This window comes from Pseudomonas sp. RW10S2 (assembly GCF_014268985.1).
Lineage (GTDB): Bacteria > Pseudomonadota > Gammaproteobacteria > Pseudomonadales > Pseudomonadaceae > Aquipseudomonas > Aquipseudomonas wayambapalatensis.
Map to the genome: position 1 here is coordinate 1 of NZ_JABWRO010000033.1, position 43,529 is coordinate 43,529.

Genomic DNA, 43,529 nt, shown 5'->3' on the forward strand with positions numbered 1-43,529 from the left:
CTGGCGGACGAAGCGATCGCCCGCCACGCCGCTATCGAAGCTTTCCTGCGCCAGTCGGCGGCGGAGCCGAGCGGCGCCCGACAAACCCTGGATCACATGCGCAAGGTGCTGGCATGAACGAGGAGCGCCCATGAAGAGTCACGAACTGAAAAGCCTGCAGACCCTGCGCCAATTGCGTGAACAGCGGGCGTCGGCGCAACTGGCCGCGCAGCGCCAGCTCTGTCGCGAAACCCATGCGGCCCTCGACGACGCCCGCCAGCGGCTGTGTCTGGCGCGGGAAACCTCCGCGCTCGAGGCAGAAAAACTCTACGGTCGCTTCAGCGAGGGGCTGTCGGTCAAGGCCTGGCTTGCCGCGCAAGTGCACCTGTCGGAGCTGGAGGACGAACAGGATACGCTGCTGGGTAATCTGGACGAGGCCCACGACTATCACCAGCAGCAGGAGCAGACCCAGGAGAGCCTGCGTCAGGCCCATGTCGCTCGCCAGCGCCAGGCCGATGCCTGGGATTCCCTGGTCGAAGGTCACGCCTTGGGCGAGCGCCGCGTAGGGGAAGCGCAGGATGAAGGCGAAGACCTGTTTGCCCCCTTGCTGGATCTCACGCCTTGACCCTGCAGACCACCGAGGTGCCCGCCGACGCGCTGGCCTTCGAGCACAGCCTGGAGCGCCTTGACCCGCATTGGCAAGCCCTGCACCAGCGCCTGCATCGGCCGCGCCAGCCCTGGCAGGGGCAGTTGGGCGGGGAGCCGCTGAGTGTCGCCTGGGCGTCGAGTGGTGTGGCGATGGATGAACCCCAGCTTGAGTTGTGGCTGTCGCTGGGCGACTCGCCCGTGCAGCTGCTCGTGCCGGCCCGTGCCCTCGATCTGCTCGGCTTGCCCGAGGGGCTGGTGCTGCCGAGCCTGCCCGCGGCGCTGTTGCTGGAGCAGGCGCTGCTGACGCTGATCGCGCCGCTGGAGCAGTTGTTCGCGCAGCCCATCCGCGTGCTCGACCGCGCGCTCGCGCAGTGCGTCGAGCTGGCGCCGCTGAGCCTTGACCTGGCGGTGCACCTGGGTGACAGCGCGCTGGCGGTGCAATTGCGCTGCGATACAGCGACCTGGGCCGAGATCGCCCTATTGCTGGAACAGCATGCCACCCCCATGCCCCACGACCTCGGTGGCCTGGCGCTGACGCTGGGCGTCGACGGCGGCGAAGCCTGGCTCAGCCTGGCCGAGCTGCGCAGCCTGCTGCCGGGCGATGTAGTCATGCTCGACCCCTGGTCGAACGATCATCTGCGCCTGCACCTGGACGACCAGTGGCAGGCCCGTGTGCAGCGCGACGGACAACGCCTGCAACTACTCGAACCCCCTATCACCGCGCTTGCCTTGAAGGAGCGACACATGAGCGAACAGGGCACCGGGCCGAGCCTGGACAGCAGCCTTGACGAGCTGCAACTGAAACTGGTCTGCCAGGTCGGCAGCGTCGAGTTGAGCCTGGCGCAACTGCGCGAGCTGGGCGTGGGCAGCGTGCTGGAGCTGGCGCCGCGGATGCACGAAGGCGTCGACCTGATGATCAACGGCCGACGCGTCGGCCAGGGCCAATTGGTGAAGATCGGCGACGGCCTGGGCGTGCGCCTGCTGAGCTTTGCCGCATCATGAGTGGCTACCAGCCAAACCTGATCGAGATCATCCTGGTCGTCGCCTCCATCGGCCTGATTCCGCTGGCGGTGGTGACCCTGACCGGGTTCCTGAAGATCTCCGTGGTGCTGTTCCTGATCCGCAACGCCCTGGGTGTGCAGCAGACGCCGCCGAACCTGGTGCTCTATGGCATCGCGCTGATCCTGTCGGTGTACGTCACCACGCCGGTGATCGGCGACATGTACCGGGCCGCGCAAAGCCACGGCCTGCAACTGGAGAACGCCGAGCAGCTCAAGGAGCTGGGCGAGGCGATCAGGCCGCCCTTGCAGGCGCACCTGTCGCGCTTCGCCAACGAGAGCGAGCGCGGTTTCTTCGTGCAGGCTACGCAGAACGTGTGGTCCGAAGAGGCCCGGGCCGAGTTGCGCGACGACGACTTGGTGGTGCTGATCCCGGCGTTCGTCAGCTCCGAGCTGACGCGGGCGTTCGAGATCGGTTTCCTGTTGTACATCCCCTTCCTGGTGGTCGACCTGCTGGTATCCAACGTGTTGATGGCGATGGGTATGTCGATGGTGTCGCCGACGCTGATCTCGATACCGCTGAAGCTGTTCCTCTTCGTTGCGCTGAGCGGCTGGTCGCGCTTGATGCATGGTCTGATTCTGAGCTACGGGAGCTGAGCCGATGGGACAGGACGTGTTCCTTTCGTTGATGAAGCAGGCGCTGATGACGGTGTTGCTGCTGTCGGCGCCAGCGCTGGGGGTGGCGATCATCGTCGGCCTGAGCGTGGGCCTCTTGCAGGCACTGACGCAGATCCAGGACCAGACCCTGCCGCAAGTGGTCAAACTGGTGGCGGTGCTGCTGCTGATCGTCTTCGTCGGCCCGCTGCTGGCCGGGCAGGTGATGGGGCTGGGCAACCAGGTGCTGGACAACTTCGCGCTGTGGACGCGCTGACCGGGCATGGACGCAGGTTTCGTCAATGCCTTTCTGGAGATCGCCTACCCGGTGATCAGTTCGGCCGCGCTCTCCACGGCCCGTGCCATGGGCTTGGTGGTGATCACCCCGGCCTTCAACCGCTTGGGCCTGACCGGGATGATCCGCACCTGCGCCGCCGTGGCGATTTCGGTGCCGATGTTCCTGCCGGTGTTCTCGGCCTTTACCGCCTCGCCTGAGCTTGGCGGATTCTGGCTGGCGGGCTTGCTGATCAAGGAGTTCCTGGTCGGGTTGGTGGTCGGTCTGTTGTTCGGCATCCCGTTCTGGGCGGCGGAAGTGGCGGGGGAGCTGATCGACCTGCAGCGGGGCTCGACCATGGCGCAACTGGTGGATCCGCTGTCGTCGGGAGAGTCGGGGGTGATGGCAACCTTGCTCACCGTGATGCTGATCGCGCTGTATTTCATGTCGGGTGGTTTCATCCTCATGGTCGATGGCTACCTGCACAGCTACCAGTTATGGCCGGTGACCCAGTTCACGCCGTTGTTCGCCGGTTCCGCGCTGACGGCGGTGCTGTCGATCCTCGACCAGGTGATGCGCATCGGGGTGCTGATGGTGTCGCCGTTGCTGATTTCGTTGCTGATCACCGACCTGATGCTCGCCTACCTTTCGCGCATGGCGCCGAGCCTGCACATCTTCGACCTGTCGCTGCCGGTGAAGAACCTGTTCTTCACCCTTCTGATGGTGGTCTACATCGGCTTCCTGGTGCCGCTGATGCTCGATCAGCTTGCGGAGTTTCGCGGCACGGTCGGGGTGCTGCAGAGCCTGGTGGAGGGGGGCAATGGCTGACACCAGCGAAGAGAAGTCGCAGCCGGCAACGGACAAGAAACTCAAGGACGCGCGCAAGAAGGGCCAGGTCGCCAAGAGCCAGGACCTGGTTTCGGGGGTGGTGATCCTGCTCTGCACCCTGTGCATCGCCATCCTCGCGCCACGGGCCAAGGCCCAGGTCACGGCACTGGTGGACCTGACCGCGCAGATCTACATCGAACCCTTCGCCACGGTGTGGCCGCGCCTGCTCGATACCGCCGAGCAACTGCTGATCGGCATCACCCTGCCGGTGATGGCGGTGACGGTGACGGCCGTGGTGCTGACCAACCTGGTGACCATGCGCGGGCTGGTGTTCTCGGTCGAGCCGCTGAAGCCGGATTTCAAGCGCATCAACCCGGCCGAGGGCTTCAAGCGGATCTTCGCCATGCGCAACGTGGTGGAATTCCTCAAGGGCCTGGTGAAGGTGCACTTGCTGGGGCTGGCGTTCTATGTGGTCGGGCGCCATGCGCTGCAGGCGTTGATGGAGTCGTCGCGGTGTGGGCCGGAGTGCCTGCAGTCGACCTTCCTGCTGGTGCTCAAGCCGCTGGTGTTCACGGTGCTGGCGGCGTTTCTGGTGCTGGGGGCGGCGGATGTGCTGATGCAGCGCTGGCTGTTCGGCCGCGACATGCGCATGACTCGCAGCGAGCAGAAGCGCGAGCGCAAGGATACCGATGGCGATCCGTTGATCAAGCGCGAGCTGCGCCGCCAGCGCCAGGAAATGCAGGCCATGGCGACCAAGCTGGGGCTGGGCCGGGCGTCGTTGATGGTGGGGGTGGCGGGTGGTTGGGTGGTGGGTTTGCGCTATGTGCGCGGCGAGACCCCGGTGCCGGTGGTGGTGTGCCAGGCAGACCCTGAAGACAGCGTGCGGATGCTTGGCGAAGCTGCACAACTGGGGATCCCCCATGCCATGGATGCCCGCCTGGCAGCGGAGCTTGCCCGGCGCACCGTGGCGGGGGACCCGGTGCCGGACAGCACCTTCCAGACCGTGGCGGATCTGTTGGTGGCTGCGCGGTTGATCTGAGCACCTTTGACGCCTTCAGCGTGCCGCTATCGAGAGCTTGCGGGAGCTCGGCGACCAGGTTGCGCGACCGACATCAAAGGCTCATGGAAGTCTGATCCCAGGCGAGCTCGACCTCTAGAACGCACCACCTTGGCAAATTACAAAACGGTCTCACCTGTGTGAAAACTGTGTGTTGACCAGGCGCTCCTGACGACGCTGATCCCAGGCCTGACTGGTGCGCCTGGGGGCTTCCTCCGGTGGGCTGGTCAACTGCGACAGGCTGGCGGTGATGCGTCCGGCCCAGAATCGCGCGCCCTGTTCCTGGGCCTCGTGCATGGCCTGATTAAGCAGTTCCTGGGCTTGCGCCTGGCGTTCGGGCGAATCGGGCCTGGCCAGCAGTTGGGCCTTGATGCGCAACAGCTCGGGACGGAACCAGCGTTCCTGGCGAGCGGCGGTCACGGCCAGGGTCTGGTCGAGGATCTCGATGGCCAACTGCTCCAGGCCCAGTTGCGCCAGACCTTGGGCGTACTCGCTGCGCACCAGGTTGTACAGCGGGCTGTCGCCGATCGCATGGAGCTGGTCGAGTGCTTCGCCCAGGCCGCGCACGCCATCTTCGGCATTGCCCTGGCGGATCAGCAGGATGTGCTCGAAGCACCGAGCGAACAGGCGCCATACCGGCATCTCGTGGTGCCCCAGGCTGTCCTTGAGGCGGGCAAGAAACTCGCGGCTGCGCTTTTCGTGGCCGACCAGCAGGGTGATGGGGATCGCGCTCAGGCTCAGGGTGTACCAGAGGCTGGCCGGGTGGTGCTGGGTCAACGCCGCCTCGACGTTGGCCTCGATGGTCAGCAGGGCCTGACCGACCTGGCCTTGCAGCAACTGCACCTGGGCCTTGAGTGAGCGCGCGGCGATCCCCTGGTCGAAGTGGCTGTCGATGACGTGGGCGCGGGGCATCATCGGGAAACTCAGGGCTTCGCTGATCGCCTGGCGGGCGCCATCGAAGTCGGCCATCTGGAACAGCGGCGTTGCACGCATGCGTCGGCCGAGCATGCGCCGCTCGAGGATGCCGGTGCGTTCGCTGAGCTGGATGTACTGGTTGGCCAGGTCCAGCGCCTCGGCGTGCTGGTTGCTGCAGCAGTGGTCGTGCCAGAGGCCCCACAGGCCGCGCAGTTCATGCTCGGTGTCGCCCAGGGTACGGGCGTCTTCGATCACCTGCTGCCAGGCGTCGCGGATCGACTGCCCGGCACCGCGGGTCAGGGCCATGACGCTGGCCGAGAGGGTCAGCAGGAGCATGCGCTGGCGAGGTGTGATGGCCTCGAAACGCAGTCCGCGGTCGACCCAGGCGTGGCATTCATCGACCCGCGACAGGCGCAGCCACAGCGGCACGCTCATCAGCGTGAGTTCGACGCCGAGGCAGGCGTCGCCCTGGTCGCTGAAACACCAGTCCAAGGCGCTGCGTACGCTGTCGCTGCCGGGGCTGTGCAGGGCCAGCCAGCTGTCGCTGTCCAGGCGCTCCAGGTCTTGCACCGCGCGGCGTTGCTCCTGAAGGGTGTATTGCGCGTGGCGCTGGGCGATAGCATCAGTCTCGTCATGCAGAGCCAGCTGCTGCGCTGCGTACACGCGGGCGGTGTGGTGCAGGCGGTAGCGCTTGATCGGTTGCGCGCCGGCGGCCACCAGCAGTGACTTGTCCATCAGGCTTTCCACCAGCCAGGCGGTGTCCTGGAACGGGCCCGGCTGGACCTCGACCACCGCCTTGGCGGCGGCGAGGGTGAAGCTGCCGGTGAACACCGACAACTGCCGGAACATCGCCTGCTCCTGCGTGCACAGCAGGGCGTGGCTCCACTCCAGCGAGGCTTGCAGGGTGCGGTGGCGGGGCAGGGCGGTACGCCGGCCGGCCATCTGCAGGCGGAAGTCGCCATCGAGCAGTTCGACCAGATAGGCCAGGCCAAAGGCGCGGACGTGGCTGGCGGCGATCTCGATGGCCAGCGGATTGCCGTCGAGGGTGCGGCACAGTGCGAGCGCCGCCGGCACGTCGGCATCGCCGAAGGCAAAGTCTGTGTCGTGCGCTGCGGCACGTTCGACGAACAACTGGACGGCGGGGCTGAGCAGGGCCTGGGCGGCGCACAGCACGTGATCGTTTGCGGGGCAGGGCAGCGGCGCGACCTCGTGGACGCATTCGCCTTCGGCGTGCAGGGCTTCGCGGCTGGTGACCAGGATATGGCAGCCCGGCGCCTGTTGCCGCAGGGCTTCGACCAGGGTCGCGGTGGCTTCGAGCACGTGGTCGCAGTTGTCCAGGATCAGCAGGTGGCGGGCTTCGTCGAGCAGGGAGGCGATCAGCGCCACGGCGTCTTGTGCGGTGCTATCGATGCCCAGGGCCGCCGCCACCATGTCGGCGACGCAGGCAGGCTGGTCAGCCTCGGTGAGGTCGACGAAGGTGCGCCCCTCGCTGAAGTCTTCGGCCATGGCGTGGGCGAGCGTCAGTGCCAGGGTGGTCTTGCCGATACCGCCGGTGCCGGTGAGGGTGAGCAGGCGGCGGCTGCGCAGGGTTTCGGCCAGGCTCTGGCGAATGTCGTCGCGGCCGATGACGCTGCTGCCAAGGCTCGGGAGATCGTTGCCGGTCTTCGTTGCGAGCAGGGGTTGTGGCGCCATTTCACGGATGGTCACCGGGGCCACGAAGCGGTAGCCGCGGCCCGGTACGGTGACGATGTAGGTGAAGTCGCCTTCTTCGCCAAGCACTCGGCGCAGGGTGGTCATCTGCGCGCGCAGGTTGCATTCCTCGACGACGACCTTGGGCCAGACCAGCGCCAGCAGCTCGTTCTTTTCCAACAGCTCGCCGGTTCGGCTCGCCAGCGTGACCAGCAGTTGCAGCGCACGGCTGCCCAACTGCACCAGTTCCCCGTCCTTGAACAGCAGATGCTGTTGGGGGTAGAGCACGAAGGACCCAAAGCACAGGGCGTTTTCCGGATCGGGGGTATCCAGGGCGTCCAGGGCGACAATCTTTCCGGGCTTGGTCTTGGTCAGGGGCATGATTAAACCTTTATGAATGAGTTAGTTATTGGCGGTCTTGAAGGGCGCCTTTGTTGTTTCACATGTTCAGGATAAACAGCACGATCCGACGTAAAGGTCTGTCTTGGCGGCACGGGCGAACTTCGATAGCCAAGGGCCATTCGTTTGTCATTGTTCGTTCATGTTTCGCAAGGCACGGCGCGGAAGGACTCCGCGGCGGATCAAGTTCTGGCAAGTATCGTGCCATGGATCCAATGATTATCAGGTAACGGGCGTCCTTGAACTTTCGCGAAACGATGCGCACGGCAGAGGGCGGTCGTTGTTTTATTCGGAATTCCGAATGTTTCATTCGTATGACGTTCGGGTTGCCGAATGAGTGAGGCTGTGGACGTGCTTTACAGGACGACGACGGCGAATGGAGGCTTTGTAAATCGCGGGCTGCACGGATCATGACGGTGTGTACTGACAAAAAGCCGAATAGCGCCTGGCGGTTCCCCGCCATACCTGGCAAAGGGTGTTAAGTGTGTGCGCGATGCGCAGCCACGGCGCGATTCATTGTTGGGCGGGGATAAACTGACCCCCTATGGATACTATTTAGATCATCCTTTTGTGTTGTTTATTAGTTGGCGGTAATCCGCCATCGCGAAGTTTGTGAACACATTCGCAGTTGTCATCTTTGTCATGAAACAAATGGCGGGTTTGCGGTAGGGTTTGCGGTCGTCTTTCGCAAACAGTCATGCGCACGCAGTTTGTTATTGGCTGTTTTTATTGGGAAAGTTTGGAAGTTTCGAGTAATTGCTCGAAAACGTTACGCGGGCCACCATTTTTTTGCACCACAACAGGTCGTGGCGACAAACCGCCACGCATGACAACACCCCGGGGCCGGGGTGCAGAAAGGCGGGAAGATCAGGGATGTGGGGCGGCGTTATCGGCTGCTCAGGCCACGCCGCCGTTGGCGCGCAGGATCTGGCCGTTGACCCAGCCGCTGTCGGGGCCGGCGAGGAAGGCGACGACACCGGCGATATCCTCTGGCTGGCCCAGGCGGCCCAGGGGCGGAGCCTGAGTGGCGGCCTGGATCTGCTCGGGCGTCTTGTCGGCCAGGAACAGATCGGTTTCCACCGGGCCAGGGGCCACGGCATTGACGGTGATGTTGCGACCGCGCAGCTCCTTGGCGAACACCTGGGTGAAGGCCTCGACCGCGGCCTTGGTGCCGTTGTAGATGGCGTAGCCTGGCATTTTCAGGGCCAGCGTGGTGCTGGTCAGGTTGATGATGCGCCCGCCGTCGTTCAGGCGTGTGGCTGCAGCGCGCAGGGTGTTGAACACGCCCTGGGTGTTGATCGCGAAGTTGCGGGCGTACAGCTCGTCGCTGGTCTGCGCCAAGGGCGCGACCTTGAGGATGCCGGCGTTGTTGACCAGCACATCGATGCGACCCAGTTGCCGCTCGAGGGTGTCGAACAGGGTTTGCACCTGGCCTGCGCTGGACACATCGGCCTTGAGGGCGATGGCCTTGCCGCCGGCCTGGCGGATCTCGCTCACCAGCGCATCGGCTTCGTCATCGTTGCTGGCGTAGTTGATCGCCACGGCGAAGCCGTCACGGCTGAGGCGGCGGGCGATGGCGGCACCGATGCCGCGCGAGGCGCCGGTGATCAAGGCTACTTGAGAGGTCATGCTGGGCATCCTTCTGAGTGGGTGTGGGAAGGAGTGTGGACTGTTGGCGAAAAAAGATAATTGCGCGGCAGGTGCGATCAGTGTTCCATTTGCTTTAATTATCGCCTTGGCGTCTTTTCCCTTGCGAAGCAAGCGTAGCCGCCACCTTCCAGGAGAACCCGTCCATGGATCGCTTCCAGGAAATGCAGGTGTTCGTGCGTATCGCCGAGCGCGGCAGTTTTTCCCAGGCCGCCGAAGACCTGCAGATCCCGCGGGCCACCGTCACCAACCTGATCAAGCGCCTGGAGCAGCGCCTCGGCGTGCGCCTGCTCGAGCGCACCACCCGGCATGTGCGCATGACCCACGATGGCGAGGCCTACTACCACCGATGCGTGCGCCTGTTGCTGGACCTCGAGGAGACCGAAAGCGCCTTTCGCAATGCCCCGCCCAAGGGCCTGCTGCGGGTCAACCTGCAGGGCACCCTGGCCAAGCATTTCGTCATGCCGGCGCTGGGTGGGTTTTTGGCGCAGTACCCGGACATCACCCTGCGCATCGGTGAGGACGACCGCCTGGTCGATCTGGTGCGCGAAGGCGTGGACTGCGTGCTGCGGGCGGGCCTGCTGCAGGATTCGTCGTTGATCGGCCGACAGGTCGCCAGCCTTGAACAGGTGACCGTGGCAAGCCCCGAGTACCTCGCGCAACACGGCACGCCCGCGACGCTGGACGACTTGCAGCAGCATTTCGCGGTGGATTACCTGTCCAGCGCCACCGGCAGGGCGGTGCCCCTGGAGTTCAGGGTCGGTCGTGAGGTGGTGGAGCGTTTGTTGCCAGCGAGGGTTTCGGTGACCGGCGTTGACCTGTACACCGGCGCGGCGCTGTCGGGGCTGGGGATCGTTCAGGTCCCGCGCTACCGGATTGTCCAGGAACTGGCGGCCGGCAGCCTGCGCGAAGTGTTGCCGGACTGCCCGCCACCGCCGATGCCGGTGTCGGTGGTGTACCCACAGAGCCGACAACTGTCGGCGCGGGTGCGGGTGTTTTCGCAGTGGTTGGCGGCGCAGTTAGGGCAAGGTCGCTGACCGGGTGACCGACGGTGAGGGAATAAACCGGCGTGGCGGGCGTTTACGAGCTGAAAACCCCAACGACCGGAGTCGTCACCATGCCCCACCTGCGTACCCTTGCCCACGGCACTCTGCTTCTCGGCACCCTTGGCCTGGCCAAGCGCTGAGCAGGCTCAGCCTGCGCTGAACAGTGCACGTGCTTCGTCGAAGCACTGTTCGGCGATGGCCGAGCGTGGTTCGCTGCGACGCAGCAACAGGCCCACCGGGCTGTGAATGCTGGCGTCGGCCACCGGGATGATGCGCAGGTGTTCGCTCAGCTCTTCCAGGCCGCAGTCCAGCGGCATCACCGCGCAGCAGATGCCGGCGTTCAGTGCCTGGATCAGTTGGAAGGTCGAGTCGCTTTCCAGCACGGCCTGGGGTTCCAGGCCGCGGCTGCGAAAGCTCAGGTCCAGCGACTGGCGGTAGTGCATGCCTTTGCTCAGCAGGCCCAGCGGCAGGCCGTCGAGGTCTTCCCAGCGCAGTTGCTCGGCGTCGAACTGGAAGTGTCGGGTATCGTGCAGCAGGCCCATGGTGGTGGTGCCCAGCTCGATCACATCGAAGAAGCTGACATTGACCTGGTCGAGGTAGCAGATGCCCAGGTCGAGCTGGTTGCGGCTCAGGCCGTCGATGATCTGCTCCGAACTCAGCGAGCTCAGCTGGAAGTGCAGTTCGGGGTATTTCTCGCGCAGCGGCAGCAGCAACTCCATCGGGTTGAAGCTGGCCAGCGGCACGGTGCCCAGGCGCAGGCTGCCGACCACCTGGCCGCGGCAACTGGCGGCCTCGGCCTGCAGGCCGTCGTGGGCGGCGAGCAGGGTCTTGGCCCAGGCCAGGATGCGCTCGCCGGCTTCGGTGAAGCCCTCGAAACGCTGGCCGCGCTTGACCAGCACCAGGTCGAGCTCATCCTCCAGGTTGCGCAGGCGCATCGACAGGGTCGGCTGGGTGATGTGGCACAGCGCGGCGGCCTGGCCGAAGTGGCGGGTCTGGTCGAGGGCGATGAGGAACTTGAGCTGCTTGATGTCCATGGTCGGGCCTGACGATAGAGAAGGACTGCACGACACGTCTTATCGACTGGACGCTCGCGCCGGGCCCCTAGCCTGACGCAAAAAACCCTGTGTAGACAAATCTTGTGAGCGGCCGTCCCTAGCTCAACACATGCTTCACCGGCTCCAGCACCGGCGGCAGCGGCTCGCCCAGCGCAGACAGCACATCGCGCTCCAGCGTGCGCACCATGGCGTCGGTGGGCAGGTCGTTCTCGTCGCGGCCGAACGGGTCTTCCAGTTCGTTGCCGATCGCATCCAGGCCAAGGAAGGTGTAGCTGACGATGGTGGTGAACAGCGGCGCGAGCCAGCCCAGGGGCTGGGCCAGGGCGAACGGCAACAGCAGGCAGAAGATATAGATGGTGCGGTGCAGCAGCAGGGTGTAGGGGAACGGCAGCGGCGTACCCTTGATCCGCTCGCAGGTCGCCTGCACCTCCGACAGCCCCAGCAGGCGTTGCTCGAGCAGGGTATAGCGGAATTCGCTGATGTGCTGCTGGGTGGCCAGGTGCGAGCAGTGCGCGCCGATCTGGCGCAGGATGCCGTCGCAGACATTGTGTTCGGTGCCGACTGCGCCCTCGGCTAGCCACGGCTTCGCGCCACGCAGTTCGTCCTCGTTGCGCAGGCGGGCGTTCAGCGCATGGGCGAAGCCGCACAGGCTGCGCAGCAGCTCACGTCGCAGGGCCGGATCTGCGATCACCACGCTTTCGCGGATGAACGAGCGAGTCTCGATGATCATCCGCCCCCAGGCCTTGCGCCCCTCCCACCAGCGGTCGTAGCAGGCGTTGTTGCGAAAGCTCATGAAGATCGACAGCGACAACCCGAGCAGGGTGAAGGGCGTGGCGCTGACCGGGTAGAACAGCGCCGGGTAGCGTCGCTCGACCAGCACGATCAGCGCTGCCAGCAGGGTCACCATCAGGCAGCGCAGGGCGATGCGCTTGACGATCGAGCCGCGCAGGGTGAACAGCATGCGCAGCATGTCGGTGTTGGAATGGACGATCAAGGCGGTTCCAGAGACGGCCGATCAGCCGCCGGTCATGTTCATGAAGCGCAGGATCTGCACCTCGCCACCCACCTCGAAGTGATGGCGGTAGGGCTTGAGGTGCACGGCGTCGCGAATCGCTTGCTCCAGGCGCTCGCTGTCGCCGGGATGGCTGCGCAGGACCTGTTTGAGGTCCATCGAATGCTCGTTGCCCAGGCACAGCAGCAACCGGCCTTCGACGGTCAGGCGCACGCGATTGCAGGTGGCGCAGAAGTTGTGGCTGTGCGGCGAGATGAAACCGACCCGCGTCTGCGGCGCTTCGGCCAGGCGCCAGTAGCGGGCCGGGCCTTGGGAGGATTCGGCCGATTCGATCAGGGTGAAGTGCGGTTCCAGGCGCTCGCGCACATCGTCGCTGGAGTAGAACGACTCGCCACGCTCGTGCTCGCTGATCACGCCCAACGGCATTTCCTCGATGAAGGTGATGTCCAGTTCGCGGTCGATGGCAAAGCGCACCAGGTCGACGATTTCATCGTCATTGCGGCCCTTGAGCACCACGCAGTTGAGCTTGGTACGGCGGAAGCCTGCCTGGCGCGCAGCGTCGATGCCGGCGATCACCTGGGCCAGGTCGCCGGTGCGGGTCAGGGCCTTGAAGCGTTGTGCATCGAGGCTGTCGAGGCTGATGTTCAGGCGTGTGACGCCAGCATCGAACAGCGGTTGGGCCAGTCGGCCAAGCTGCGAACCATTGCTGGTCATGCACAGCTCGCGCAGGCCGGGCAGGGCGGCGATGCGCCCGCACAGGTCGACGATGCCCTGGCGTACCAGCGGCTCGCCACCGGTCAGGCGGATCTTGCGGGTGCCCAGTGCGACGAAGCGCTCGGCGACCTGGTAGAGCTCTTCGAGGCTGAGGATCTGCTGGCGGGGCAGGAACTGCATGTCTTCGGCCATGCAGTAGACGCAGCGGAAGTCGCAGCGGTCGGTCACCGACATTCGCAGGTAGTCGATTTTTCGGTTGAAACCGTCGATCAGGGCCTGGCTGCTGTGTTCCACGTTCGCGCTCGGAAGGGTGGGGTGGGGTAATGTCCACGCTATAACCTGCAGGCACGGGCGTCAAATTGCTTTGCCCGACCGTTTGATAGGCGTGATCTATCAAGCGATCGGTAAGGGCGCATCAGGCCGCTGCCGTGATCTTCTCACCGATACACCGGAAACGCCGTGGTGTACTTGATCTGTTCCATGGCAAAGCTGGACGTGATGTTCGACAGCCCGTCGGTGCTGGTGATCAGCTTCTTGTAGAAGCGGTCGTAGGCGGCAATGTCGCTGACCACCACCCGCAGCATGTAGTCCCAGTCGCCGGACATGCGGTAGAACTCCATCACTTCCTCGAAACCGGTCACGGTCCTGGCGAAATGCTCGAGCCAGGCGCTGTCGTGGCGCTGGGTCTTGAGCTGGACGAACACGCTCAGGCCCAGGTTGATGCGCTCGGGGTCGAGCAGGGCGACGCGGCCGCGGATATAGCCTTCATCCTCCAGGCGCTTGACCCGTTTCCAGCAGGGTGTGGTAGTCAGGTTGACCGCCTCGGCCAGGTCTTTGAGGGAGATCGAGGCGTCGCGCTGGAGCAGGGTGAGGATGTGCTGGTCGAAACTGTCCATGGCGATTGCTGCCGAATTTGCAGAATAAGTTTCTCGAGAGTAGCTCAATCGGGGAATCGCTTGCTACGTCTGGCGCTGTTGCAGCGGCTCGGACCGGGATATGCGATAGTGGCGGTTTTCTACCTGACCCCTTCAGTCAACGGATCCGACCATGGCCGAAAAACCGCGCAATTTCGCCACCCGCACCATCCACGCCGGCGAGCAGTCCAGCGTCGCCGACAACGCTATCTTCCCGGCCATCGTCACCTCCAGCTCGTTCATCAAGCGCGGCCTGGACGATAACCCCGAATACGCTTACAGCCGCGTCAGCAACCCGACCCGGCACGCTTATGAAACCTGCGTCGCAGCCCTGGAAGAGGGTGTCGGTGCGGTCGCTTGTGCGTCGGGCGTGAGCGCCACTGCCACGGTGCTCGAGCTGCTGCCCAAGGATGCCCATGTGGTGGTGATGAATGGCGTCTATGGCGGCACCTTCCGCCTGATGGAGGACTACCGGGCACACACCTGCGGCCTGACCACCACCTATGTCGACCTCAACGACCTGGACGCCGTCGCCGCAGCGATCCGCCCGAATACGAAGATGATCTGGCTGGAGTCGCCGACCAACCCGCTGCTGCACCTGGTGGACATCAAGCCGCTGTGCGACCTGGCCCGCGAGCGCGGCATCCTCACCTGCATCGACAACACCTTCTGCTCGCCGTGGAACCAGCAACCGATCACCCTGGGGGTGGACCTGGTGATGCACTCGGCGAGCAAGTACATCGGCGGCCATTCCGACCTGACTGGCGGGGTGGTGGTGGCGGGCAATCCTGAACTGCTGGCGCGCCTGCGCAAAATCAGCATGGCGGTGGGCGCGATCCAGGGCCCGTTCGACTGCTACCTGGCCCTGCGCGGTCTGAAGACCCTCGATGTGCGCATGGAGCGCCAGAGCGCCAACGCCCTGCGTGTGGCGCAGTACCTGGAGCAGCACCCGCAGGTCGAGCAGGTCTTCTACCCAGGCCTTGCGAGCCATCCGCAGCATGCGCTGTGCCAGCGCCAGATGCGCACTGGCGGGGCGGTGGTGGCACTGCGTGTGAAGGGTGACCGTGCCGCGGTCAATCGCCTGGTCGAAGCGTTGTCGATCTTCGTCCTGGCTGACTCGCTGGGCGGTGTGGAGAGCATGATCAACCATTCCTGGACCATGTCGCACAACTCGCTCAGCCCGGAGCAGAAGGGCGTGATGGGTATCAGCGAGAACCTGGTGCGGTTGTCGATGGGGATCGAGGATTACCGCGACCTGATCGATGACCTTGAGGCGGGGTTGCGGGCGGCCGCGACGGCGTAGCAGCAAATATCGTAGGAGCGGCGGTTCGGCGCCCCGACTTGCCCGCGAAAAGCACATCGCGGTGTCTGGCACCGGCCAAGCCGGTGTTCGCAGGCAAGCCAGCTCCTACCACAAACCAGTGAGTTCGATTGAAAGGGCTCAACCCTTGGGCGGATGAATGATCCGCTCGATCTTGTCCTTGATCAGCAGACGTTCCTTGCGCAGGCGGTTGACCGCCTCGTCGTTGGTGCCGTTGCCTTCGGCGGCCAGCACTTCCTTGTCCTTGGCGTTGTATTCCTTGTGCAGCTTGTGCAGGTCCTGATCCTTGTCGATCAGGGCCTGGAATTTGTCTTCGGTAATGTGCAGGTCGGCTAGCAGATCGTGCGGGACTGGCATCTCTTCACCTCTGTTTCAGGGGTTGGTAAAAGTCCTGATCCTTCAGGATAGCTGCGTTTGCCGAAGGCGGGAGCGGTTCGCCGGGCATGGCTGCAGCGTCGCAACGCGGCTGAATGGCAGCTGAATGAACTTTAATTAATCATGAAAGACGCATGACAACTGATTGTTGGCGTCTTTTTCACAAAAAATTGATGCTACGCTTTCTAAAGTTCGGCCAACTTCCCAAGGTGCCCGCCCGGGTACGCCTGGTCGCTTCTAAACTCTGATTGCGAACGCCATGTTGAAAATCAAATCACTGCGGACCGAGTGGGTCACGCTGCTGGCCAGCCTTTACCTGTTGATCGGCCTCAATCTGTTCCTCTGGGAGCATCTGGAGACCATCCTGCCCTCCGGCATGGTTGGGCTGTGGCTGGGCCTGGCGTTTGCCGTACTGATGTTGTTCGCCTTCAACCTGATATTGACGTTGTTGGCCTTCAAGTATGTGTTGAAACCGGTATTGATTGTGCTTTTCATGAGTGGTGCCGGTGTCGCCTACTTCATGAATCAATATGGCGTACTTATTGATGCCGGGATGTTCCGCAATGTCGCCGAAACCAATATCGAGGAAGTGCGTGACTTGCTGTCGTTGAAGTTCGCACTTTATATGCTGGGGTTGGGCGTCGTGCCGTCGTTGTTGCTCTGGAAGGCGCGCATCGCCTACCGCCCCTGGCACCGCGAGCTGCTGGGCAAGCTCATCGTCAGCGGCGCCTGCGTTGCAGCCCTGGGCTCGATCGGCCTGGTCAATTACCAGGGCCTGTCGTCGCTGTTTCGCAATCACCACGAACTGCACTTGATGCTGACCCCCAGCAATATCGTCGGGGCGTCGTTCAGCTATGCCAGCGAAAAGCTCGGCAGCGCTGCCAAACCCTTCCAGAAATACGGCGAAGATGCCCATCGCGATGCCGCCTGGCAGAAGCATGAGCGCAAGTCGCTGACCGTTCTGGTGGTGGGTGAAAGTGCCCGGGCCGAGAACTTCGGTGTGCTGGGTTATGGCCGCGATACCACGCCACGCCTGTCGAAGGAGGCTGGCCTGCTGGGCTTTACCGATGTGCATTCTTGCGGGACCGAGACGGCTGTGTCGGTGCCTTGCATGTTCTCCGGCATGGCACGCAAGGACTACGACCCGAGCCTGGCCAGCCGCCGCGAGGGCCTGCTCGATATCCTCGGGCGTGCCGGCATCGAGGTGCAGTGGCGTGATAACCAGTCCGGCTGCAAAGGCACCTGCGATCGATTCAACTACGTCAACCTCACCAGCGCCAAGGACCCGGTCCTGTGCGCCGATGGCGAGTGCCATGACCAGATCCTGCTGCAGAACCTCGATGCGCTGCTCGACAGCCTCGACAAGGATACCGTGCTGGTGCTGCACCAGATGGGCAGCCATGGCCCTGACTACTACAAGCGTTACCCCGCGGGCTTCGAGCGCTTCACTCCGGTGTGCCGCAGCAACGCCCTGAACCAGTGCAGCCAGCAGGACATCGTCAACAGCTACGACAACACGCTGGCCTACACCGACGAGGTGCTGGCGTCGCTGGTCGACACCCTGCGCAAGCACCAGGACAAGGTCGACACCGCCATGATCTACCTCTCCGACCATGGCGAGTCGCTGGGCGAATACAACCTGTTCCTGCACGGCACCCCGTACATGCTTGCGCCTGACCAGCAGAAGCATATTCCGCTGCTGGCCTGGTTCTCCGACAGCTACCGCCAGGACTTCGCCATCGATACCGACTGCCTGTCGAAGATGCGTGACACGCCGCTGAGCCAGGACAACCTGTTCCACTCGATGCTGGGCCTGCTGCAGGTGCGCACCGAGGTGTACCAGCAGTCGCTGGACATGTTTGCCGGGTGCCGGCCCTGGTTGACGGCCAGGAACTGACAGCGCGCTATCGTTACCGCTGATCGCCACCATGGATGGCCCGGGTTTCACGAGCAGTGCCCGCGCCGTATATACTGCGCGCCAATGTTTGTGGGAGAGCCTTGTGGCCATCGAAATACACTGGATCCGTGACGACCAGACCCTGGCCGAACTCTGCCGGACGTGGCGCACGCTGCCGTTCGTGGCCGTCGACACCGAATTCATGCGGGTCGATACCTTCTATCCCAAGGCTGGCCTGGTGCAGGTCGGCGATGGTCAAAGCGCCTACCTGATCGACCCTCTGCTGATCCGCGATTGGCAGCCGCTGGGCGAATTGCTCGAAGACAGTAGCGTGGTCAAGGTGCTGCACGCCTGCAGCGAAGACCTCGAAGTCCTGCTGCGCCTGACCGGCAAGCTGCCGCAGCCGCTGTTCGATACGCAGTTGGCCGGTGGTTACCTGAACATCGGTTTTTCGATGGGCTATTCGCGCCTGGTCCAGGAAGTGCTGGGTATCGAACTGCCCAAGGGCGAGACGCGCTCCGACTGGTTGCAGCGCCCGTTGTCCGACACTCAGGTCAGCTACGCCGCCGAGGATGCCGTGCACCTGGCGGAGCTGTTCACCGCCCTGCGCCCGCGCCTGTCGGATGACAAGTACGCCTGGGTGCTGGAGGACGGCGCCGAGCTGGTCGCGCAAATGCGCCGTGAAGTCGAGCCCGAAACCCTTTACCGTGACGTCAAGCTGGCCTGGAAACTCGGCCCGCAGCAGTTGGCGGTGCTGCGCGAGCTGTGCGCCTGGCGCGAGCGTGAAGCCCGCAGCCGCGATGTGCCGCGCAGCCGGATCCTCAAGGAACACTCGCTGTGGCCCATGGCCAAGGGGCAGCCCGACACCCTGTCGGCGCTGGCCAAGATCGACGAAATGCACCCGCGCACCATCCGCCAGGACGGCGCAACGCTGCTCGAGTTGATCAAGAACGCCGCCAGCCAGCCCGCCGAGCAATGGCCCGCGGTGCTGCCCGAGCCGCTGCCAATCGAAGCCGCCGGCATTCTCAAGCGCCTGCGCGCCATCGGCCAGGCCGAAGGCGAGCGCCTGCAGATCGCCCCTGAGCTGATGCTGCGCAAGAAGGCCCTGGAAGCCCTGCTCAAGAGCGGCTACCCCAATGGCCCCTATCAATTGCCCGATTCGCTGCGCGGCTGGCGCCGTGAGCGGATGGGCCAGGCCCTGCTGGACGACCTGGCAGGCGCCGGAGAGACTCGATGAAACGTATCTGCTCGATCTACAAGAGCCCGCGCAAGCGCGAAATGTACCTGTATGTGCTCAAGGCCGAGGGCCTGGAGCGCGTGCCTGAGGGCTTGCTGCCGTTCTTCGGTACGCCGGTGCATGCCTTCGACCTGGTGCTGACCCCCGAGCGCAAGCTGGCTCGCGAGGACATCGCCAAGGTGCTGGAGAACCTCGACAACCAGGGTTACCACCTGCAGATGCCGCCGCCGGACGACGACTACATCGAGCACTTGCCCGAAGAGCTGCTGCGCCGCAACGATCCGGCCTGAGCCGGGCGCGAACCCTATCAACAGGCGGCCCTCGACGGGCCGCTTTCGTCGTTCTGCAAGGTTGTCATCGAGATGCGCGTTCTGATCGCTGAACAGGATCATGCCCTTTACGCTCGCCTGCTGGGCGAGCTGGCACCGGACCTGGAGGTCCTGACCAGTGGCGATTCCGCCGAATTGTCGCGCCACGCCCCCGAATGCCCGATCTGGCTGGGTGAGCCTCACCTGGTCGCCAGCCTGCTGCGCCAGGGCCACAAGCCGGCCTGGATGCAGTCCACCTGGGCGGGTATCACGCCACTGCTGGCCGACGGCCTGCCGCGTGACTATCGCCTGACCCGCGCGGTGGGCATCTTCGGCCAGGTCATGGCCGAGTACATGCTGACCTACATGCTGGCCCACGAGCGCGATGTACTGGCGCGGCTGGTCAGCCAGGTCGAGCGGCGCTGGGATGGCCGGCCGGGCAACAGCCTGGAAGGGCGCAAGGTGCTGATCGTCGGCACCGGCGACATCGGCCAGCGGGTCGCCGAGTTCCTGCTGCCGTTTGGCGTGACGCTGTATGGCGTAGCCAGCAGCCCGCGCGAGCAGGCGCCGTTCGTCGAAGTGGCGGGGCTGGATGCGTTGCCGCGGCTGGTCGGCCAGGTCGATTACGTACTCAACCTGCTGCCGGATACCCCGGCCACCCATGACCTGTACGATGCCGCGCTGTTTCAGTGCTTCAAGCCGACCGCGCTGTTCATCAACGCCGGGCGTGGTGTGGCGGTGGTCGATGCCGACCTGGTCGAGGCACTCAAGAGCGGGCACCTGGCTGGTGCCGTGATCGATGTCTGCCGCCAGGAGCCGTTGCCCCAGCGCCATCCGTTCTGGACCGCCTGGGGGTTGCTGCTGACCGGGCACAGTTCGGCGCCGACCTCGCCGGTGGCGATGGTGCGCTTGTTCGTCGAGAACGTGCGGGCGTATGCGGCGGGGCAGGGGCTGCGCGGGGAAGTGGATTTCTCGCGGGGGTATTGAGGTGCTTCTGCTGGCCCTATCGCGGGTTTTTCCCGCGATAGGGCCAACCGGGTCTTAGAGGCTGAAATCCCCCTCAGCCGCCAACTCGCTCAGCGGCCGGCGCGGACTCGGCACTTCACGTGCCTGCAACGCCTCGATCAGGCTGGCCTTGTCGCCCAGCTTGCCGATCGCCACCATCGCATGCAGCACATAACCTTCGGGGACCTTCAGCTCCTTGCGCGCCAGTTCCTGGTCGAACCCGGCCATGCCGTGAGTGTGCCAGCCGCTGATGCTCGCCTGCAGCGCCAGGTGGCCCCAGGCCGAACCGGTATCGAAGGTGTGCCACAGGGCAGGTGTCTCTTCGCTGGCGCCCGGGGCAGTGAAGGTGGTCTTGGAAAGGATCAGCACCAGCGCCGAGGCCTGCTGTGCCCAGCTGCGGTTGAACGGCACCAGGAATTCCAGGAAGCGCTCCCAGTTCGGCGTGTCGCGGCGGGCATAGAGGAAGCGCCAGGGTTGCGAGTTGTAGGCCGACGGCGCCCAGCGCGCAGCTTCGAGGAAACTCAGCAGGGTCTCTTCGCTGATGGGTTCAGCGGTGAACGCACGAGGTGACCAGCGGTTGATGAACTGCTCGTTGATGGCATAGTCGGCGATGCGGGGATTGACGCTCATGCGGGCTCCTGCGAAAGGACGAGGGAAAGCCTGAACGCTACTGCGTCCGCTCGGCACTGACAAGCGGTATGGCATTGCGTCGGGACAGGCTCTAGACTGGCGCCGCCGCGCGCCGCGGCCTTCAAAGTGATTGCAGGAAAACGTGTGATGATCGCCGACCCCGCGCCCTTCTGGCGGCGCAAGACCCTCGACCAGCTCGACCCGCAGGAGTGGGAGTCGCTTTGCGACGGCTGCGGGCTATGCTGCCTGCAGAAGCTCGAAGACGAGGATGACAACAGCATCTATTACACGCGTATCGCCTGCAAACTGCTGGACATGAACACCTGCCAGTGCAGCGACTACCCCAACCGCTTCGAGCAGGTGCCCGACTGCATCCAGCTCACGCCGGGCAAGGCCGACCAGTTCAAATGGCTGCCGACCACCTGTGGCTATCGACTGGTCAGCGAGGGCAAGGATCTGCCGGCCTGGCACCACTTGGTCTGTGGCGACCGCGAGCAGGTCCATGAGCAGCGCATTTCCCAGTCCGGGCGGATGCTCAGCGAGAACGACGTCGACGAAGACGACTGGGAAGACCACCTGATCTTTCGCGCCGGCTGATCCGCCTGGCCCGCGCCTCTGGGGAACAAGGAGTTTCTGTATGCGTCGCCCGTTGTTGTTGCTACTGGCCCTGTCGGCCAGCTTCCCGGCCTGGGCGAAGAAGGTCGATCTGGATTACCAGGTGCGCTTGCTGCCCCAGACGGGCCAGGCCGAAGTGCGCCTGACCCTGGCCGAGGGCACGCCGGTGCGCAGCCTGGACTTCGACCTGGGCAGGCAGGGTACCTACAGCGATTTCAAGGCGGACGGCCAATGGCAGGTGCAGCAGGACCGTGGCGTCTGGCACCCCGGAGCAGGCAAGAGCAGCCTCAGCTACCGCGTGCAGCTCGATGTGAAGCCCCATGGCAGCGCCCATGAGGCACGCATCACACCGCATTGGGCGTTGTTTCGCGGCGATCAGCTCGTGCCCCCAGCCCGTCTCGATCAGCAGGATGGCACCGAGTTGGTGACACGCCTGGCCTTCGAGCTGCCGTCGGGCTGGCAGAGTGTCGAGACGGCCTGGCCGCGCATCGGCAAGCAGAAATTCCGTATCGACAACGTCTCGCGCCTGTTCGACCGCCCCACTGGCTGGATACTCGCCGGCAACCTTGGCAGCCGCCGCGCACGCCTGGGTGATACCGAGGTGACGGTCGCCGCGCCGCAGGGGCAGGGCATGCGGCGCATGGATACCCTCACCCTGATGACCTTCGTCTGGCCGCAGTTGCAGGCGGTGTTCCCGCGCAATCCGCCCAAGCTGCTGGTGGTCGGTGCCCGCGACGACATGTGGCGCGGTGCGCGTGCCTCGCGCAACTCGCTGTACCTGCACAGCACCGGCCCGCTGATCGGCGAGAGCGGCAGCAGCCCGCTGCTGCGTGAGCTGGTGCAACTGTTCGCGCAGATCGACGACCGTGATCGCAGTGACTGGCTGGGCGAGAGCCTGACCGACTACTACGCCACCGAACTGCTGCGCCGCGCCGGCGGCCTGAGCGATGACCGCTACCAGGCGTTGCAGGCGCGATTGCAGAAGGACGGCGCCAAGGTCAAGACCCTTCGCACCGAGCAGGCCGACGCAATGCAGGTGGCCAGGGGCGTGCTGTTGCTGCAGGCGCTGGATCGCGAGATTCGCCTGCACAGCCACGACAAGCGCTCGCTGGACGACGTCACTCGCGCGCTGATGCGCATGGCCAGTGTCAGCACGGAGGAATTCATCCAGATCAGCGAGAGCGTTCTGGGGCGCGAGTCCGAGGTGCTGGAGAGCAAGTTGTTGCGTTGAGCGGGTGTCGGCTTCTTCGCGGGCAAGCCCGCTCCCACACCACCCTCAAGGCGGTGGAGGTCCTGAAGGAGCGGGCTTGCCCGCGAAGAGGCCACCGCCGATTCAAACCCCAGCCAACGGATCCTTACCCGTCACCGTCACCGTGCGGGTCGCCGCCTCGGCGCTGGCCTTGAGTGCCTTCAACTCCGCCGCTCCCCGTTCGATATCGGCATGCAACCGGTGGTACTCCGCACGATGCTTGTGGAACCAGGCCTTGGTCGCGCAATGGCCCTTGATGCCCCGGGCCAGCGCCATGCCGCCCACCGCTACCTGCAACAAGCCGATCAGCCCGCCGTGGCGCATCCCTTTGCTGATCATCAGGGCACCGCCCGCCAGTGAGCTGACGCGCTCCCAGCCCTGGACGTTGTGGTCATGCCTGTCTGACGCCGAATGGATATCGAGCATGGGTAGGTCTCCTTGTGGGTTGGTACATCAGCTGACCTTGGAGGCTGCCCCGGCGTTCAGTGCAATTACCCTGATCCCCGTTACTTGAACTTGGGCCCGGAGCGAGTATTCAAGCCCTTGGCCAGCCGGTCATACAGCACCACATTGACCGTCGCGGCCAGGTTCATGCAGCCCTGGGTGGGGATGTAGATGGTTTCTTCGCACCAGGCGCGTACGCTTTCGTCGAGGCTGCCGTCCTCCGGGCCGAAGATGTAGATCGCCCGATCCGGATGGGTGTATTCGGGCAGCGGCCGTGCGCCGTCGACCAGCTCCACTGCCACTGGCGTGCAGCCCAGCGGGATGATGCGCTGCAGGTCGTCGATGCCGATCAGCGGGATGTCGTAGTGCACCCGCTTGGTGTCGGTGACGAAGTCGCGGGCGCGCTCGTAGCGTTTGCCGGTGTAGAACACCGAGTTGACGCCATAGCAGCCTGCCGCTCGCATCACCGAGCCGACGTTTTCAGCAGATTTTGGGTTGAACAGGCCGATGCAGCTGTACCGTTTGTTCGCCACGAGTCGGGGCCCTTCGCAAAAAAAGAGCGCGATTATACGGGCTCGCCGACGCCGTGGGCGGATGAATCGACGGTCAGTCCTTCTTCATCAGGGCAGCCAGGCCGGCGAAGGGGTTGTGCGTGGCGACATTGGTTTTCGGCGTGCTCAGCGAGCCCTCGCCGAAATACTGCTGGTCGGTATAGCGCGAATGCTCGTTGTCGTGGCAGTACAGGCACAGCAACTCCCAGTTGGAGCCATCCTGGGGGTTGTTGTCGTGGTTGTGGTCGCGGTGGTGCACGGTCAGTTCCGACAGGCGCTTGCCGGAGAACTCACGGGCGCAGCGCCCGCAGACGTGCGGGTACATCTTCAGTGCCTTGTCGCGGTAGCCCATTTCCTTGTCGCGCTTGGCGTCGGCGAGGATGCGGTCGAGGCGGGCGGTGGCGGCGGAGTTGGAGGCCGAGCTCATGGTGTTACCTTTTTCGTTATCAGGGCAATGACGGTTATGGCGTTGAGTCTAGCGCGCCTGCGGGCCTGGCGGACAGGCAAAAGCGCGCAATTGGGCGTAGCCTTTAGGCAGGTTCCGGACGGGAGGTTAACGATGTTGCCTGTGATCCTTGCCACGCTGATGTTGCTTGCTGCCCCAGCGGCCGAAGCTGCCGGGCAGCCATCGGGGAGCATCACCCCGGTGCCCGGCGCGCCGGGTACGGCCACGCCCACGCCCTACCCGCAGATCACCCCGAGCACGCCGCCCAAGGCGGGCAGCAGTCAGCCTGGCGCGCCATTGCTGCCGCCGATGCCGCTGCCCGGGCCGCCAAAGGACCAGCCATTGCCGGGATTGTCCCAGGACCCGCCGAAAAAGAACGACTAGACCTGTTGCGAAAGGCGCTGGCCATCTTGCATCCGCAAGCGCTTCGACAACGCCACGGCCAGGGCACGGATGATCCGCGCGGCGATGCGTGGGGCGTCGTTGAGCATCTTGTCCAGCGAGTCCTTGCCCAGCGTCAGCAACTGGCAGTCACTGGCCGCCACGCAACTGGCCGAGCGACGTTCGCCGTCGAGCACGGCCATTTCGCCGAAGGCTCGGCCCTTGCGCAAGATCGCGATCTCGACTTGCTGGCCGTTGCCGTTGGTCTTGCGCACCGACACCGCGCCGCGGTGCAGGATGCACATGAAGGTGCCGGCGTCACCTTCGGCGAAGATGGTCTGGCCCTCGGTCATCGCCGCGATGGCGAAGTAACCGGCGACGGCCTGGAAGTCGCTGGGCTGCAGGCTGTCGAATAAGCCGCAGTCCATGAGCATGTCGCGGATTTCGGCGCTGAGGAGGCTTGGGTCGGGCATGTGTTGTTCTTCGTGTCGTCCGGTATTTGAGAGCTTCCACAGACCCTGCGGGAGAGGCCGCAGGGTGTGCGAGAACTCTATGACAACAAGAAATGCGATTTACACCACGCCCAACTCATTGAAGACGAACGCATATTCCAGGGCCACGTCTTTCAGCCCCTGATAGCGTCCGCTCATGCCGCCGTGGCCGGCGCCCATTTCGGTCTTGAGCAGCAGCAGGTTGTCGTCGGTCTTGCGGGTGCGCAGGCGCGCCACCCACTTGGCCGCCTCCCAGTACTGCACGCGGCTGTCGTTGTAGCCAGCCACCACCAGCATGGCCGGGTAGGCCTGGGCCTTGACGTTCTCGTAGGGGGCATAGGCCTTGATGCGTGCGTACACCTCAGGCTCTTCGGGGTTGCCCCACTCGTCGTACTCGGTGACGGTCAGCGGCAGCTCGGGGTCGAGCATGGTGTTGAGCACATCGACGAAAGGCACCTCGGCGATGGCGCAGCGGAACAGCTCCGGACGCTGGTTGAGCACCGCGCCCATCAGCAGGCCGCCGGCGCTGCCGCCGCTGATGGCCAGTTGCTCGGTGCGGGTGACGCCCTGGGCGATCAGGTGTTCGGCACAGGCGATGAAGTCGTCGAAGCTGTTCTGCTTGTGCTCCTGCTTGCCAGCGCGGTACCAGGCTTCACCCAGCTCGCCGCCGCCACGCACATGGGCGATGGCAAAGGCCACGCCGCGTTCGAGCAGGCTCAGGCGGGCGTGGGAGAACCAGGGGTCGAGGCTCTCGCCATAGGCGCCGTAGCCGTAGAGGTACAGCGGCACTTCGCGGTCCAGGTCCTGGCGGCGGCGCACCAGGCTGATCGGCACCTGGGTGCCGTCCTTGGCGGTCGCCCATAGGCGTTGGCTGACATAGTCGTCGGCATCGAAGCGACCGAGTACCGGGGTCTGCTTGAGCACCTGCTGCTCACCACTGGCCAGCTCCAGCTGGCGAACCTGGGCCGGGCGGTTGAGCGCTTCGTAGCGCAGGCGGATGCGCGTGCTGGAAAACTCCAGGCTGTCCTGCACGTAGAGGCTGTAGGCGGCGTCGGGCAGTTCGACGCGATAGGCCGGCAGGCCCTGGGGGCGGACTTCGATGATCGGCAGGCCGCCTTCACGCAGGCTCAGCGACAGCGCCGAAGCGTTCAGGCTCAAGCCTTCGAGCATGATGTCGTCACGGTGCGGCACCAGTACCTGCCATTGTGCGCGGCTGGGCACCTGGTCGGCCGAGGCGTGGAACAGGGCGAAGTTGATGCCGTCCTGGTTGCTGCGGATGAACCAGCGCCACTGGCCATCGAGCTGGCCGTGGTCGGGGAAGTACTCGTGGCCCTCTACCCGCGGCGCCAGGCAGGTGAAGTCGGCCTGTGGCGTGGCGGCATCGAGTACCCAGGCTTCGCTGGTGGTCTTGCTGTTGAGCAGCAGCACCAGTTGGCGTTCGGAACTTGCGCGGTAGCAGTGCAGGAAGAAGCGCCCATCGGGCTCTTCGAACACGGTGCTGGCGTCGCTTTCGCCCAGGGTGTGGCGGCGCAGGCGCCACGGGCGGTGGGTGTCGTCCAGTTCGGCGAAGAACAGCGTGCGGCTGTCGTTGGCCCAGGTCAGGCTGCCGTCGCAGTCGTCGAAGGGCAGGGTGGTGACGCTGCCGCTTTCCAGGTCCTTGATGTAAAGGGTGTAGACCTCGTCGCCGCTGGTGTCGAGGCTGTAGGCCAGCAGGCGATGGTCGGGGCTGACATTGAACGCGCCCAGGGCGAGGAAGCCGCCGTTGGCCAGGGCGTTGGGGTCGAGCAGCAGTTGCTCGGCGCTTTCGTCGACGCGGTTGCTGTCGTCGGCCGGGCGCGGGCAGCGGTAGTGGCGCGGGTATTCGTCGCCTGCCGTGGTGCGGGTGTAGTAGAGGTAGGGGCCCCATGGGGAGGGGAGCGACAGGTCGGTTTCGAGGATGCGGCCCTTGATTTCTTCGAACAGCTGTTCGCGCAGCTCGGCCTGGTCGGCGAGGCAGGCTTGCTGGTAGGCGTTTTCCTGCTCCAGGTAGGCCAGCACTTCGGGGGTGTCGCGTTCCTGCAGCCAGGCGTAGGGATCGGCGGCTTGGGCGGGGCGGGCGATGGGGGGCTTGGGTCTGGTATGCATGGGATGTCCGTGGTTTGGTGGCGTCTGTGCCGGCCTCTTCGCGAGCATTGCCGGTCTGCGGGAGCGGGCTTGTCCGCGAAGAGGCCGCTCAGGCTTCATAGAGGGAAGAGGCGCCTGTGCCCGTAAAAGTGTTTATCATAGGCATCTCTTTGCCTGCCTTGCACGGACACCATGATCGAACAAGACTACACACTGGCCTGGGGCCTCTACGCTGTCGCCGCCCTGGGCTGCCTGCTGGTGGCCTTCAAGTTCACCGGCTGGATGTGGCGCTGGCTGCGCGAGCCGCTGCGGGTGATCGTTGCCGTGCTGCTGTTCACTCCCACCATTGTCGACCCGGTCAAGGACAGCTTTGCCCCGGCCATTGCCATCACCGCCCTGGACCTGGCGTTCAAGGTGGGCAACAACGCCTGGCGCGCAGCCTCGGACCTGGCGATGTACGGCATGATCGCCTTTGGCCTTTACCTGCTGTTCGTGCTGGTGCGCTGGCCACTGGAAAAACGCGCTGGCGAGCGCCGCGAGAAGGTCGAGGCCGCCGCCAAGCGCCAGGCGGCCGAAGACGATGCGGTGATGGCCGATGCGCCCGTCGCCGATCGTCGCGATCGCTACCGTGAAGAGCCACCTGCTGCCCCGGTGCGTCGCCCGGGCAATGGTGGCGGCCGCGTCGAGCCACGGATCTAGGACGGAGCCCTCGCCAATGTGTGAATTGCTGGGCATGAGTGCCAACGTCCCCACCGATATCGTCTTCAGCTTCACAGGCCTGATGCAGCGCGGCGGGCGTACCGGGCCGCACCGCGATGGCTGGGGCATTGCCTTCTACGAAGGGCGTGGCCTGCGCCTGTTCCAGGACCCGGCCGCGAGCAGCGAGTCGGAGGTGGCCAACCTGGTGCAGCGTTACCCGATCAAGAGCGAAGTGGTTATTGGCCATATCCGCCAGGCCAACGTCGGCAAGGTCTGCCTGTCCAACACCCACCCCTTCGTGCGTGAGCTGTGGGGGCGCAACTGGTGCTTCGCGCACAACGGCCAGCTCGCCGATTTCAGTGGCGAGAAGACGTTCTACCGCCCGGTCGGCGACACTGACAGCGAAGCCGCCTTCTGCGACCTGCTCAACCGCGTTCGTGCGGCATTCCCCGAGCCCGTCGAGGTCGAGGCGCTGCTGCCGGTGCTGGTCGAGGCCTGCGCAGGCTACCGCGCGAAGGGCGTGTTCAACTGCCTGCTCAGCGACGGCGACTGGCTGTTCTGCTTCTGTTCGACCAAGCTGGTACACATCACCCGACGCGCGCCTTTTGGTGCCGCGCGGTTGAAGGATGTCGACCTGATCGTGGATTTTCAATCGGAAACCACGCCCAATGACGTGGTCACGGTGATCGCCACCGAGGCCCTGACCGAAAACGAGACCTGGCAGCGTTACGAGCCGGGTCAATGGGCCCTGTGGCGGCACGGCGAGTGCGTCGCCAAAGGCTAAGGACAGAGCATGTTCAGAAGTTACCTGCGTTTGCTGCTGTTCACCTTCGGCCTGCTGGCCGGTGTCCAGGTGCCCGGCCTGGTCAAGGACTACAGCCAGCGGGTCGAGGCGCACATGCTCGAGTCGCGCGAAGCGCTGGCGGGCTTCCAGGAAACCGCCGAGCGCTTCTTCAAGGGCGATCTGCAGGCGTTGGTGCGCCATTACCGTACCAGCGACGACCCGGTGTTCAACAGTGACGCCAACAGCATCGAAAGCCTGATGATTCGCAACCAGTTGCTGGAAAACGAATGGCAGGCGCTGCAAGGCAGTTGGGCCAGCCGCAGCTGGCATGTGCTGGTGCAGGCCGATCCGCAGCTGCGCGAAGAGACGCTCAAGGGCTATAGCTACCAGATCCTGCTGGTGCCCGAGGCGATCGGCTGGGGGATTGCCAGCGGCTTCCTGCTGGCGTTCCTGGTCGAGAGCCTGTTGCTGGGGATCGGTTGGGTGATCCTGGGCGGGCGGCGTCGGGCGGTGAAGGAAAGCTGGCGCTAGGCTGCCGGTATTTCGTTGCCGGGGCGGGCCTCATCGCGGGACGAGTCGCAGCGATGAGGCCGAAACTGACACATCCCTGGCTCAGACCAGCACGATCCGCTGCACCCCCACATCCTGCGCATAGCGCTCCAGCACCTGCCGGCACAACCCTACCACCTCGTCCACCAGTTCCACCCCGGTCTGCCACGACACCACCAGCTCCAGGCTAGGCGGTGGCTGCAGCCCGGTCAGCAGCACCAGTTCGCCGCGTGCCAGCTCTGCGGCGACCAGCGCCGGGGGCAGGGCGCCGATGCCGAAGCCGTCGCGCAGCAACCGGGTGATGGCCGACACCGAGTTCACGCAGTTCAGCCGCGGCGTCTCGCTCCCCGCGCTCTGCAGCAGGCTGAACACCTCCTGGTGCGGCCGTGAGTTGCGCGAAAAGGTGATGATCCGCTCGCGCGCCAGTTCGGCCAGCGATGCATAGTCGCGATGGTGCGGTGAGCCGGTGGCGACGATCCAGCCCATCGGGTAGCGCGCAAGGTCCAGGCTGCGGATGCTTTCCTGGCGCAGCAGGTCGGTCTGCAGGATCACGTCGAGAAAACCCTTCTGCAACTGGTCGCGCAGGTTCAGCGAGGTGTCGGCGACCAACTCGATTTCCACCTGCGGGTAGCGCTCGGTCAACTCGGCCACCAAGGCGCTCATCCAGGTGTGGATCACCGTGTCCATGACCCCCAGGCGGATCCGACCGACCACGGCCCGTTCGCCGCCCAGCGACTGTTTCATCGCCTTGGCGGTGTCGAGCATGTGCTCGGCGTACTCCAGCACCTTGCTGCCTTCCGGTGTCAGGCTGACGCCGCGCGAGTCGCGCAGCAGCAGCTTCACGCCCAGGTCGGCCTCCAGCGCGGCGATGCGGCTGGACACCGAGGCCTGGGTGGTGAACAGCTTCTCGGCCGTAAGGCGAAAGCTCTTGAGCCGGGCGACCCAGACGAAGGTTTCGAGAAATCGCAGGTTCATCGTGTGCTCGCAGGGCAGGGCGATCAGGTTTTCTTGTTCCAGACCGACGGTTTTTCTCGTTGGACGCAGGTTGCGCGGGCTTTGAACAATAGCGTCCAGGCCGCGACCACGCAGTCGTTCCTCAAACAATACCAACAAGCCGAGGCATCCATGAACCCCACCGGCGTACAGCAGCAGGCACCCGCCCGATCTTCGGGCGGGCCCTTTGCCTGGTACCGTGACATCGACTCCCAGCAACGACGCACCTTCTGGAGCTGCAAGATCGGCTATGGCCTGGACGGCATGGACACGCAGATGCTCAGCTTCGTCATCCCCACCCTGATCATGATCTGGGGCATCAGCACTGCCGAAGCCGGCCTGATCCACACCAGCACCCTGATCGCCTCGGCCATCGGCGGCTGGGTCGCCGGTATCCTCTCCGACCGCATTGGCCGCGTACGTACCCTGCAACTGACCGTGCTGTGGTTCGCCTTCTTCACCTTCCTCTGCGGCTTCGCCCAGAGCTACGAGCAGTTACTGATCGCCCGCACCCTGATGGGCTTTGGCTTCGGTGGCGAGTGGACCGCCGGTGCAGTGCTGATCGGCGAGGTGATCCGTGCCCAGGACCGCGGCAAGGCAGTGGGCATGGTGCAATCGGGCTGGGCCATCGGCTGGGGCCTGACCGCGATCCTCTACGCCTTGTTGTTCTCCTGGCTGCCGGCCGAACAGGCCTGGCGTGCGCTGTTCCTGCTCGGGTTGTTGCCGGCGATCTTCGTGATCTTCGTGCGCCGCATGGTCAAGGACCCGGAGGTCTACCGCGAAGCCAAGAGCGCGGAAAAGCCTGAAGCGCCTTCGCACTTCTACGAAATCTTCGCCTCCGGCATGCTCTGGACCACGATCCGCGCTTCGCTGCTGACCACCGGCGCCCTGGGTGGCTACTACGCCATCACCTCGTGGCTGCCGACCTTCCTCAAGAACGAGCGTGGCCTGAGCGTGCTGGGCACTGGTGGCTACCTGGCCATGGTCATCGTCGGCTCCTACATCGGCTATGTGATCAGCGCCTACCTCAGTGACCTGCTGGGGCGTCGCAAGAATTTCATCCTGTTCGCGGTGGGTTCGTTCGTCATTGTCCTGCTGTACACGCAGATGCCGGTCAGTGACGGCGTTATGTTGTGGCTGGGCTTCCCGCTGGGCTTCTTCGCCTCGGGCATCTTCAGCGGCATGGGGGCTTTCCTCACCGAACTGTTCCCCACGCGCATCCGCGGCTCGGGGCAGGGCTTCTGCTACAACGTCGGCAAGGTGCTGGCGGCGATGTTCCCGCTGCTGATCGGCCTGCTCGGCGAGAAGATCCCGTTGGGCCTGGGCATCGGCGCATTCGCTGCGGTGTCCTATGGCATCGTGATCGTCGCCGCCCTGAGCCTGCCAGAAACCCGCGGCAAAGAACTGAAGGCGCGTTAAGGTAGACCTATGAACAGTACAACAGGAGTTCGACAGGTGAACCGCCTGCTTCTCAATTGCGACATGGGCGAGAGTTTCGGCAACTGGCGCATGGGCCTGGACGCCGAGGTCATGCCCTTCGTGGACTGCGCCAACATCGCCTGTGGCTACCATGCCGGCGACCCCGGCACCATGCGCCGCACCGTGGCCTTGGCGCTGCAGCATGGCGTGACCATCGGTGCGCACCCGGCCTACCCGGACCTGGTCGGCTTCGGCCGCCGCTCGATGGCCTGCAGCGACGACGAGATTCGCGACCTGCTGCACTACCAAATCGGCGCCCTGGACGGCATCTGCAAGGTGCTCGGTGGCCGCGTGGCCTACGTCAAGCCGCACGGCGCGCTGTACAACGACATGATGGCCGACCCGCAGAAGCTGCGCGCGGTGCTGGAGGCTGTGGCCGCTTATGACGCAGACCTGCCGCTGATGCTGATGGCCACCGCCGACGACAGCGCTGCACAGGCCCTGGGCGACGAGATCGGGGTGCCGCTGTGGTTCGAAGCGTTCGCTGACCGCGCCTACACCGCCAGCGGCCACCTGGTGTCGCGTCGCCTGCCCGGTGCCGTGCACCATGACCCGGCCCTGGTGGTCGAACAGGCCGTGCGCCTGGCCCGTGGCGAGGCATTGGTGGCCAATGATGGCAGCGCGCTGCGGCTCAATGCTGCCACCTTGTGTGTGCATGGCGACAACGAAAGCTCGGTGGCTGCGGTGCGGCAGATCCGCCAGGCCCTCGACGCGTTGCAGGCATGAGGATGTCGCGATGAAGCCACGTATCGAAGTGGTGGCGATCGACAGCCTGATGGTGCGGCTGTTCGACACCATCGATGAGGGCAACATGCCGTGGATCCTCGCCGCCAGCCAGCGCCTGCGAGCAGCGTTCGGTGAGCACCTGATCGACCTGGTGCCGTCCTACACCACGCTGATGCTGCAGTCGGACCTGGCGCCAGCTGAAGCGCGCACGCGAATTGGCCAGGCGCTGGAAGGCTTGCAGCCGGATACAGGCCACAGTGGTCGGCGTCACGAGATTCCGGTGTGGTACCACGCCAGCGTCGGCCCGGAGCTGGCGCTGCTGGCCGCACGCAGTGGCCTGAGCGAAGACGAGGTGATCCGCCTGCACTGCGCGCGTGACTACCCGGTGTTCGCCCTGGGCTTCGCACCGGGGTTCGGTTTCATGGGGCTGGTGGACGAGCGCCTGGCCACGCCGCGCCTGAGCACACCGCGCAAGCGTGTCGCAGCCGGTAGCGTGGGCATCGCCGAGCGGCAGACGGCGGCTTACCCTGCGGTGTCGCCGGGGGGCTGGAACCTGATCGGGCGCACGCCGGTGCGTCTGTTCGACCGCGAGCGTGATGGCTACAGCCTGCTGCAGCCAGGGGATCGGGTACGTTTCGTGGCGGTGTCGCACACCGAATTCATGGCATTGGGCGGCGATGACCGTCCGTTGGAGGCGCTGGCATGAGGCAGTTGAGGATCGAAGCCAGCAACGCGCTGTGCCAGCTACAGGACGCCGGGCGCCTGGGTGTGCGGCATCTGGGTGTGACCCAGGGCGGGGCGCTGGACTGGGTGGCGATGAACTGGGCCAACTGGCTGCTGGGCAATGCCTTGGACGCGCCAGTGGTGGAGGTGGCGCTGGGTGGTTTGAGCCTGCTCGCCGAGCAGGACTGTGTGCTGGCCCTGACCGGCGCCGATCTGGACGCCAGGATCGACGACCAGCCGCTGGCGCCCTGGCGCAGCTTCGCCCTGCACAAGGGCCAACGGCTGACGCTGCGGCAGCCGCGTCAGGGGGTACGTGCCTACTTGGCGGCACCGGGCGGTTTTGCCGGCGAAGCCGTGCTGGGCAGTTGTTCGACGGTGGCGCGTGAAGCGCTCGGTGGCATCGAGGGGCGCGGCGAGGCGCTGGCCAAGGGGCAGGCTCTGCGCTTTGCCGAGGGCGCCCCGGCCTTGCGTGAAGTGCCCGAAGCCTTGCGTCCGCTGTATCCGGCCAAGCCGGTACTGGACCTGGTGATGGGCGCGCAGATCGGCGACTTCAGCGGCACCAGCCTGTTCGAGGCCTTCAACAGCGACTGGACGCTGGACAGCCGTGCCGACCGCATGGGCAGCCGCCTGTTGGGGCCGCAACTGGTCTACCAGGGCGCGCCGATGATTTCCGAAGGTATTCCGCTGGGCGCCGTGCAGGTGCCGCCGGATGGGCAGCCGATCGTGCTGCTCAATGATCGCCAGACCATTGGCGGCTATCCGCGGCTGGGGGCGTTGACGCCGCTGGCGCTGGCGCAGTTGGCCCAGTGCATGCCGGGGGCGGTGGTGCGGTTTCGGGCGGTGGTGCAGGAGACGGCCTGGCGGGAGCAGCAGGGGTATCTGCAGCGCTGGGCGTGAGCTTTCGGGCGCTATCGCGGGGCAAGCCCACAGATAACCCACTGTTCGCAGGGACGGTAGGGTATCTGTGGGAGAAACTGTCTTGTTCAAAATCTAAAAGCCAGCCCAATCCCTGTGGGAGCGGGCTTGTGCCGCGATAGGCTCGGTACAGACGCCGCGTACCTATTTGGACAAGTACCTCATCGCTTCCTCCAACCCCTGCAAGGTCAGCGGGAACATCCTGTCCTCGACCAGCTCACGCACCAGCTGGGTGGAGGCGGTGTAGTTCCAGGTCTGTTTCGGGTAAGGATTGATCCAGACGATCTTCCTGAATTTCTCCATGAAGCGCTGCATCCACACATACCCGGCCTCTTCGTTCCAGTGCTCGACGCTGCCGCCCGGCTGGGTGATCTCGTAGGGCGCCATCGCCGCATCGCCGACGAACACCACCTTGTAGTCATCACCGTACTTGTGCAGCAGGTCGAAGGTGGAAAAACGCTCGGAGGTGCGGCGCAGGTTGTTCTTCCACACCGATTCGTAGACGAAGTTGTGGAAGTAGTAGTACTCCAGATGCTTGAACTCGGTCTTGCAGGCCGAGAACAGCTCTTCGCACACTTTCACGTGGGCATCCATCGAGCCGCCGATATCGAACAGCAACAGCAGCTTGACCGTGTTGCGCCGTTCCGGACGCATCTGGATGTTCAACAGCCCGGCATCGCGGGCGGTGTGGTCGATGGTGCCGTCGATGTCGAGCTCCTCGGCGGCGCCCTCGCGTGCGAACTTGCGCAGGCGACGCAGGGCCAGCTTGATGTTGCGCGTGCCCAGCTCGACCTGGTCGTCGAGGTTCTTGTACTCGCGCTGGTCCCAGACCTTGACCGCCTTGCCCTGGCGCTTGCCGGCCTCGCCGACGCGGATGCCCTCGGGGTTGAAACCGCCCGAGCCGAACGGGCTGGTGCCGCCGGTGCCGATCCACTTGTTGCCGCCGGCGTGGCGTTCCTTCTGCTCCTCGAGACGCTTCTTGAATTCCTCGATCAGCTTGTCGAGCCCGCCGAGCGACTGGATCTGCGCGCGCTCTTCATCGCTGAGCGAGCGTTCGAACTCCTTGCGCAACCATTCTTCGGGGATCAGCGCTTCCAGGTGGCGGTCGAGGTTTTCCAGGCCCTTGAAATAAGCCGAGAAGGCGCGGTCGAACTTGTCGAAATGGCGCTCATCCTTCACCAGGATTGCCCGCGCCAAATAGTAGAACTCGTCCATGTCGGCGAATACCACACGCTGCTGCAGGGCGTTGAGCAGGTCGAGCAGTTCGCGCACCGACACCGGCACCTTGGCCGCGCGCATTTCATTGAACAGGTTGAGCAGCATGGCCAGCCCCTCAGCGGTTGCCGCGACGGCTCATGAAGGCCAGGCGCTCCAGCAGTTGTACGTCCTGCTCGTTCTTGACCAGGGCACCGGCCAGCGGCGGGATGGCCTTGGTCGGATCGCGCTCGCGCAGCACCGCCTCACCGATGTTGTCGGCCATCAGCAGCTTGAGCCAGTCGACCAGCTCGGAGGTGGAGGGCTTCTTCTTCAGGCCCGGCACCTTGCGCACGTCGAAGAATACGTCCAGCGCCTCGCTGACCAGCGACTGCTTGATGTTCGGGTAGTGCACATCGACGATGCGCTGCAGGGTTTCGCGGTCGGGGAAGGCGATGTAGTGGAAGAAGCAGCGGCGCAGGAAGGCGTCGGGTAGCTCTTTTTCATTGTTGGAGGTGATGATGATGATCGGGCGCTGTTTCGCCTTGATGGTCTCGTCGATTTCGTAGACGTAGAACTCCATCTTGTCGAGTTCCTGCAGCAGGTCGTTGGGGAACTCGATGTCGGCCTTGTCGATCTCGTCGATCAGCAGGATCACGCGCTCATCGGCCTCGAAGGCTTCCCACAGCTTGCCTTTCTTCAGGTAGTTGCGCACATCGTGGACCTTGTCCACGCCCAGTTGCGAGTCGCGCAGGCGGCTCACCGCATCGTACTCGTAGAGGCCCTGGTGGGCCTTGGTGGTGGATTTGATGTGCCAGGTGATCAGGCGTGCCCCGAAAGATTCGGCCAGTTGCTCGGCCAGCATGGTCTTGCCGGTGCCCGGCTCGCCCTTGACCAGCAGCGGGCGTTCGAGGGTGATGGCCGCGTTGACCGCCAGCTTCAGGTCGTCGGTGGCGACGTAGTTGCGGGTGCCTTCGAATTTCATGGAGCCGATCCTCTGCGGGGTGTCGGTGCTGGCTTTTTCGCGGGCAAGCTGGCTCCTACAGGGGAGAGTACCTTGTGGGAGCGGGCTTGCCCGCGAAAAGGCCGACACCGAGAACTCATGTCTATGATGTGTCCCCGACTATAACGCGGCCCCAGGCGGCTGCAAACGCAGACCGGGTATTCAGTCCCTGAATGGCCCGTCACCCCGGTTTCAGTCAGCCTTGGGTGGCGGCTGCTCGTAGCGGGCGTTGAATGCCTGGACGAAACCATTGCGCAATATCTGCAGGAACGCCTCGAATGCGCTGATGTTCTGTTGATGCACGCTGCCACTGAGCTCGACGCGGGTGGCGAACTGATTCTTCGGCTGGTTCTTCAGCACCGTTTCACTGGCACCGACCACCGCCTCCCAGATCGAGCGGAAGAAGCCTTTGTCCTTGTCTTCGACATCCTGCTGCCAGTCGAAGACATCGACATCGCGCAGCAACGGCTTGATATAGCCGTTGAGCCTACCGTTCTCGGCCTGGGCCTCGATCACCAGGTCGCCGTGCCCGGCATTGAAATCGAACTTGCCATAGGCGCTGGCGAAGTCATTGAGTCGACGCAGTTCCAGGCCCTCGGCGCGCAGGCGGAACTCGAAGTCGTCGAAGTCGCTGAACGGATCGAAGGTGGCGCGGCTTTCGACCTTGGCATCTCCGGCGATCAGGGCGGTGGCCTCGAAGCTGGCGTCACGCCGACCCTTTTCGTCGCGCACGTTGGTCAGGTTGCGGATGCTGGCCTGAAGCTGGATGGCCTTGAGGTCCACAGGCGGCTTGGAGTTGAAGTTGCGAAAGGTCAGGGTGCCGTTTTCGATGCGCACTTCGTTGAGCGTAATCGGCAGCAGTTTCTCCAGTTGCTGGCGCCAGTCGGTGCCCTGGCCGGTCTGCGAGTTCTGTTTGCTGCCGCCATCGACGAAGTTGAGCTCGGGCCGCACGAACGCCACCTCGGCGACCACGGCCTGGTCGTACCACAGCGCATGCCAACTGACCGACAGGTCGATCAGCGGCGCATCGAGCAGCGGCACGGGCACCTTGCCGGTGGTCTTGACGATCTTCAGCCCGTTGATCTGGTAGGCACCGCGCCACCAGGCGAGATCGACGTCGGCGACCTGGCCGCGGTAGTCGCCCATGTCGGCGAGCTTGTCGTTCAGGTAGTCGCGCACCAGGTAGGGCAGGGCCAGATGCAGGGCCACCAGCAGCACGATCAGGCCGGCCAGGCCGATCAGCGGCCAGCGATAACGGGCTTTCATCGCAAGCTCTCCAGGGCAGGTTGTGCGGTTGACCGCCAGGCGCCGGGCTTGGTTCGAACGGGCTTTACGGGCTGCCGGGGCAGGCTTACCCTTGAAGCTTTCCCGCCTGTTTCCAACGATTCAAGGACCCCTGCCATGAGCCGTATCTACGCCGACAACGCCCACTCCATCGGCAACACGCCGCTGGTGCAGATCAACCGCATCGCCCCGCGCGGGGTGACCATTCTGGCCAAGATCGAAGGGCGCAATCCGGGCTATTCGGTGAAGTGCCGGATCGGCGCGAACATGGTCTGGGACGCCGAAGGTAGCGGCAAGCTCAAACCGGGCATGACCATTGTCGAGCCCACCTCGGGCAACACCGGCATCGGCCTTGCCTTCGTTGCTGCGGCGCGCGGCTACAAGCTGATTCTGACCATGCCGGCCTCCATGAGCCTGGAGCGGCGCAAGGTGCTCAAGGCACTGGGCGCCGAGCTTGTGCTGACCGACCCTGCCAAGGGCATGAAAGGTGCGATCGAAAAAGCCAACGAGATCGTCGCCTCCGATCCCGCGCAGTACTTCCAGCCAGGGCAGTTCGAAAACCCCGCCAACCCGGCGATTCACGAGAAGACCACCGGCCCCGAGATCTGGAACGACACCGACGGCGCCGTTGATGTGCTGGTCGCAGGTGTCGGCACCGGCGGCACCATTACCGGCGTGTCGCGCTACATCAAGCACACCCAGGGCAAGCCGCTGCTGTCGGTGGCTGTGGAGCCGGTGGCTTCGCCGCTGATCAGCCAGACCCTGGCCGGCGAGGAACTCAAGCCCAGCCCGCACAAGATCCAGGGCATCGGCGCAGGTTTCGTGCCGAAGAACCTCGACCTGTCGGTCGTCGACCAGGTCGAGCAGGTCACCGATGAAGAGTCCAAGGCCATGGCCATCCGCCTGATGCAGGAGGAGGGGATCCTGTGTGGTATCTCCTGCGGTGCGGCGATGGCGGCGGCCGTGCGCCTGGCGGAAAAACCGGAGATGCAGGGCAAGACCATCGTGGTGATCCTGCCGGACTCGGGCGAGCGCTACCTGTCGAGCATGCTGTTCAGCGACATGTTCAGCGAGCAGGAAAACCAGCAGTGAAGCCCAGGGGCGTCTAGCGCCCCTGCCTCAACGCTGATCCTGGGCAATGCCGACGGTTTCGGTTTGCTGCACAATCCGTGACACTGTGATCCGGTCCGGGCTGTTTTTACCCGGCCCGGATGGGTTTATCATGTCCGGCTATCTGGGGATGGCCTGATTTCCCCGTCAAGGAGTGTTGCATGACCTTTTCCTTCGTCGCCAAGGCGGGTGTCCTGCTGGTGTTCTTCGGCAGTGTGCTGTTCGTGCACCTGCGCGGCAAGGCACGCCTGCCGGTACTGCGCCAGTTCGTCAACCATTCGGCGCTGTTCGCCCCCTACAACAGCCTGATGTACCTGTTCTCCGGCGTACCGTCCAAGCCTTACCTGGACCGCCAGCGGTTCCCGGAACTGGATGTGCTCAAGGATAACTGGCAGGAGATCCGCGAAGAGGCCATGCGCCTGTTCGACGAGGGGTATATCCGCGCAGCCGAAAAAGACAACGACGCCGGCTTCGGCTCGTTCTTCAAGAAGGGCTGGAAGCGGTTCTACCTCAAGTGGTACGACAAGCCGCTGCCGTCCGCCGAGGCCCTGTGCCCGCGTACCGTCGAACTGGTCAGCAGCATTCCCAACGTCAAAGGTGCAATGTTCGCCCTGTTGCCTGGCGGTAGCCACCTGAACCCGCATCGCGACCCGTTTGCCGGCTCCCTGCGCTATCACCTGGGGCTGTCGACCCCCAACTCCGATGACTGCCGCATCTACGTCGATGGCCAGGTCTATGCCTGGCGTGACGGCGAAGACGTGATGTTCGATGAAACCTATGTGCACTGGGTGAAGAACGAAACCGACGTGACGCGGGTAATCCTGTTCTGTGACGTCGAGCGTCCGCTCAACAGCCCGCTGATGACCCGCATCAACCGCAAGGTCAGCGCGTTCCTTGGCCGCGCCACCGCGCCGCAGAACACTGATGACGAGCGGGTGGGCGGGATCAACCAGGCCTATGCCTGGAGCAAGCGCTTCAGCAACCGCATCAGCACCCATGTGAAGCAGTTCAAGCGCTCCAACCCCAAGGCCTACCGCATCCTGCGGCCGGTGCTGGCGGTGGTGGTGGCCTACCTGCTGTATCGCTGGTTGTTCTGATTCGTTGACCTCTTCGCGGGCTTGCCCGCGAAGAGGTCTGTCCGATCAATCCAGGGTGTTGCCCTGTCCCGCATTCACCGATATATTCCGAAACATCCATCTTCCCCGAAGACCTGTTCATGCCAGCCATCCCTTCCACCTCCGCCTACGTTCTCGCGCCTGTCGCGGGCGTTGTCGTGCGTGGCAGCCAGCAGCCGGCCATGATCAGTCACTACCCACCACCTGTCAGTGGCGTCGTCGGCGGCGTATCCCCGCCCCGCTGCGTGGTCGTGCTGGGCTGATCGGCGTTCTCGCCGGCCCACGCGCACTCGCAACCTACTGAACACGGTCGGCCTCTTTGCTCGCTGAAGCGCGCCCACCGTTTGGCTTTTGCCCAATACTCAGGTGGCACTACATGTCTGTCCTTTCCAAAGCATCCGTGGCCTCGGCGGCCACTACCAGCCTGTTCGTCCTGCTGTGGAGCAGCGGGGCGATCGTCTCCAAGCTCGGCCTGGCCCAGGCCAGCCCCTTCGCCTTCCTGCTGCTGCGCTCGGCCCTGGCCCTGGCAGGGCTGTTGCTGATCGGCCCCTGGCTGGGGTTGCGCTGGCCGCGCAGTCGCGGCGGTATCCTGCGTGCCCTGGGCACCGGTTGCGTGCTGCTCGGTGCGTACCAGATCTTTTACCTGCTGGCGCTCAACACCCACGTCACCCCCGGTGTCATGGCCACGGTCATGGGGGTGCAACCAATCCTCACGGTAGTGTCGATGGAGCGTCAGCGCTCATGGAGCCGTCTGTTCGGCCTGGGCCTGGGGCTTGGCGGCCTGGTGATGGTGGTCTACCAAGGCATCAACCTGGGTGGGGTTTCCCTTGCCGGGATGCTGTTTGCCCTGCTGGCACTGACCAGCATGACGTTCGGCTCGATCCTGCAGAAGCGCATCACCGACAATCCGATGGGGACCTTGCCGCTGCAATACCTCGCAGGGTTTGCCCTGTGTGCGGTGTTTGCGCCGTTTCAGCCGCTGCACGTCGAATGGAGCGCCAGCTTCGTCGGCGCCCTGCTGTGGATGGGATTGGTGGTGTCGTTGCTGGCGACGCTGCTGCTCTATCGGTTGATCGCCCGAGGCAACCTGGTCAATGTCACCAGCCTGTTCTACCTGGTGCCAGCAGTGACTGCCGTGATGGATTTCCTTATCTTCGGTAACCGCCTGGCGCCGCTGAGCCTGCTGGGGATGGGGCTGATCGTGGTGGGGTTGCTGTTCGTGTTCCGCAAGCCTGGGGTGAAGATGGCCGAGGCCTGATACCGCCTGCGGCGGTACGGTTTCAGGCACGCGCCGGCCGCAGCACCAACCACAGTGCTGCGGCAATCAGGACCCCGCCATACAGGTGCGCCAACGACAGGGGCTCATCCAGCAACCAGGCTCCCCACAGCACCCCGAACACCGGAATCAGGAAGGTCACGGTACTGGCCTTGACCGGCCCGATTTCGTTGAGCAGGCGGAAGTACAGGATGTAGGCGAAGGCCGTGCACACCAGCCCCAGGCCCAGCAACGACAGCCACACCGACCAGCCACCCCAGCTGGCGGGTGGCTGGGTCAGGGCGCTCCAGGCAAACAGCGGGCTGAGCAGCAAGGTCGCTCCCAGCATGCTGCCCAGGGCCGACAGGCGGCTGTCCAGGCCGCCGATCCAGCGCCGGGCGAGAAAACCGGCGAAGCCATAGCAGGTGGTCGCCGCAAGGCAGGCCAGGGCGCTTTGCACCAGTGCCATGTCCAGCGCCACCGGGCCTGCGCCGCTGAGGATGCCGACGCCGAACAGGCCCAGGAAGATCCCGCACAGTTTGGGCAGGGTCATGCTTTCGCGGAAGAACAACGCGCCGATCAGCACGCCCATCAGCGGTGTGGTGGCGTTGAAGATTGCCGAATAGCCCGCGGGCAATACCTGCGCGGCGACCGAATAGAAGGTCGCCGGAATGCCCGAGTTGATCATGCCCAGCACCAGGCAGGCACCGAGCTTGCCCTGGAAGTCCCAGCGCACCCTGGCTGCGGCGAGGATGCCGATCAGGCCGAGGCAGGCGATGGAGACGCGAAAGAAAGCGGTCGGCACCGTACCCAGTTCAGGGGCGATGATGCGCATGAACAGGAAGCTCGCGCCCCAGACGGCGGCAAGGGTCAGCAGGCGGGCGAGGGCGATGGGGCTCACGGGTATCTCCGGGTTCTGGGCAGGGGCGCGAGTGTACGTCAGCTGTCGGGGGTGTTTCTTGTGCTTTCTTGCTTTGGCAATTGTGTCGGCCCACGAAAAGGCCGACACCCGACTAAGCTCTTTTCATTCCGCACCCAACGAGCCCCTCAGCATGCCCCAGCCCTGGCCCGCTGCAGCCATCGCCCGGATGATCCTCGATGGCTTCGACAATTACCGCGAACACTTTCGCCGCATCACCCTGGGCGCCCGCGAACGCTTCGAACAGGCGCAATGGCAGGCGATCCAGCAGGCCGCTGCTGCGCGGATCAACCTGTACGAAGAGAAGGTCGCCGAGGTCAACGGCTGGTTGCGCGAGGGTTTCGACGCCTCGCTGCTGCTGGACGTGGAACAGTGGCCGCTGGTCAAGAGCGCCTATATCCGCCTGATCGACCCGCGCCTGGACGATGAGCTGGCCGAGACCTGGTACAACTCCCTGTTCTGCAGCCTGTTCAGCCACGACCTGATCAGCGACGGCTGCATGTTCATCCACACCACCCGTCCGGCCATGCGCGGCCGCGAGCGCGCTGCACAGACCCGCACCTATCACCTGCGCGATGGCCTGGGCAGCCTGTTGCGGGCGATCCTTGCCGACCATGCTTTCGAAGTGCCCTACGGCGAGCTGGACGCCGATCTAATGCGCCTTGAGGAGCAACTGCGCGAATGCCTGCCCGACTGGGTATGCAAGGACCCGGCGCTGGCCGTGGAGCTGTTTTCCTCGGTGCTGTACCGCAACAAGGGCGCCTATCTGGTCGGGCGCCTGTACACCCGTGACGAGCAATGGCCGCTGGTGATCCCGCTGCTGCACCGCGAGGGCCATGGCGTCGAGGCCGATGCCCTGATCACCGACGAGGCCGAGGTGTCGATCATCTTCTCGTTCACCCGCTCGTACTTCATGGTCGATGTGCCGGTGCCGGCGGAGTTCGTCAACTTTCTCAAGCGCATCCTGCCGGGCAAGCACGTTGCCGAGTTGTATACCTCTATCGGCTTCTACAAGCATGGCAAGTCGGAGTTCTACCGCGCGTTGATCAATCATCTGGCCAGTACCGATGACCGTTTCGTCATGGCGCCTGGCGTGCGTGGCATGGTGATGAGTGTGTTCACCCTGCCGGGCTTCAATACCGTGTTCAAGATCATCAAGGACCGCTTTTCACCCTCGAAGACCGTCGACCGGGCCACCGTGATCGAAAAATACCGGCTGGTGAAAAGTGTCGATCGCGTGGGGCGTATGGCCGACACCCAGGAGTTCGCCGATTTTCGCTTCCCGGTGGCCAAGTTCGAAGCCGATTGCCTGGCCGAGCTGTTGGAGGTCGCGCCTTCGACGGTGGTGGTGGAGGGTGACAGCGTGCTGATCCGCCACTGCTGGACCGAACGGCGCATGACGCCGTTGAACCTGTACCTGGAGCAGGCGAGCGAGGCCCAGGTGCTCGAAGCGCTGGAGGACTACGGGCTGGCGATCAAGCAACTGGCGGCGGCGAACATCTTTCCCGGCGACATGCTGCTGAAGAACTTCGGGGTTACCCGGCATGGGCGGGTGGTGTTCTACGACTATGACGAGATCAGCTATCTCACCGAGGTGAATTTTCGCCATATCCCGCCGCCGCGCTACCCGGAAGATGAGATGTCTGGCGAGCCCTGGTATTCGATCGGGCCGCACGATGTGTTTCCCGAGGAGTTCCCACCCTTCCTGTTCGCCGATATCGGCCAGCGCCGCTTGTTCAGCCGGCTGCATGGGGAGCTGTATGACGCCGATTACTGGCAGGGATTGCAGGGGGCGATACGGGCGGGGAAGGTGATCGATGTATTCCCCTATCGGCGCAGGGGCAGGTGAGGGTGTCAGTTGAGTCGGTGGTGGCCTTTTCGCGGGCAAGCCCGCTCCTAC

General features: G+C 64.4%; 46 protein-coding genes. 28 read left to right on the forward strand and 18 right to left on the reverse strand.

Annotation, left to right across the window (positions count from 1 at the left end):
- The 7 genes from HU729_RS25965 to HU729_RS09705 form a co-directional block, all read left to right on the forward strand.
- On the forward strand, positions 1–117 hold a 117-nt coding region (locus tag HU729_RS25965), incomplete at its 5' end, for a hypothetical protein (RefSeq protein WP_186709746.1).
- Positions 118–130: 13 nt separating this feature from the next.
- Positions 131–604 carry a YscO family type III secretion system apparatus protein gene (locus HU729_RS09680; RefSeq protein ID WP_186709748.1) on the forward strand — a complete coding sequence of 158 codons (474 nt, stop codon included), beginning with the start codon at positions 131–133 and terminating at the stop codon, positions 602–604.
- Positions 601–1,629: a FliM/FliN family flagellar motor switch protein gene (locus tag HU729_RS09685; protein ID WP_186709755.1), complete on the forward strand. Its 1,029-nt coding sequence runs from the start codon at positions 601–603 to the stop codon at positions 1,627–1,629. The genes HU729_RS09680 and HU729_RS09685 overlap by 4 nt, the downstream gene beginning before the upstream one ends.
- The gene (gene sctR / locus HU729_RS09690; RefSeq protein WP_063543624.1) at positions 1,626–2,282 is read left to right on the forward strand and encodes a type III secretion system export apparatus subunit SctR; all 657 of its coding nucleotides are present in this window, start codon (positions 1,626–1,628) and stop codon (positions 2,280–2,282) included. Before HU729_RS09685 ends, sctR begins: the two co-directional genes overlap by 4 nt.
- 4 nt (positions 2,283–2,286) lie before the next feature.
- Positions 2,287–2,556, forward strand: a complete 270-nt coding sequence (locus HU729_RS09695) for a flagellar biosynthetic protein FliQ (protein ID WP_054892864.1) — start codon at positions 2,287–2,289, stop codon at positions 2,554–2,556.
- 6 nt (positions 2,557–2,562) lie between these two features.
- Positions 2,563–3,381, forward strand: a complete 819-nt coding sequence (sctT, locus tag HU729_RS09700) for a type III secretion system export apparatus subunit SctT (RefSeq protein WP_186709757.1) — start codon at positions 2,563–2,565, stop codon at positions 3,379–3,381.
- The gene (locus tag HU729_RS09705; RefSeq protein WP_186709759.1) at positions 3,374–4,420 is read left to right on the forward strand and encodes an EscU/YscU/HrcU family type III secretion system export apparatus switch protein; all 1,047 of its coding nucleotides are present in this window, start codon (positions 3,374–3,376) and stop codon (positions 4,418–4,420) included. Before sctT ends, HU729_RS09705 begins: the two co-directional genes overlap by 8 nt.
- 150 nt (positions 4,421–4,570) lie before the next feature.
- Here HU729_RS09705 and HU729_RS09710 read toward each other — a convergent pair whose 3' ends face one another.
- Both HU729_RS09710 and HU729_RS09715 read right to left on the reverse strand, forming a co-directional pair.
- Positions 4,571–7,423, reverse strand: a complete 2,853-nt coding sequence (locus tag HU729_RS09710; protein ID WP_186666928.1) for a winged helix-turn-helix domain-containing protein — start codon at positions 7,421–7,423, stop codon at positions 4,571–4,573.
- Between the two features lie 915 nt (positions 7,424–8,338).
- Positions 8,339–9,079: an SDR family oxidoreductase gene (locus tag HU729_RS09715; RefSeq protein WP_186666927.1), complete on the reverse strand. Its 741-nt coding sequence runs from the start codon at positions 9,077–9,079 to the stop codon at positions 8,339–8,341.
- 155 nt (positions 9,080–9,234) lie between these two features.
- Here HU729_RS09715 and HU729_RS09720 point away from each other — a divergent pair, with 155 nt between their 5' ends.
- A complete protein-coding gene (locus HU729_RS09720) occupies positions 9,235–10,125 on the forward strand; it encodes a LysR family transcriptional regulator (RefSeq protein ID WP_186666926.1) in 891 nt (296 codons plus the stop codon).
- A gap of 155 nt (positions 10,126–10,280) precedes the next feature.
- Here the strand turns inward: HU729_RS09720 and HU729_RS09725 are convergent, their stop codons facing one another.
- From HU729_RS09725 to HU729_RS09740, 4 genes are all read right to left on the reverse strand, one after another.
- Entirely contained in the window at positions 10,281–11,168 is an 888-nt protein-coding gene (locus HU729_RS09725; protein ID WP_186666925.1) for a LysR family transcriptional regulator, read from the reverse strand.
- A 118-nt stretch (positions 11,169–11,286) separates the two neighbouring features.
- Positions 11,287–12,183, reverse strand: coding sequence for a bestrophin family protein (locus HU729_RS09730; protein ID WP_186709760.1), 897 nt, complete (start codon positions 12,181–12,183; stop codon positions 11,287–11,289).
- 21 nt (positions 12,184–12,204) lie between these two features.
- Entirely contained in the window at positions 12,205–13,209 is a 1,005-nt protein-coding gene (gene moaA / locus HU729_RS09735; protein WP_186709761.1) for a GTP 3',8-cyclase MoaA, read from the reverse strand.
- Positions 13,210–13,352: 143 nt separating this feature from the next.
- Positions 13,353–13,811 carry an Lrp/AsnC family transcriptional regulator gene (locus tag HU729_RS09740; protein WP_065861420.1) on the reverse strand — a complete coding sequence of 153 codons (459 nt, stop codon included), beginning with the start codon at positions 13,809–13,811 and terminating at the stop codon, positions 13,353–13,355.
- A 151-nt stretch (positions 13,812–13,962) separates the two neighbouring features.
- Between HU729_RS09740 and HU729_RS09745 the strand changes: the two genes are divergently transcribed.
- Positions 13,963–15,132, forward strand: a complete 1,170-nt coding sequence (locus tag HU729_RS09745) for an aminotransferase class I/II-fold pyridoxal phosphate-dependent enzyme (RefSeq protein ID WP_186709773.1) — start codon at positions 13,963–13,965, stop codon at positions 15,130–15,132.
- Positions 15,133–15,270: 138 nt separating this feature from the next.
- Here the strand turns inward: HU729_RS09745 and HU729_RS09750 are convergent, their stop codons facing one another.
- The gene (locus HU729_RS09750) at positions 15,271–15,507 is read right to left on the reverse strand and encodes a YdcH family protein (RefSeq protein WP_054895041.1); all 237 of its coding nucleotides are present in this window, start codon (positions 15,505–15,507) and stop codon (positions 15,271–15,273) included.
- Between the two features lie 277 nt (positions 15,508–15,784).
- Between HU729_RS09750 and HU729_RS09755 the strand changes: the two genes are divergently transcribed.
- From HU729_RS09755 to HU729_RS09770, 4 genes are all read left to right on the forward strand, one after another.
- Positions 15,785–17,422 (forward strand): phosphoethanolamine--lipid A transferase, encoded by a 1,638-nt coding sequence (locus HU729_RS09755; RefSeq protein WP_186709775.1) that lies wholly within the window; start codon positions 15,785–15,787, stop codon positions 17,420–17,422.
- 103 nt (positions 17,423–17,525) lie between these two features.
- Positions 17,526–18,659, forward strand: coding sequence for a ribonuclease D (gene rnd / locus HU729_RS09760; RefSeq protein ID WP_186709777.1), 1,134 nt, complete (start codon positions 17,526–17,528; stop codon positions 18,657–18,659).
- A complete protein-coding gene (locus HU729_RS09765) occupies positions 18,656–18,949 on the forward strand; it encodes a YcgL domain-containing protein (RefSeq protein WP_186666918.1) in 294 nt (97 codons plus the stop codon). Before rnd ends, HU729_RS09765 begins: the two co-directional genes overlap by 4 nt.
- A 72-nt stretch (positions 18,950–19,021) precedes the next feature.
- Positions 19,022–19,954: a D-2-hydroxyacid dehydrogenase gene (locus HU729_RS09770; protein ID WP_186666917.1), complete on the forward strand. Its 933-nt coding sequence runs from the start codon at positions 19,022–19,024 to the stop codon at positions 19,952–19,954.
- Between the two features lie 54 nt (positions 19,955–20,008).
- On the opposite strand, the gene HU729_RS09775 is transcribed toward HU729_RS09770, so the two are convergent.
- A complete protein-coding gene (locus HU729_RS09775) occupies positions 20,009–20,602 on the reverse strand; it encodes a nitroreductase family protein (RefSeq protein WP_186666916.1) in 594 nt (197 codons plus the stop codon).
- A gap of 147 nt (positions 20,603–20,749) precedes the next feature.
- Between HU729_RS09775 and HU729_RS09780 the strand changes: the two genes are divergently transcribed.
- Both HU729_RS09780 and HU729_RS09785 read left to right on the forward strand, forming a co-directional pair.
- On the forward strand, positions 20,750–21,199 hold the full coding sequence (locus HU729_RS09780) for a YcgN family cysteine cluster protein (RefSeq protein ID WP_063543654.1): 450 nt from the start codon (positions 20,750–20,752) through the stop codon (positions 21,197–21,199).
- A gap of 40 nt (positions 21,200–21,239) precedes the next feature.
- Positions 21,240–22,448 carry a hypothetical protein gene (locus tag HU729_RS09785; RefSeq protein WP_186709778.1) on the forward strand — a complete coding sequence of 403 codons (1,209 nt, stop codon included), beginning with the start codon at positions 21,240–21,242 and terminating at the stop codon, positions 22,446–22,448.
- A gap of 102 nt (positions 22,449–22,550) precedes the next feature.
- Here the strand turns inward: HU729_RS09785 and HU729_RS09790 are convergent, their stop codons facing one another.
- The 3 genes from HU729_RS09790 to HU729_RS09800 form a co-directional block, all read right to left on the reverse strand.
- Positions 22,551–22,892, reverse strand: coding sequence for a DUF2892 domain-containing protein (locus HU729_RS09790; protein WP_063543658.1), 342 nt, complete (start codon positions 22,890–22,892; stop codon positions 22,551–22,553).
- Between the two features lie 80 nt (positions 22,893–22,972).
- Positions 22,973–23,443 (reverse strand): RNA methyltransferase, encoded by a 471-nt coding sequence (locus HU729_RS09795; RefSeq protein ID WP_054895033.1) that lies wholly within the window; start codon positions 23,441–23,443, stop codon positions 22,973–22,975.
- Between the two features lie 73 nt (positions 23,444–23,516).
- Positions 23,517–23,888 carry a YajD family HNH nuclease gene (locus HU729_RS09800; protein ID WP_054895032.1) on the reverse strand — a complete coding sequence of 124 codons (372 nt, stop codon included), beginning with the start codon at positions 23,886–23,888 and terminating at the stop codon, positions 23,517–23,519.
- 132 nt (positions 23,889–24,020) lie between these two features.
- On the opposite strand from HU729_RS09800, the gene HU729_RS09805 reads away from it, so the two are divergent.
- Complete coding sequence (locus tag HU729_RS09805; protein WP_186666914.1) at positions 24,021–24,290, forward strand: hypothetical protein; 270 nt, start codon at positions 24,021–24,023, stop codon at positions 24,288–24,290.
- Here the strand turns inward: HU729_RS09805 and HU729_RS09810 are convergent.
- A complete protein-coding gene (locus HU729_RS09810; RefSeq protein ID WP_186666913.1) occupies positions 24,287–24,760 on the reverse strand; it encodes a cyclic nucleotide-binding domain-containing protein in 474 nt (157 codons plus the stop codon). The genes HU729_RS09805 and HU729_RS09810 overlap by 4 nt on opposite strands.
- Before the next feature lie 99 nt (positions 24,761–24,859).
- Positions 24,860–26,902, reverse strand: a complete 2,043-nt coding sequence (locus HU729_RS09815; protein ID WP_186709779.1) for a S9 family peptidase — start codon at positions 26,900–26,902, stop codon at positions 24,860–24,862.
- Between the two features lie 171 nt (positions 26,903–27,073).
- Between HU729_RS09815 and HU729_RS09820 the strand changes: the two genes are divergently transcribed.
- From HU729_RS09820 to HU729_RS09830, 3 genes are read left to right on the forward strand one after another with little or no spacing between them, the layout of a single operon-like run.
- Positions 27,074–27,580, forward strand: coding sequence for an MFS transporter (locus HU729_RS09820; protein WP_186709780.1), 507 nt, complete (start codon positions 27,074–27,076; stop codon positions 27,578–27,580).
- A 16-nt stretch (positions 27,581–27,596) separates the two neighbouring features.
- Positions 27,597–28,364 carry a class II glutamine amidotransferase gene (locus HU729_RS09825; protein WP_054895027.1) on the forward strand — a complete coding sequence of 256 codons (768 nt, stop codon included), beginning with the start codon at positions 27,597–27,599 and terminating at the stop codon, positions 28,362–28,364.
- A 9-nt stretch (positions 28,365–28,373) separates the two neighbouring features.
- Positions 28,374–28,895: a DUF2937 family protein gene (locus tag HU729_RS09830; protein WP_186666910.1), complete on the forward strand. Its 522-nt coding sequence runs from the start codon at positions 28,374–28,376 to the stop codon at positions 28,893–28,895.
- A gap of 81 nt (positions 28,896–28,976) precedes the next feature.
- Here HU729_RS09830 and HU729_RS09835 read toward each other — a convergent pair whose 3' ends face one another.
- Positions 28,977–29,888, reverse strand: coding sequence for a LysR family transcriptional regulator (locus HU729_RS09835; protein WP_186709789.1), 912 nt, complete (start codon positions 29,886–29,888; stop codon positions 28,977–28,979).
- 150 nt (positions 29,889–30,038) lie between these two features.
- On the opposite strand from HU729_RS09835, the gene HU729_RS09840 reads away from it, so the two are divergent.
- Genes HU729_RS09840 through HU729_RS09855 form a run of 4 tightly spaced genes read left to right on the forward strand, consistent with a single transcriptional unit; the run spans position 30,039 to position 33,731 of the window.
- A complete protein-coding gene (locus HU729_RS09840; protein ID WP_186666909.1) occupies positions 30,039–31,325 on the forward strand; it encodes an MFS transporter in 1,287 nt (428 codons plus the stop codon).
- Positions 31,326–31,334: 9 nt separating this feature from the next.
- Positions 31,335–32,111 carry a 5-oxoprolinase subunit PxpA gene (locus tag HU729_RS09845; protein WP_186709781.1) on the forward strand — a complete coding sequence of 259 codons (777 nt, stop codon included), beginning with the start codon at positions 31,335–31,337 and terminating at the stop codon, positions 32,109–32,111.
- Between the two features lie 10 nt (positions 32,112–32,121).
- The gene (gene pxpB, locus HU729_RS09850; protein ID WP_186666907.1) at positions 32,122–32,817 is read left to right on the forward strand and encodes a 5-oxoprolinase subunit PxpB; all 696 of its coding nucleotides are present in this window, start codon (positions 32,122–32,124) and stop codon (positions 32,815–32,817) included.
- Entirely contained in the window at positions 32,814–33,731 is a 918-nt protein-coding gene (locus HU729_RS09855; protein WP_186666906.1) for a biotin-dependent carboxyltransferase family protein, read from the forward strand. The genes pxpB and HU729_RS09855 overlap by 4 nt, the downstream gene beginning before the upstream one ends.
- Before the next feature lie 162 nt (positions 33,732–33,893).
- On the opposite strand, the gene HU729_RS09860 is transcribed toward HU729_RS09855, so the two are convergent.
- From HU729_RS09860 to HU729_RS09870, 3 genes are all read right to left on the reverse strand, one after another.
- Entirely contained in the window at positions 33,894–35,072 is a 1,179-nt protein-coding gene (locus tag HU729_RS09860) for a VWA domain-containing protein (protein ID WP_054895021.1), read from the reverse strand.
- Positions 35,073–35,082: 10 nt separating this feature from the next.
- The gene (locus tag HU729_RS09865; protein WP_054895020.1) at positions 35,083–35,928 is read right to left on the reverse strand and encodes a MoxR family ATPase; all 846 of its coding nucleotides are present in this window, start codon (positions 35,926–35,928) and stop codon (positions 35,083–35,085) included.
- A gap of 210 nt (positions 35,929–36,138) precedes the next feature.
- A complete protein-coding gene (locus HU729_RS09870; RefSeq protein ID WP_186666904.1) occupies positions 36,139–37,212 on the reverse strand; it encodes a DUF748 domain-containing protein in 1,074 nt (357 codons plus the stop codon).
- Positions 37,213–37,347: 135 nt separating this feature from the next.
- Here HU729_RS09870 and cysK point away from each other — a divergent pair, with 135 nt between their 5' ends.
- The 4 genes from cysK to HU729_RS09890 all read left to right on the forward strand — a co-directional run bounded on the left by cysK (position 37,348) and on the right by HU729_RS09890 (position 40,713).
- A complete protein-coding gene (cysK, locus tag HU729_RS09875; RefSeq protein ID WP_186709782.1) occupies positions 37,348–38,322 on the forward strand; it encodes a cysteine synthase A in 975 nt (324 codons plus the stop codon).
- Positions 38,323–38,501: 179 nt separating this feature from the next.
- Positions 38,502–39,437, forward strand: coding sequence for an aspartyl/asparaginyl beta-hydroxylase domain-containing protein (locus tag HU729_RS09880; RefSeq protein ID WP_063543682.1), 936 nt, complete (start codon positions 38,502–38,504; stop codon positions 39,435–39,437).
- A 119-nt stretch (positions 39,438–39,556) separates the two neighbouring features.
- Positions 39,557–39,718 carry a hypothetical protein gene (locus tag HU729_RS09885; RefSeq protein WP_186666902.1) on the forward strand — a complete coding sequence of 54 codons (162 nt, stop codon included), beginning with the start codon at positions 39,557–39,559 and terminating at the stop codon, positions 39,716–39,718.
- 113 nt (positions 39,719–39,831) lie between these two features.
- Positions 39,832–40,713, forward strand: a complete 882-nt coding sequence (locus tag HU729_RS09890) for a DMT family transporter (RefSeq protein WP_186709783.1) — start codon at positions 39,832–39,834, stop codon at positions 40,711–40,713.
- Positions 40,714–40,735: 22 nt separating this feature from the next.
- On the opposite strand, the gene HU729_RS09895 is transcribed toward HU729_RS09890, so the two are convergent.
- Positions 40,736–41,611: an EamA family transporter gene (locus HU729_RS09895; RefSeq protein ID WP_186709785.1), complete on the reverse strand. Its 876-nt coding sequence runs from the start codon at positions 41,609–41,611 to the stop codon at positions 40,736–40,738.
- Positions 41,612–41,762: 151 nt separating this feature from the next.
- On the opposite strand from HU729_RS09895, the gene aceK reads away from it, so the two are divergent.
- Positions 41,763–43,478, forward strand: a complete 1,716-nt coding sequence (gene aceK, locus HU729_RS09900) for a bifunctional isocitrate dehydrogenase kinase/phosphatase (protein ID WP_186709787.1) — start codon at positions 41,763–41,765, stop codon at positions 43,476–43,478.
- Positions 43,479–43,529: the final 51 nt, after the last annotated feature.

What these genes read in the sequence shown, in the direction of transcription:
- HU729_RS09780 (WP_063543654.1), top strand. Translation starts at nt 20,750, where the DNA reads ATGATCGCCGACCCCGCGCCCTTCTGGCGGCGCAAGACCCTCGACCAG.
- HU729_RS09860 (WP_054895021.1), bottom strand. Translation starts at nt 35,072, where the DNA reads ATGCTGCTCAACCTGTTCAATGAAATGCGCGCGGCCAAGGTGCCGGTG.
- HU729_RS09800 (WP_054895032.1), bottom strand. Translation starts at nt 23,888, where the DNA reads ATGAGCTCGGCCTCCAACTCCGCCGCCACCGCCCGCCTCGACCGCATC.
- HU729_RS09695 (WP_054892864.1), top strand. Translation starts at nt 2,287, where the DNA reads ATGGGACAGGACGTGTTCCTTTCGTTGATGAAGCAGGCGCTGATGACG.
- HU729_RS09770 (WP_186666917.1), top strand. Translation starts at nt 19,022, where the DNA reads ATGCGCGTTCTGATCGCTGAACAGGATCATGCCCTTTACGCTCGCCTG.
- HU729_RS09825 (WP_054895027.1), top strand. Translation starts at nt 27,597, where the DNA reads ATGTGTGAATTGCTGGGCATGAGTGCCAACGTCCCCACCGATATCGTC.
- HU729_RS09740 (WP_065861420.1), bottom strand. Translation starts at nt 13,811, where the DNA reads ATGGACAGTTTCGACCAGCACATCCTCACCCTGCTCCAGCGCGACGCC.
- HU729_RS09745 (WP_186709773.1), top strand. Translation starts at nt 13,963, where the DNA reads ATGGCCGAAAAACCGCGCAATTTCGCCACCCGCACCATCCACGCCGGC.
- HU729_RS09755 (WP_186709775.1), top strand. Translation starts at nt 15,785, where the DNA reads ATGTTGAAAATCAAATCACTGCGGACCGAGTGGGTCACGCTGCTGGCC.
- sctT (WP_186709757.1), top strand. Translation starts at nt 2,563, where the DNA reads ATGGACGCAGGTTTCGTCAATGCCTTTCTGGAGATCGCCTACCCGGTG.
- HU729_RS09830 (WP_186666910.1), top strand. Translation starts at nt 28,374, where the DNA reads ATGTTCAGAAGTTACCTGCGTTTGCTGCTGTTCACCTTCGGCCTGCTG.
- HU729_RS09775 (WP_186666916.1), bottom strand. Translation starts at nt 20,602, where the DNA reads ATGAGCGTCAATCCCCGCATCGCCGACTATGCCATCAACGAGCAGTTC.
- HU729_RS09765 (WP_186666918.1), top strand. Translation starts at nt 18,656, where the DNA reads ATGAAACGTATCTGCTCGATCTACAAGAGCCCGCGCAAGCGCGAAATG.
- HU729_RS09790 (WP_063543658.1), bottom strand. Translation starts at nt 22,892, where the DNA reads ATGCTCGATATCCATTCGGCGTCAGACAGGCATGACCACAACGTCCAG.
- HU729_RS09845 (WP_186709781.1), top strand. Translation starts at nt 31,335, where the DNA reads ATGAACAGTACAACAGGAGTTCGACAGGTGAACCGCCTGCTTCTCAAT.
- HU729_RS09715 (WP_186666927.1), bottom strand. Translation starts at nt 9,079, where the DNA reads ATGCCCAGCATGACCTCTCAAGTAGCCTTGATCACCGGCGCCTCGCGC.
- HU729_RS09750 (WP_054895041.1), bottom strand. Translation starts at nt 15,507, where the DNA reads ATGCCAGTCCCGCACGATCTGCTAGCCGACCTGCACATTACCGAAGAC.
- HU729_RS09725 (WP_186666925.1), bottom strand. Translation starts at nt 11,168, where the DNA reads ATGGACATCAAGCAGCTCAAGTTCCTCATCGCCCTCGACCAGACCCGC.
- aceK (WP_186709787.1), top strand. Translation starts at nt 41,763, where the DNA reads ATGCCCCAGCCCTGGCCCGCTGCAGCCATCGCCCGGATGATCCTCGAT.
- HU729_RS09865 (WP_054895020.1), bottom strand. Translation starts at nt 35,928, where the DNA reads ATGAAATTCGAAGGCACCCGCAACTACGTCGCCACCGACGACCTGAAG.
- HU729_RS09890 (WP_186709783.1), top strand. Translation starts at nt 39,832, where the DNA reads ATGTCTGTCCTTTCCAAAGCATCCGTGGCCTCGGCGGCCACTACCAGC.
- HU729_RS09805 (WP_186666914.1), top strand. Translation starts at nt 24,021, where the DNA reads ATGTTGCCTGTGATCCTTGCCACGCTGATGTTGCTTGCTGCCCCAGCG.
- cysK (WP_186709782.1), top strand. Translation starts at nt 37,348, where the DNA reads ATGAGCCGTATCTACGCCGACAACGCCCACTCCATCGGCAACACGCCG.
- HU729_RS09720 (WP_186666926.1), top strand. Translation starts at nt 9,235, where the DNA reads ATGGATCGCTTCCAGGAAATGCAGGTGTTCGTGCGTATCGCCGAGCGC.
- HU729_RS09880 (WP_063543682.1), top strand. Translation starts at nt 38,502, where the DNA reads ATGACCTTTTCCTTCGTCGCCAAGGCGGGTGTCCTGCTGGTGTTCTTC.
- pxpB (WP_186666907.1), top strand. Translation starts at nt 32,122, where the DNA reads ATGAAGCCACGTATCGAAGTGGTGGCGATCGACAGCCTGATGGTGCGG.
- HU729_RS09855 (WP_186666906.1), top strand. Translation starts at nt 32,814, where the DNA reads ATGAGGCAGTTGAGGATCGAAGCCAGCAACGCGCTGTGCCAGCTACAG.
- HU729_RS09835 (WP_186709789.1), bottom strand. Translation starts at nt 29,888, where the DNA reads ATGAACCTGCGATTTCTCGAAACCTTCGTCTGGGTCGCCCGGCTCAAG.
- HU729_RS09840 (WP_186666909.1), top strand. Translation starts at nt 30,039, where the DNA reads ATGAACCCCACCGGCGTACAGCAGCAGGCACCCGCCCGATCTTCGGGC.
- sctR (WP_063543624.1), top strand. Translation starts at nt 1,626, where the DNA reads ATGAGTGGCTACCAGCCAAACCTGATCGAGATCATCCTGGTCGTCGCC.
- HU729_RS09870 (WP_186666904.1), bottom strand. Translation starts at nt 37,212, where the DNA reads ATGAAAGCCCGTTATCGCTGGCCGCTGATCGGCCTGGCCGGCCTGATC.
- HU729_RS09710 (WP_186666928.1), bottom strand. Translation starts at nt 7,423, where the DNA reads ATGCCCCTGACCAAGACCAAGCCCGGAAAGATTGTCGCCCTGGACGCC.
- HU729_RS09705 (WP_186709759.1), top strand. Translation starts at nt 3,374, where the DNA reads ATGGCTGACACCAGCGAAGAGAAGTCGCAGCCGGCAACGGACAAGAAA.
- HU729_RS09810 (WP_186666913.1), bottom strand. Translation starts at nt 24,760, where the DNA reads ATGCCCGACCCAAGCCTCCTCAGCGCCGAAATCCGCGACATGCTCATG.
- HU729_RS09815 (WP_186709779.1), bottom strand. Translation starts at nt 26,902, where the DNA reads ATGCATACCAGACCCAAGCCCCCCATCGCCCGCCCCGCCCAAGCCGCC.
- HU729_RS09820 (WP_186709780.1), top strand. Translation starts at nt 27,074, where the DNA reads ATGATCGAACAAGACTACACACTGGCCTGGGGCCTCTACGCTGTCGCC.
- HU729_RS09785 (WP_186709778.1), top strand. Translation starts at nt 21,240, where the DNA reads ATGCGTCGCCCGTTGTTGTTGCTACTGGCCCTGTCGGCCAGCTTCCCG.
- HU729_RS09680 (WP_186709748.1), top strand. Translation starts at nt 131, where the DNA reads ATGAAGAGTCACGAACTGAAAAGCCTGCAGACCCTGCGCCAATTGCGT.
- HU729_RS09885 (WP_186666902.1), top strand. Translation starts at nt 39,557, where the DNA reads ATGCCAGCCATCCCTTCCACCTCCGCCTACGTTCTCGCGCCTGTCGCG.